56 protein-coding genes and 1 pseudogene (1 of these 57 only partly in view) are annotated in these 55,227 nt (G+C 70.9%); 39 read left to right on the top strand and 18 right to left on the bottom strand.

All coding sequences use genetic code 11. The annotated features are described in order from the left end of the window. The 3 genes in view from JCO01S_RS00280 to JCO01S_RS00270 are tightly spaced (at most 50 nt apart) and all read left to right on the top strand, a layout consistent with a single transcriptional unit that may run on beyond the window. Positions 1–686: the end of a hypothetical protein gene (locus JCO01S_RS00280; protein WP_157074414.1), read on the top strand. Its footprint begins 724 nt before the window's first position; the window shows 686 of its 1,410 coding nt (coding positions 725–1,410); the start codon falls outside the window, past its left edge; the stop codon is at positions 684–686. A gap of 50 nt (positions 687–736) precedes the next feature. Next, positions 737–1,219 carry a hypothetical protein gene (locus JCO01S_RS00275; RefSeq protein WP_068249281.1) on the top strand — a complete coding sequence of 161 codons (483 nt, stop codon included), beginning with the start codon at positions 737–739 and terminating at the stop codon, positions 1,217–1,219. Between the two features lie 5 nt (positions 1,220–1,224). After that, the gene (locus JCO01S_RS00270) at positions 1,225–1,614 is read left to right on the top strand and encodes a hypothetical protein (RefSeq protein WP_157074413.1); all 390 of its coding nucleotides are present in this window, start codon (positions 1,225–1,227) and stop codon (positions 1,612–1,614) included. Positions 1,615–1,628: 14 nt separating this feature from the next. On the opposite strand, the gene JCO01S_RS00265 is transcribed toward JCO01S_RS00270, so the two are convergent. Further along, positions 1,629–2,240 carry a hypothetical protein gene (locus tag JCO01S_RS00265; RefSeq protein ID WP_068249278.1) on the bottom strand — a complete coding sequence of 204 codons (612 nt, stop codon included), beginning with the start codon at positions 2,238–2,240 and terminating at the stop codon, positions 1,629–1,631. Then, positions 2,237–3,319 carry an OmpA family protein gene (locus JCO01S_RS00260; RefSeq protein ID WP_169796875.1) on the bottom strand — a complete coding sequence of 361 codons (1,083 nt, stop codon included), beginning with the start codon at positions 3,317–3,319 and terminating at the stop codon, positions 2,237–2,239. The genes JCO01S_RS00265 and JCO01S_RS00260 overlap by 4 nt, the downstream gene beginning before the upstream one ends. A gap of 76 nt (positions 3,320–3,395) precedes the next feature. On the opposite strand from JCO01S_RS00260, the gene JCO01S_RS00255 reads away from it, so the two are divergent. The 5 genes from JCO01S_RS00255 to JCO01S_RS00235 all read left to right on the top strand — a co-directional run bounded on the left by JCO01S_RS00255 (position 3,396) and on the right by JCO01S_RS00235 (position 8,549). Then, positions 3,396–4,853, top strand: a complete 1,458-nt coding sequence (locus JCO01S_RS00255) for a CCA tRNA nucleotidyltransferase (protein ID WP_068249274.1) — start codon at positions 3,396–3,398, stop codon at positions 4,851–4,853. Positions 4,854–4,905: 52 nt separating this feature from the next. Further along, entirely contained in the window at positions 4,906–5,616 is a 711-nt protein-coding gene (locus tag JCO01S_RS00250) for a hypothetical protein (RefSeq protein ID WP_157074412.1), read from the top strand. 208 nt (positions 5,617–5,824) lie between these two features. Then, the gene (locus tag JCO01S_RS00245) at positions 5,825–6,232 is read left to right on the top strand and encodes a hypothetical protein (RefSeq protein ID WP_068249270.1); all 408 of its coding nucleotides are present in this window, start codon (positions 5,825–5,827) and stop codon (positions 6,230–6,232) included. Between the two features lie 251 nt (positions 6,233–6,483). Beyond that, on the top strand, positions 6,484–7,971 hold the full coding sequence (locus JCO01S_RS15590) for a hypothetical protein (protein ID WP_068249268.1): 1,488 nt from the start codon (positions 6,484–6,486) through the stop codon (positions 7,969–7,971). Positions 7,972–7,988: 17 nt separating this feature from the next. After that, a complete protein-coding gene (locus JCO01S_RS00235; RefSeq protein ID WP_068249266.1) occupies positions 7,989–8,549 on the top strand; it encodes a hypothetical protein in 561 nt (186 codons plus the stop codon). 33 nt (positions 8,550–8,582) lie between these two features. Here the strand turns inward: JCO01S_RS00235 and JCO01S_RS00230 are convergent, their stop codons facing one another. Next, positions 8,583–9,185 carry a hypothetical protein gene (locus JCO01S_RS00230; protein WP_068249264.1) on the bottom strand — a complete coding sequence of 201 codons (603 nt, stop codon included), beginning with the start codon at positions 9,183–9,185 and terminating at the stop codon, positions 8,583–8,585. Continuing rightward, a complete protein-coding gene (locus JCO01S_RS00225) occupies positions 9,182–10,267 on the bottom strand; it encodes an OmpA family protein (RefSeq protein ID WP_084342508.1) in 1,086 nt (361 codons plus the stop codon). The genes JCO01S_RS00230 and JCO01S_RS00225 overlap by 4 nt, the downstream gene beginning before the upstream one ends. Positions 10,268–10,435: 168 nt before the next feature. On the opposite strand from JCO01S_RS00225, the gene JCO01S_RS00220 reads away from it, so the two are divergent. From JCO01S_RS00220 to JCO01S_RS00210, 3 genes are all read left to right on the top strand, one after another. Next, entirely contained in the window at positions 10,436–11,008 is a 573-nt protein-coding gene (locus JCO01S_RS00220) for a hypothetical protein (RefSeq protein WP_157074411.1), read from the top strand. Between the two features lie 94 nt (positions 11,009–11,102). Further along, entirely contained in the window at positions 11,103–11,894 is a 792-nt protein-coding gene (locus tag JCO01S_RS00215; protein ID WP_245634286.1) for a PP2C family protein-serine/threonine phosphatase, read from the top strand. Between the two features lie 2 nt (positions 11,895–11,896). Further along, complete coding sequence (locus tag JCO01S_RS00210) at positions 11,897–12,919, top strand: FHA domain-containing protein (RefSeq protein WP_068249258.1); 1,023 nt, start codon at positions 11,897–11,899, stop codon at positions 12,917–12,919. Positions 12,920–12,921: 2 nt separating this feature from the next. On the opposite strand, the gene JCO01S_RS00205 is transcribed toward JCO01S_RS00210, so the two are convergent. From JCO01S_RS00205 to JCO01S_RS00195, 3 genes are read right to left on the bottom strand one after another with little or no spacing between them, the layout of a single operon-like run. After that, entirely contained in the window at positions 12,922–13,140 is a 219-nt protein-coding gene (locus JCO01S_RS00205; protein ID WP_068249256.1) for a biotin/lipoyl-binding carrier protein, read from the bottom strand. Between the two features lie 43 nt (positions 13,141–13,183). Further along, positions 13,184–14,275: an inositol-3-phosphate synthase gene (locus tag JCO01S_RS00200; RefSeq protein ID WP_068249254.1), complete on the bottom strand. Its 1,092-nt coding sequence runs from the start codon at positions 14,273–14,275 to the stop codon at positions 13,184–13,186. Further along, positions 14,272–14,892, bottom strand: coding sequence for a PadR family transcriptional regulator (locus tag JCO01S_RS00195; protein ID WP_245634285.1), 621 nt, complete (start codon positions 14,890–14,892; stop codon positions 14,272–14,274). Before JCO01S_RS00195 ends, JCO01S_RS00200 begins: the two co-directional genes overlap by 4 nt. 138 nt (positions 14,893–15,030) lie before the next feature. Here JCO01S_RS00195 and JCO01S_RS00190 point away from each other — a divergent pair, with 138 nt between their 5' ends. From JCO01S_RS00190 to JCO01S_RS00145, 10 genes are all read left to right on the top strand, one after another. Continuing rightward, the gene (locus JCO01S_RS00190; protein ID WP_084342507.1) at positions 15,031–17,364 is read left to right on the top strand and encodes a transglycosylase domain-containing protein; all 2,334 of its coding nucleotides are present in this window, start codon (positions 15,031–15,033) and stop codon (positions 17,362–17,364) included. After that, the gene (locus tag JCO01S_RS00185; RefSeq protein ID WP_068249248.1) at positions 17,364–18,689 is read left to right on the top strand and encodes a glycosyltransferase family protein; all 1,326 of its coding nucleotides are present in this window, start codon (positions 17,364–17,366) and stop codon (positions 18,687–18,689) included. The genes JCO01S_RS00190 and JCO01S_RS00185 overlap by 1 nt, the downstream gene beginning before the upstream one ends. Before the next feature lie 169 nt (positions 18,690–18,858). Continuing rightward, positions 18,859–19,146 (top strand): 30S ribosomal protein S6, encoded by a 288-nt coding sequence (rpsF, locus tag JCO01S_RS00180; RefSeq protein ID WP_068249246.1) that lies wholly within the window; start codon positions 18,859–18,861, stop codon positions 19,144–19,146. A 74-nt stretch (positions 19,147–19,220) separates the two neighbouring features. Further along, entirely contained in the window at positions 19,221–19,793 is a 573-nt protein-coding gene (locus JCO01S_RS00175) for a single-stranded DNA-binding protein (protein ID WP_068249244.1), read from the top strand. Positions 19,794–19,888: 95 nt separating this feature from the next. Further along, complete coding sequence (gene rpsR, locus JCO01S_RS00170) at positions 19,889–20,125, top strand: 30S ribosomal protein S18 (protein WP_068249242.1); 237 nt, start codon at positions 19,889–19,891, stop codon at positions 20,123–20,125. Between the two features lie 32 nt (positions 20,126–20,157). Next, a complete protein-coding gene (rplI, locus tag JCO01S_RS00165) occupies positions 20,158–20,604 on the top strand; it encodes a 50S ribosomal protein L9 (RefSeq protein WP_068249241.1) in 447 nt (148 codons plus the stop codon). 169 nt (positions 20,605–20,773) lie between these two features. Further along, entirely contained in the window at positions 20,774–21,355 is a 582-nt protein-coding gene (locus tag JCO01S_RS00160) for a hypothetical protein (protein ID WP_068249239.1), read from the top strand. A 5-nt stretch (positions 21,356–21,360) separates the two neighbouring features. Further along, positions 21,361–21,957 (top strand): OmpA family protein, encoded by a 597-nt coding sequence (locus JCO01S_RS00155; RefSeq protein WP_169796874.1) that lies wholly within the window; start codon positions 21,361–21,363, stop codon positions 21,955–21,957. Positions 21,958–22,072: 115 nt separating this feature from the next. Continuing rightward, on the top strand, positions 22,073–23,698 hold the full coding sequence (locus JCO01S_RS00150) for a DUF3352 domain-containing protein (RefSeq protein WP_068249235.1): 1,626 nt from the start codon (positions 22,073–22,075) through the stop codon (positions 23,696–23,698). A gap of 25 nt (positions 23,699–23,723) precedes the next feature. Then, entirely contained in the window at positions 23,724–24,368 is a 645-nt protein-coding gene (locus JCO01S_RS00145) for a hypothetical protein (protein ID WP_068249234.1), read from the top strand. Positions 24,369–24,379: 11 nt separating this feature from the next. On the opposite strand, the gene JCO01S_RS00140 is transcribed toward JCO01S_RS00145, so the two are convergent. Together JCO01S_RS00140 and JCO01S_RS00135 are read right to left on the bottom strand one after the other, a co-directional pair. Next, complete coding sequence (locus JCO01S_RS00140; protein WP_157074410.1) at positions 24,380–25,741, bottom strand: MATE family efflux transporter; 1,362 nt, start codon at positions 25,739–25,741, stop codon at positions 24,380–24,382. A gap of 15 nt (positions 25,742–25,756) precedes the next feature. Continuing rightward, entirely contained in the window at positions 25,757–26,497 is a 741-nt protein-coding gene (locus JCO01S_RS00135; protein WP_068249596.1) for a GntR family transcriptional regulator, read from the bottom strand. A gap of 137 nt (positions 26,498–26,634) precedes the next feature. On the opposite strand from JCO01S_RS00135, the gene JCO01S_RS00130 reads away from it, so the two are divergent. The 12 genes from JCO01S_RS00130 to JCO01S_RS00075 all read left to right on the top strand — a co-directional run bounded on the left by JCO01S_RS00130 (position 26,635) and on the right by JCO01S_RS00075 (position 39,944). Then, positions 26,635–27,681 (top strand): Gfo/Idh/MocA family protein, encoded by a 1,047-nt coding sequence (locus tag JCO01S_RS00130; protein ID WP_068249231.1) that lies wholly within the window; start codon positions 26,635–26,637, stop codon positions 27,679–27,681. After that, entirely contained in the window at positions 27,678–28,583 is a 906-nt protein-coding gene (locus tag JCO01S_RS00125) for a TIM barrel protein (RefSeq protein ID WP_068249229.1), read from the top strand. Before JCO01S_RS00130 ends, JCO01S_RS00125 begins: the two co-directional genes overlap by 4 nt. After that, positions 28,583–29,545, top strand: coding sequence for a 5-dehydro-2-deoxygluconokinase (iolC, locus tag JCO01S_RS00120; protein WP_068249594.1), 963 nt, complete (start codon positions 28,583–28,585; stop codon positions 29,543–29,545). Before JCO01S_RS00125 ends, iolC begins: the two co-directional genes overlap by 1 nt. After that, positions 29,542–30,447 carry a Cgl0159 family (beta/alpha)8-fold protein gene (locus tag JCO01S_RS00115; RefSeq protein WP_068249591.1) on the top strand — a complete coding sequence of 302 codons (906 nt, stop codon included), beginning with the start codon at positions 29,542–29,544 and terminating at the stop codon, positions 30,445–30,447. Before iolC ends, JCO01S_RS00115 begins: the two co-directional genes overlap by 4 nt. Further along, positions 30,444–31,481: a 5-deoxy-glucuronate isomerase gene (gene iolB / locus JCO01S_RS00110; RefSeq protein WP_084342505.1), complete on the top strand. Its 1,038-nt coding sequence runs from the start codon at positions 30,444–30,446 to the stop codon at positions 31,479–31,481. Before JCO01S_RS00115 ends, iolB begins: the two co-directional genes overlap by 4 nt. Continuing rightward, entirely contained in the window at positions 31,478–33,457 is a 1,980-nt protein-coding gene (iolD, locus tag JCO01S_RS00105) for a 3D-(3,5/4)-trihydroxycyclohexane-1,2-dione acylhydrolase (decyclizing) (RefSeq protein ID WP_068249227.1), read from the top strand. Before iolB ends, iolD begins: the two co-directional genes overlap by 4 nt. A 79-nt stretch (positions 33,458–33,536) precedes the next feature. Then, positions 33,537–34,508 (top strand): sugar ABC transporter substrate-binding protein, encoded by a 972-nt coding sequence (locus JCO01S_RS00100; RefSeq protein WP_068249225.1) that lies wholly within the window; start codon positions 33,537–33,539, stop codon positions 34,506–34,508. Positions 34,509–34,515: 7 nt separating this feature from the next. Beyond that, complete coding sequence (locus tag JCO01S_RS00095) at positions 34,516–35,553, top strand: ABC transporter permease (RefSeq protein ID WP_068249223.1); 1,038 nt, start codon at positions 34,516–34,518, stop codon at positions 35,551–35,553. Then, a complete protein-coding gene (locus tag JCO01S_RS00090) occupies positions 35,550–36,428 on the top strand; it encodes an ATP-binding cassette domain-containing protein (protein WP_068249221.1) in 879 nt (292 codons plus the stop codon). The genes JCO01S_RS00095 and JCO01S_RS00090 overlap by 4 nt, the downstream gene beginning before the upstream one ends. Before the next feature lie 46 nt (positions 36,429–36,474). Then, positions 36,475–37,500, top strand: a complete 1,026-nt coding sequence (locus tag JCO01S_RS00085; RefSeq protein ID WP_084342504.1) for a Gfo/Idh/MocA family protein — start codon at positions 36,475–36,477, stop codon at positions 37,498–37,500. Positions 37,501–37,533: 33 nt separating this feature from the next. After that, the gene (locus JCO01S_RS00080; protein WP_068249220.1) at positions 37,534–39,042 is read left to right on the top strand and encodes a CoA-acylating methylmalonate-semialdehyde dehydrogenase; all 1,509 of its coding nucleotides are present in this window, start codon (positions 37,534–37,536) and stop codon (positions 39,040–39,042) included. 89 nt (positions 39,043–39,131) lie between these two features. Next, the gene (locus tag JCO01S_RS00075) at positions 39,132–39,944 is read left to right on the top strand and encodes an alpha/beta hydrolase (RefSeq protein ID WP_084342503.1); all 813 of its coding nucleotides are present in this window, start codon (positions 39,132–39,134) and stop codon (positions 39,942–39,944) included. 258 nt (positions 39,945–40,202) lie between these two features. Here JCO01S_RS00075 and JCO01S_RS00070 read toward each other — a convergent pair whose 3' ends face one another. Genes JCO01S_RS00070 through JCO01S_RS00045 form a run of 6 tightly spaced genes read right to left on the bottom strand, consistent with a single transcriptional unit; the run spans position 40,203 to position 46,371 of the window. After that, positions 40,203–41,414 (bottom strand): NAD(P)/FAD-dependent oxidoreductase, encoded by a 1,212-nt coding sequence (locus JCO01S_RS00070; protein WP_068249218.1) that lies wholly within the window; start codon positions 41,412–41,414, stop codon positions 40,203–40,205. A 36-nt stretch (positions 41,415–41,450) separates the two neighbouring features. After that, on the bottom strand, positions 41,451–42,479 hold the full coding sequence (locus JCO01S_RS00065; RefSeq protein WP_068249216.1) for a Gfo/Idh/MocA family protein: 1,029 nt from the start codon (positions 42,477–42,479) through the stop codon (positions 41,451–41,453). Between the two features lie 2 nt (positions 42,480–42,481). Next, the gene (locus tag JCO01S_RS00060) at positions 42,482–43,252 is read right to left on the bottom strand and encodes an SDR family oxidoreductase (protein ID WP_068249215.1); all 771 of its coding nucleotides are present in this window, start codon (positions 43,250–43,252) and stop codon (positions 42,482–42,484) included. An 8-nt stretch (positions 43,253–43,260) separates the two neighbouring features. After that, entirely contained in the window at positions 43,261–44,427 is a 1,167-nt protein-coding gene (locus tag JCO01S_RS00055) for a phytanoyl-CoA dioxygenase family protein (RefSeq protein WP_068249214.1), read from the bottom strand. A gap of 49 nt (positions 44,428–44,476) precedes the next feature. Further along, positions 44,477–46,000 carry a multicopper oxidase family protein gene (locus tag JCO01S_RS00050; protein WP_218002192.1) on the bottom strand — a complete coding sequence of 508 codons (1,524 nt, stop codon included), beginning with the start codon at positions 45,998–46,000 and terminating at the stop codon, positions 44,477–44,479. After that, the gene (locus JCO01S_RS00045; RefSeq protein ID WP_068249212.1) at positions 45,958–46,371 is read right to left on the bottom strand and encodes a hypothetical protein; all 414 of its coding nucleotides are present in this window, start codon (positions 46,369–46,371) and stop codon (positions 45,958–45,960) included. Before JCO01S_RS00045 ends, JCO01S_RS00050 begins: the two co-directional genes overlap by 43 nt. Before the next feature lie 127 nt (positions 46,372–46,498). Between JCO01S_RS00045 and JCO01S_RS00040 the strand changes: the two genes are divergently transcribed. Next, positions 46,499–47,290, top strand: a complete 792-nt coding sequence (locus tag JCO01S_RS00040; protein WP_245634284.1) for a MerR family transcriptional regulator — start codon at positions 46,499–46,501, stop codon at positions 47,288–47,290. Between the two features lie 134 nt (positions 47,291–47,424). Here the strand turns inward: JCO01S_RS00040 and JCO01S_RS00035 are convergent, their stop codons facing one another. After that, positions 47,425–48,051 (bottom strand): DUF5701 family protein, encoded by a 627-nt coding sequence (locus JCO01S_RS00035; protein WP_068249209.1) that lies wholly within the window; start codon positions 48,049–48,051, stop codon positions 47,425–47,427. Between the two features lie 374 nt (positions 48,052–48,425). Between JCO01S_RS00035 and JCO01S_RS00030 the strand changes: the two genes are divergently transcribed. Further along, the gene (locus tag JCO01S_RS00030; RefSeq protein WP_068249208.1) at positions 48,426–49,865 is read left to right on the top strand and encodes an alkaline phosphatase PhoX; all 1,440 of its coding nucleotides are present in this window, start codon (positions 48,426–48,428) and stop codon (positions 49,863–49,865) included. On the opposite strand, the gene JCO01S_RS00025 is transcribed toward JCO01S_RS00030, so the two are convergent. Further along, entirely contained in the window at positions 49,866–50,354 is a 489-nt protein-coding gene (locus JCO01S_RS00025; RefSeq protein ID WP_068249207.1) for a glutathione peroxidase, read from the bottom strand. 65 nt (positions 50,355–50,419) lie between these two features. Here JCO01S_RS00025 and JCO01S_RS00020 point away from each other — a divergent pair, with 65 nt between their 5' ends. Further along, entirely contained in the window at positions 50,420–51,112 is a 693-nt protein-coding gene (locus JCO01S_RS00020) for a lysoplasmalogenase family protein (RefSeq protein WP_068249204.1), read from the top strand. A gap of 68 nt (positions 51,113–51,180) precedes the next feature. Here the strand turns inward: JCO01S_RS00020 and JCO01S_RS00015 are convergent, their stop codons facing one another. Then, positions 51,181–52,653: a DHA2 family efflux MFS transporter permease subunit gene (locus JCO01S_RS00015; RefSeq protein WP_084342502.1), complete on the bottom strand. Its 1,473-nt coding sequence runs from the start codon at positions 52,651–52,653 to the stop codon at positions 51,181–51,183. 114 nt (positions 52,654–52,767) lie between these two features. Between JCO01S_RS00015 and JCO01S_RS00010 the strand changes: the two genes are divergently transcribed. From JCO01S_RS00010 to JCO01S_RS15585, 3 genes and pseudogenes are all read left to right on the top strand, one after another. Continuing rightward, on the top strand, positions 52,768–53,043 hold the full coding sequence (locus JCO01S_RS00010; protein ID WP_068249201.1) for a DUF2277 domain-containing protein: 276 nt from the start codon (positions 52,768–52,770) through the stop codon (positions 53,041–53,043). A 295-nt stretch (positions 53,044–53,338) separates the two neighbouring features. After that, positions 53,339–54,721 (top strand): replicative DNA helicase, encoded by a 1,383-nt coding sequence (gene dnaB / locus JCO01S_RS00005; RefSeq protein ID WP_068249200.1) that lies wholly within the window; start codon positions 53,339–53,341, stop codon positions 54,719–54,721. A 133-nt stretch (positions 54,722–54,854) separates the two neighbouring features. After that, positions 54,855–55,227, top strand: a pseudogene (locus JCO01S_RS15585) (hypothetical protein); the annotation flags it as partial.

Raw genomic sequence — 55,227 nt, 5'->3', positions numbered from 1 at the left:
CAAGCGACAACAAGGGAACTGCCGATGACGAGTCGGATGACACGAGAACTTATGTCACGGACCTGCAGCTGAACTCCGAGCTGACCGGCCAGATTGGTCTCAAGACCGGCGGTACGGGATCGGTCCAGGGCATGTCGATGTCGATCACCAAGGACGCCAAGGGCCGTGTCACCGAGGTCAAGATCACCACGACTTCAGAGGTGACTGACAGCGACGGGGCCGGTGCCGATGGTGGAGCGAGCAAGGGCAAGGGCAAAGGGAAGAAGGCCGGTGGCGGGAGTGCCGGTTCGGGCACGACCGAGGGCGACATGGTGGTGGAGGAGACGACGCTGCCCGTCGACCCCGAGAACGCGCAGGAGCAGAAGACGGTCACCGACTGGCTCGGTGGGAATGGCAACCACGAATGGCCCGGCGTCCTGCCGATGAATGCGCTGGACCCGTCGACCGTCGCCCCGGACGACCCTTTCGGCCAGATGCTGTACGAGCAGGCGACGAGCACGAGCATTGCCTACGACCATGTGAGTGACACCCAGCAGTTCGGTCTCAACGTCAAGTTCGGCCTGGCGCTCGGGGCGGACTTCAGCATGGCCTCCGAGGAGACCACGGCCACCGAGGCCACCTATCTGGGAGCCCCGCGGCCCGACGGCACGCGGCCCGTGCTGGACTACACCGACTGCGTAGAGTGATGCAGATGTCGAGAGGATCGAGTAAGGCGCTGGGACGAAGGGGGTTGCTCATGGCGAGCGCTGCCCTTGCGCTGACTGCTTGCTCGGATGGCGGCAGCGGGCAGAAGGTCACGGTGGGGCATCTGACCGTGACCGTCCCGAAGGGGTGGACGGAGAAGAAGGCCAGCGGCAAGTGGGACAAGAAGTTTGTCGGTGATGGACTCGAGCTGCAGATCTCGGGGACGTTCAGCGACGACCCGACCGCCTCGGCCGCCTACGGACGGCTGGACCTGCCGGCGACGCTCGGTCTACAGGACTACCAGAGCCAGGGTGTGCACCAGCCTGACATTGAGGTGGAGGGGGCCGACACATCCATGCGGGGCGACTTCACCTACACCGATGATGGAGTGGCGAAGGAGGGGTGCTGGGTCATCGCTGGGCAATGGCCGGATCCGTCCACCGCTGTGATCGCGTTGACCGGGAAGTCCTTGGACGCCGCCGCGGTCACCTCGATCATCGAGAGCCTGCAGTTCGAGAAGAGCACGAACGAGTAGCCTTGATGACCCAACTGCGCAGCCGTACGGGCACCATTGTCGTCACCGTCGTGCTGGGAGTGATCGTGATGCTCCTGGTGCAACGGACCTTCTTGGTCATCCCACTCGTCTCGTCGGTGCCGGCCGCCGTGGTCGCTGGGCTGTTCGCCGCCGGTGCCCGACCGCACGACACGCCGTTGACGCGGTTCGGCACTGCTGGGTCTTCGGCCGCGCTGACTGCGGTCGTGGTGGGCTTGTGGATGAGTCCCGCGACTCCTTCAGGCCGTGTGCTGCAGGTCGTGCTTGGCTGGGTGGTGGTGGCCATCCTGCTGACCGTGGTGCACGGAGTCCTCGCCCTGGGATCATCACGAGTGCTCGCGCGGACACGACGGGACCCTGCCGGACGGCTCCGCTGAGCCCTAGAGCCGCCTCAGCGGCTCACGTTGACCGTGACCGGCTCGAACCCGCGACCCACGATGGAGTTGGTTGCCTCGTAGCGGACCTGGACCTTGTCCAGGTCGTCGGGGAGTGACTCGTAGAGGACGTACTGGGGCATGGCGTCCTCCCTGGCGAGCACCCGGGCCGTACAGAGGCAGATGCGTTGCTCATCCTCGCCCGCGAAGGCGGTCTGTTGGAGGGTGATGGGCTGGTAGGCCGTCCCGGAGTCCTTGTCGGCGAGTACGGGGTAGCTGGCCCACTCCGTCCCCGCCAGATCGAGCTGGGTGATGTCGTCGTCCGTCATCCGGAAGCTCAGCAGCGTCCCGTCGGGAGTGTCCTTCACCTCGAGCACGTCGAAGGTCATGCCTTCCTTGTTCGTGGTGGACGCGAGCGGCTTCGGCGTGCTGTAGGCGTCGAAAACAGCCTTGGACTGGTCGGTTCCGGGTGCGTCGTCTTGACTGTCGTTCGTGGAGCTGTCGCCGGAGTCCTGGTTACTCGACGGTGGGTCTTGCGAGTCGTCGGTGCAGGCGGCCAGGCCACCGATGGCCAGTAGTGCCGCGGCGGCCGTGGCGGCGAGGCGGGTGGCGCGGGGGGTGGGGGTCACTTGTTGCCTCCGGGGACGGTGATGGTCACGCGGCGGTTCTTGGCCTTGCCCTCATCGGAGTCGTTGGAGGCGATGGGCTCGCTTTCGCCCTTGCCCTCGGTGGTGACGTCGACTCCCTTCGGCAGGAGGGGCTTGATCTCCTTGGCGACGGACTCGGCACGGCGCTCGGACAGCTTCTGGTTGTAGCCATCGGCGCCGTCGGAGTCGGTGTGACCGGTGATCGTGATGGTGCCCTCGGCCTCTGCCTTGCGGATCTGTACGGCGGCGGTCTTAATCTCGCTCTTGGCCTTGCTGGACAGGCTGGCCTTGTCGAACTTGAAGAGGACGTCGGCGGCGATGTCGATCTGGGTCTGGTCCCCTTCGTCGCGGGTCGCGACAGCGGAGTCGAGGATCTTGGAGTTCTCCGAAACGGGGTAGATGAACTTCTCGACGTTCTTGACCTTGTCGACGCGCTCGGGGTCGGCCTTGGGCCAGCCCTTCCCAACGAGGGTCGGCCCGTTCCGGGGCTTCTCCGGCGTCATCTCGCCGTCCTCGATCGGGACGTGGGGGAAGACCTTCCCCGCGACCTTGACTGTCGCCGTATTCAGGTTGTCGGGCAGCTTGGGCAACACGGCGTACATCACGTACGCCTTGCCCGCCTCGGGCTGGTAGGGGAGGACAGCGGAGGAGTCGCTGCAGAGGCAGGTGTCCTTCGGCCCGAAGACCGTGGTGTAGGCTTTCTGCCCCTTCATGTCGACGACGGCCACGTCGGAGGTGTCGGCCGTCGGGTCGAGGTTGTCGCGGGAGGCGGCGACCGTTGCGCCCCCGAAAGACGTCGTGATGTCGACGTTGTCCCCGGTCCTGGCGTCGGGGGCGTAGCCGGTGGACCAGTAGACGACGGTGGCGTCGCCGGCCCGGCGGACTCCGTGCAGGGATACGAGGACGGGCCCGGGACCGAGCTTCGAGCGCCCCACACCCTGACCGAGGATCGGTACCTCGGGCTCCGGCGCTGCCTGAGCCGGACCTCCTCCGAGGACGAGGCCGCCGGTCACGGCGGTGAGCACGGCAAGTCGTGCGATCGTCGTTCCCTGATGTCGCATGGCACGACACGATATACATCCAGACCTCGCAGCGCAGGAACTGACCGCGTGGGTCGGCCGCGTACTCTGTGTCCCCATGTCCACCCCTGCACTGCCCCCCGAGATCCTCCGTGGCGCGGTGGCCCATCTGGCCCCGGTGATCCCGCTGCTCGGCGACCTCGGCACGGCCTTCGCGAAGGGGGGCCACGAGCTGGCCCTCGTGGGTGGGCCGGTCCGTGACGCCTTCCTCGAGCGGACGAGTGGGGACCTGGACCTGACGACCTCCGCCCGCCCCGAGGAGACCGAGGCGATCCTCGCCGAGTGGGGCGATGCGACCTGGGACATGGGCCGGGAGTTCGGCACCATCGGCGCCCGCAAGGGCGACGACATCGTCGAGGTCACCACCTACCGGGCCGATGCCTACGACCGGACCACCCGCAAGCCGGTCGTCGCCTTCGGGGACAACCTCGACGATGACCTGGTGCGGCGGGACTTCACGGTCAACGCGATGGCGCTGCGTCTGCCCGACCTCGAGCTCGTCGACCCCCACGGTGGCCTGCTGGATCTGGCCGCGAAGCGGCTGCGCACCCCCTCGGCCCCCGAGGTCTCCTTCAGCGACGACCCGCTGCGGATGATGCGGGCCGCCCGCTTCGTCGCCCAGCTGGGGCTCACGCCCTCGCCCGAGGTGGTCGAGGCGATGACCGCTGCCGCCGACAGCCTCGAGATCGTCTCGGCCGAGCGGATCCGGGACGAGCTGACCAAGCTCGTGCTCGGCGAGGACCCCGTCGCCGGGCTGCGGCTGCTCGTGGACACCGGTCTGGCCGAGCGGATGCTTCCGGAGCTGCCCGCCCTTCGGCTGGAGATCGACGAGCACCATCGGCACAAGGACGTCTACGAGCACTCGCTGACCGTGCTGCAGCAGGCGATCGACCTGGAGGGCCCGGCCGGGGCCGAGGACCACCCCGTCCCGCGCCCGGACCTGGTTCTCCGGCTCGCGGCCCTCATGCACGACGTCGGCAAGCCGCGCACCCGGCGCTTCGAGGCCGGCGGCGGTGTCTCCTTCCACCACCACGACGTCGTGGGCGCGAAGCTGACCGCCAAGCGCCTCAAGGCCCTGCGCTTCGACAAGGAGACGACCAAGTCCGTCGCCCGCCTCGTCGAGCTGCACCTGCGCTTCCACGGGTACGGCGACGGTCAGTGGACCGACTCCGCGGTGCGCCGTTACGTCACCGACGCCGGCCCGCTGCTGCAGCGGCTGCACCGGCTCACCCGGGCGGACTGCACCACCCGCAACCAGCGCAAGGCCGCCCGGCTGCGGCGCGCCTATGACGACCTCGAGGAGCGGATCGAGGTGCTGGCCGAGCAGGAGGAGATGGACAGGGTCCGTCCGGAGCTCGACGGGCACGAGATCGGCGAGGTCCTGGGGATCGAGCCGGGTCCGCAGCTCGGCCGGGCCTACAAGTACCTGCTGCAGGTGCGTCTCGACGAGGGGCCGATCGGCAAGGAGGCAGCCGCGGAGCGGCTGTGGAGCTGGTGGGGTGGCGAGGCCGAGTAGGGAGGACAACGTGAACGGCCACTCCCACTGCAGAAATGGCAGGGTTGACCGTATGGACTTCAGCGACGTGACCGATCGTCCCCGGCGGGCGGTGCTCGCCGCGGCTGGCGTGGCGCTCACCGGTGTCGTGACGGGCTGCTCCGACGGTTCCGGCTCCGACGCCTCGGGCGGTTCGAGTGAATCAGATGGGTCAAGCGACTCGGGTGACGGCGACGCTGCAAGCCCGAGTGGGGGCTCGGCCGATGGAGAGCTCACCCCCACGGAGACTCCCACCGCCTCCCTCGAACCGTCCGACGTACCGACGCGGTGGCGCACGGTCGAGGGCGAGGGATTCACCATCGGCGTGCCCGGTTCCTTCCGGGAGGACACGGAGAAGGCCTCCAACGGGACGACGATGTACCTCTTCGACGCCCCGGGTGCCTCGGGGAAGGCCTCAGACCCGGCCCGAGTGGCGGTGGTGCGCGACGTCAAGCCAACGGCCGGTGTCATGCCACTTTCCCAGGTGCTGGTGGAGAGCAAGGCGGTTGAGAACGAGAAACCGCCGGTGCGCTCGCAGCTGACCTGGCCGGGTGTGGAGAAACCTGCGGTGCTCGTCCAGTGGATGAGCCCGATTCGTGGAGGCCACGGCGGGACTCAGGAGACGTGGCAACTGATGGTGCAGGTTGACCCCGACCTCATCATCAATGTCCTCGCCGTCGCGCCCGAGGGGACCCTCGAGAAGAAAAAGCTCGCCCAGGTGATGTCGACCTTCAAAGTAGTCTGACCGAGGACGCGTCAGGGGACTCGGCGGAGCGCTCGGCGCCGAGATGGCGGCGCCTCTCAAGGTCGAGTTCGACTACTCCGGGTCCGCCAGCGATGCAGCGGTCGTCTCCCCCAGTATCTTGGAACACCGGCAGGCGGTACCTGAGCGATGGGCCCTACACAAGTGCACCCCGTGAGGTGGGGGAAGCCGTGAGTACGAGCACTCGGAGGTGCAGGTGGACGAGGACGAAAAGCCGGCGGATGAGGAAGGGGGCGTCGTGAGAGTGGCGGTGGCACTCGTGGCGGCCATCGTCGCGGGCTTGATCACGTTGTTCGCCGTCGTGTCCGTGATCCTGGCCATCGAAGACACGTCCACCCTGACGACCCAGTTCATCGTCGGCTACTCCCTCATCGGGGCCGCGATCGGCGCGGCCAGTGGCTGGTTCGCCCCGTCGACTGTGTCGGCCTCGGTCGTGGCTTTCGTGGTGTCGCTGCTCTTGTACTCGGACATCCCCGAGGATTGGTCGCGCGCGATCCCCCAGATGCTCGGCACCCTCGTCGCCGCAGGCGTGATGGTCTTCGTCATCCGGTGGCTGCGCGCTAGACCGGCACGCGACGAGACTCAGCGGCTGCGTTAATTCTGCAGGTCGACCGGTGACGTTGCCGTCCTGGAGGGCGTCACCGGTGGTCACCGATTGCGCGGCGCTCACGTGCCTCGTGGGACGAAGGCAACCAGGTCCGGCTCATGTCGCGCCTCCCCGGTGGGTCCGTGGGCCCACCGGCTTGGGTCCGGGGAGGGCCCGTGGTCCCTTCGGTTTTCGGGGCCTCCTTTCGTAGTCTGTGCGGACGAGACATCGCCGACCGTCGGCGGGCGATTCGGAGGGGACACATGCAGGGGCGAGGGCACACCACCGAGCGCGGTGCGTCGGGCCTCGAGTACGTCGCCATCATCGTCATCGCCGCCCTCGTGGCGGGTGCCGTCTTCGTGGCGCTCTCTCCCAGGGGGGCCGACGTTCGGGCCGCCACGTGCCGGGCCGTCGGCACGATCCTGGACACCGATCTCGGTTGTGCAGGGGGCGGCGAGGGGGACCGCACCGCCCCGCCGAAGGACTCGGACTTCCAACCAGGAGCCTGCACCGTGAGTCAGTCGGGCGAAGGCTACAACTCGACCGTCTCGATCGGATTCATCGACATCGGGGAGGACGCGGGCTTGGTGCGCAAGGAGATGAGCGACGGCAGCGTGACCCTCACGGCCACCGACGGGGCGGGGCTGGGTGCTTCCGGAGGTGCCGGGGCCGAGCTCCGGACGGGTGGAGGCGTCGAGCTCGGGGGGTCCGTCGACTTCGGCGGTGGTGTCACCCTTGGCTCCGGCGACACCTGGACGTTCGATGACGGTGACCCGGCCGAGAATCGCAAGGCCGCCGAGAACTTCGAGGACCTGCTGCGCGATCACCGGATGCGCGACCGCGCCTACCGCATGCCTGGCCACGGCGGACTGGTGGCAGACGTCATCGATCCCCTTGACCCGCTGCCGCCTCCGGACTCGACCTCCGTCGACGTCGGAGTCGCCGGCGAAGGGCAGGGCCAGCTCGGGGTCGACCTGACAGGTAATGACGACGGGACCGGGTCCAACCTGCAGGCGAACGCCGTCGCGGGCTCGGTGGCTGCGGACGCCCACTGGGTCAGGACGACGAACACGAACGGGACCGAGACCGGTGAGGACGACACGAAGACCTACACGGTGGACATGTCGATCACTCCGAGTGTCTCCTCGGACATCTGGTCCGGGGACATGGGCCTGGGTGACACGGAGGGGATGAGTATGGCCATCACCGAGGACGCCCAGGGCCGCATCATCGAGGTCGCCATCGTCACGACGAGCAAGGGGGCGATCAACGGCGGGACCAGCCTCGATGCGGGGGCCAAGGACGGCACCGATGACGACGCGAACTCCGGGTCCGGCTCGGTCTTCGCATCGTCACAGGACACCACGGCCACGGTGACGGAGACCAAGCTCACCCTCGACCCGGACGCTCCCGGTTACGACGAGGATGTGGACGTCGTCCAGAACTGGATGGGCGGTGACGGCAGCGGCTACGAGTGGCCAGGGACTGTCCCGATGGGGGCGGTCAACCCTGCCCACAGGGGCTCGGACCCGTTCAGTCAGCTGATGTACGAGCGCGCCACCGTCTCGGCGATCACCCGGGAAGGGGTGACTGACACCGCGGGGCTGGCTGCCGAGGTAAAGGTGGGCCTCAAGCTGGGGTTCGACTTCTCGGGGTCCTCCAGCAGCTCGGATGCCGTCTACGCCGCGTATCTTGGGGCACCCTCCGGGGGGAGCCGCGAGATGGTCCCCGACACCGACTGCCTACCGTGAGTGAGGAAGATGTGACTATGCGAGCCCCCCGAGTCCGGGCCGCCGCCGCGCTCGCCGCTTTCCTCGTCAGTGCCGGCGCGGTGTCGGCGTGCTCGGATGCCCCGAGCGACGGGTGGAAGCGGCTTGAGGGAGACCGGCTGACGCTGGAGGTGCCCCAAGGCTTCACGGAGGGTGAGGGCGCCAGCGAGAAGTGGAACCTGGCAGTCAGAGATGACGGGGTCAGCGTGCAGGTCGCCGACCCGTACGACAACTCCCGCATCCTCTCATCCGCGCTGGGCAACATGCAGTTCGCGGCGAACAGGCAGATGGAGGGCTTCACCCCGGGCAAGGTCCAGGACATCGAGGTCGAGGGCGCCGATACGGCTCTGTTCCAGGAGTTCAGCTACAAGGACGAAGGGAAGCCGGCCACGGGGGCGTGGATCGCCGTGGGCCAAAGTCAGCCCCCGACCACCGTCATCGTGACCGTCTCCGGGACGGAGGCGGATGATGACCTGATCACCCACGTGAAGGACTCGCTGGAGTACGAGCACTCGGACGTGGTGCTCGACACGGACGGCAAGCCGGTGGACGAGTCGTGAGGTGCCGCTGGTCCTGGATGACTCGCGCAGGAGTCAGTCGGTGACCTTGACCGTGATGGGGGCGAAGCCCGAGTACCGGACCTTCACCTCGTCCACGTCATCGGGCAGCTGTTCGTAGAGGACGTGCTGGACCTTCGGCGCCTGTGAGATGTGCAGCTGTCCGCTGCAGATGCAGGTTTTTTCGATGTCGCTGCGGAACAGGCGGTTGACGGTCAGGGGTTGCAGCGCGGTCTGGCTGCCCTTGGTTGCGAGTGTCGGGTACTGGGACCAGTCCCAGCCCGCCAGTTCCACGGAGGCGCTCTCCGGGCTCGTGACCTGGAAGGTCAGGTCGGTGAGGCCGTCGGTGTCCTTCACGGCGAAGACGTCGAATGTGACGCCGTCCTTGTTCGTGGCGGAGCCGACGGGCTTGGGCGGGGTGTAGGCGTCGAAGACGGCTTTTGACTGGTCGGTGCCGGGGGCGTCTTTGCCGGAGGCCTCGTCCTTGTCGCTGCTCTTGTCGTTGTCGTCCTGGGAGCTCTGGCTGCTCGCCGGTGGGTCCTGGGAGTCGTCGCTGCAGGCGGTCAGGGCGCTGATGGTCAGCAGGGCGGCGGCAGCGGTGGCGGTCAGGCGGGTGGCGCGGGTGATGGTGTGGGTCACTGCTCGCCTCCGGGGACGGTGATGGTCACGCGGCGGTTCTTGGCCTTGCCTGAATCGGTCTCGTTGGAGGCGATGGGCTCGCTCTCGCCCTTGCCCTCGGTGGTGACCGTGACTCCCTTCGGCAGGAGGGGCTTGATCTCCTTGGCGACGGACTCGGCGCGGCGCTCGGACAGGTCCTGGTTGTAGTCCTTGGCCCCGTCGGAGTCGGTGTGGCCGGTGACGGTGACCTTTCCCTGGGGTTTGGCCTTGCGGATCTGGTCGGCTGCGGTCTTGATCTCCTTCTTCGCCTTGCCGGTGAGGGTGGCCTTGTCGACGTTGAAGAGGACGTCGGCGGCGATGTCGATCTGGGTCTGGGCACCCTCCTCGCGGGTGGCGACGGCGGAGTCGAGGATCTGCGAGTTCTTGGAGACCGGGTAGATGAACTTCTCGAGGTTCTTGACCTTGTCGATGCCTGCCGGGTTGACCTTGGGCCAGCCCTTCCCGACGAGGATCGGTTCGTCCTTGGGCTTGGCGGGGGTCATGAGCCCGTCCTCGACGGGCACGTCGGTGAAGACCTTGCCGGCGACCTTGACCGTCGCCTCGTCAATGCCCTCGGGCAGCTCTGGGAGCACCGCGTGCATCACGTAGGCCTTGCCCGGCTTGGGGTCAGCGGGGAGCGCGTACGACGAGTCACTGCACTTGCACGTGTCGTCCGGGCCGATGATCGGGGTGTAGGCCTTCATCGCCCGAGAGTCGATGACCGCCACGTCGCCCAGCTGGTGGACTTCGCTGTGCCACGCCAAGCCCGCGTTGTACCCCCAGGTCCCCACCAAGGAGGCATTTTCGCTGTCGGTGGTGTCGGGAGTCCACCCCAACGACCAGTAGACGACGGTCGCCCCTTCGGCACGCCGGACGCCGTGCAGCGTGACCAGCCCCTTGCTGACGTCGGTCTTCGTCGCGGTGTCCGAGCTGCTGAGTCCCTGCCCGAGGATCGGCACCTTCGGCTCCTGCGCCGCCCGAGCCGGCCCACCACCCAGCACCAAGCCGGATGTCACCATCCCCAGCACGGCCAATCGGGCACACATCGATCCCTGATGTCGCATGGGAAGACAGGGTATGCGGCCGCCCCGTCACGTGCAGCGTCGGTGGATCCGGGCCCGCGAGCTCATGCGCGCCCCCGCCCGTTCACCTACCATCCCAATGCGAGGGCCTTCAGCTGATGCACCGGGCACACGCTGGTAGGAGGGACCGGCGGACGGAGGGAGAGGATCGTGAGGGCCGGGCGGTATGTCGGAACGGTGTTGCTCCTGGGCAGCTGCTGCGCGCTGATCGCCGGTGTCCTGGCCCTCGCGGCGGGGGCGTGGATGCTGGTCGAGGCCCGCTCCGCTCCTGAGCTGACCGTGGCCGGTGGTCAGGTCGTGACCATCCCGCAGGGAGGCCTTCTGCGTGACTCCGTCCCGGTGTACGCCGACGTCGACGTCGCCGGCCTCGACACCGACCCGGGGTGCCGGCTCACCGGACAGGCCGCTGGCGACACCCTGCGGATCGACGACCTGTTCTTCGCCACCGGCGAGGAGGTCACCGTCGAGGGGATGACCTGGTACCCGCTCGTCGAGGTCTCCCTTGCCGACGACGGGCCCGGCATGGAGTGCCCGGGCCTGCCCGACTCGGCGACGGTGGCCGTGGGCGAGCCGCGGACCTTCGGCAGTTCGATCGGCTTCGTGACGCCGTCCGTCCTGGTCGCAGGTCCGCTCTTCATCCTCTTGGGCCTCGGCGGCGCCGTCGTCGGTGTGCTGTTGCTCCGGGACGCCCCACGCACTGCGTCGGCGAGGTGGCAGGCTTGATCGCCACGGACGCGTCCGGAGACCCAGGTGCCCGCCGGGGCCCATCGAGGTGCCGACATGGTGGTACACCGTGTCGGCACGGAGGAATGATGAGATGAGTGCGATGCCGCAGACGAACCACGAGCCCGGCCCCACCGTGCGGTCCGGGCTCGCCACCGACGTGGGTCGGGTGCGCCCGCACAACGAGGACGCCGCGCTCGCCGAGGGCGAGGTCTTCCTCGTCGCCGACGGCATGGGCGGCCACGCCGCCGGTGAGGTCGCGAGCGGGATCGTCATCGAGGCCATGCGCGAGCTCGTCGGGTCCGCCCCCAGCCGCGAAAAGGTGATCTCCCAGCTGCTCGAGGCCAACTGCCGCGTCCTGGAGTCCGCGGCCCAGCACGAAGAGCGCTGGGGCATGGGGACGACTGCGACCGGACTGGTGCGCGTCCGCGACGGCGAGCGCGAGGACTGGGTGGTGGTCAACGTGGGGGACTCCCGGACCTACCACCTCCAGGGCGGTGAGCTGACCCAGGTGACCGTCGACCACTCCGAGGTCCAGGAGCTCACCGAGGCGGGGGTGATCACCGCCGAGGAGGCGAGGGTGCACCCGGCCCGCAACATCGTCACCCGGTCCCTGGGGACCCAGCACGCCCACCTCGCCGACTCCTGGGTCCTCCCGTTGCTCCCGGGTGAACGTTTCCTGCTGTGCAGCGACGGGCTCACCGGTGAGGTCGAGGACGGCGACATCCGTGACATCCTGCAGGAGCACCCCGACCCGCAGGCGGCGGCGGACGCCCTTGTCCGCGCGGCCGTCGAGGCCGGGGGGCGTGACAACGTGACGGTCGTGGTCGTGGACCTCGACGAGGGGGCCGGTCCGGCGCCCGAGGGCCGGACCCGGGAGGAGTGAGCATGGAGACGAGGATCGAGGCCGGAGTCGGCTGGATCGAGGTCACCCGGGGTGGGCTGTCCGTCCTGGCGAAGGGGGATGACGCCCTTCGTGACCGGCTCATCTCCGCCCTGGAGGCCGCGCCCGAGGACGACCCGGTGGACGTGGTCACCGACGAGCTGACGACCGGTGGTGTCCGCCGCGCGCCGGACTTCGCGATCGCCGACGAAGGGAGCCGCCGGCTCCTCGTCCGCGGCAGCGCCCTCGCCCGCGTGGCGGGGCAGGCCGAGCGTGAGGTCGCTGCCCCCGCTCGCGGCCCGTGGAGCGAGGAGGACATCGACGACGGGGTCGCGTCGGTCACCCTGGTGGGCGGTGAACCCGAGGTCCCGGCCGGCCACCCGGAGCACGCCGCGGAGGACGACCAGGCCCCGGAGGAGCAGTCCGAGGCCGCCTACCCGGAGCACCCCCAGTTCCACGACGGCCACCTGATCAGCCCGCTGTTGGTCCCAGGGGCCGAGGAGGAGCCCCAGCCCGAGCAGGGCGCGGAGGAACCGCACCACGACACCGGCGATCTGCCGGCCGGGCCGATGGTGCTGGCCGTCTCCTGCTCCCAGGGTCACCCCAACCCGCCGGACGCCAGCAACTGCCGGGTCTGCCGCGAGGCGGTCCCCGAGCAGCAGGCCCAGATGACGGCCCGGCCGTCCCTCGGGGTCCTCCACCTCTCCACGGGGGAGTCGGTCACGCTCGACCGCGACGTCCGGCTCGGGCGCGCGCCGAAGGCCGGCGAGGACGCCACCTCGGAGCCGCACCTGATCCGGATCTCCAGCCCGGAGAACGAGATCTCCCGCACCCACGCCGAGGTCGTGCTCGACGGGTGGCGGGTGCTCGTGCGCGATCTCGGGTCGACGAACGGCACCTTCGTCACGGCCCCCGGCGGGACGCCGGAGGCGCTGCAGGCCGGTCAGGAGGTCGCGATCGGGCCGGGCGCGACGATCACGCTCGCCGACCGGGTCTCCCTCGTGCTCGAGGTCGCCGGCCAGGAGTGACGCTAGTCGTCCAGGACGAGGAGGACCTCGCCCTCCTGGACGACGTCACCGTCGGTCACCTTGACCTCGGTGACCGTCCCCGCGAACTCCGCGAGGACGGGGATCTCCATCTTCATCGACTCCAGCAGGACCAGCTCGTCGCCGGCGGTCACCGACTGCCCGGTGCTCACGTGCACCGTGAGGACGTTGGCGACCAGCTCCGACTCCACGCTGTGACTCATGCCACGCATCCTATCCGTGGCACGAGTCACGACGTGGCGGGTCTCAGCGCTCCTCGGTGCCGGCGATGAAGGCCTCGAGGCGGCGCCGGCCCTCGGAGTCCTCGCGCTGCTCCGGCGGGGACTTCATCAGGTAGGAGCTGGCCGAGACGAGCGGGCCGCCGATGCCGCGGTCCTTGCCGATCTTGGCCGCGCGCACGGCGTCGATGATGATGCCGGCGCTGTTCGGGGAGTCCCAGACCTCGAGCTTGTACTCCAGGTTCAGCGGGACGTCGCCGAAGGCCCGGCCCTCGAGCCGCACGTAGGCCCACTTGCGGTCATCGAGCCACTGGACGTAGTCCGAGGGGCCGATGTGGACGTTGCGGTCCTCCTTCTTGCCGGCGAGGCTGCCGGAGAGGTTGGAGGTCACCGACTGGGTCTTGGAGACCTTCTTGGACTCGAGGCGCTCGCGCTCGAGCATGTTCTTGAAGTCCATGTTGCCGCCGACGTTGAGCTGGTAGGTGCGGTCCAGCACGACGCCGCGGTCCTCGAAGAGCCGGGCCATGACGCGGTGGGTGATCGTCGCGCCGACCTGGCTCTTGATGTCGTCACCGACGATCGGGACGCCGGCGTCCTGGAACTTCTGGGCCCACTCCGGGTCGGAGGCGATGAAGACCGGCAGCGCGTTGACGAAGGCCACGCCGGCGTCGATGGCGCACTGGGCGTAGAACTTGTCCGCCTCCTCGGAGCCGACCGGCAGGTAGGAGACGAGGACGTCGACCTCGGCGTCCTTGAGGGCCTGCACCACGTCGACGGGCGGCTGCGAGGACTCGTCGATGGTGTCGGCGTAGTACCTGCCGATGCCGTCGAGGGTGTGCCCTCGCTGGACCTCGACCCCCTTCGTGGGGACGTCGCAGATCTTGATCGTGTTGTTCTCGCTGGCGTTGATCGCCTCCGAGAGGTCCTTGCCCACCTTCTTGTCGTCGACGTCGAAGGCGGCGACGAACTGCACGTCGGAGACGTGGTAGTCGCCGAAGGTCACGTGCATCAGACCCGGGACGGTGCCGGCGGGGTCGGCGTCCTTGTAGTACTCGACGCCCTGCACGAGCGAGCTCGCGCAGTTGCCGACGCCGACGATCGCGACGCGGATGCTACTCATGGGTTCTCCTTGCTGCCGGACTGGTCCGGTGGGTTGAAGGCGGGGTGGTTGGGGTCGGTGAGAGTGCCGGGCCGCGCGGACGGACCGCTGCGTTCGGCCGCGATCAGCTCATCGAGCCACCGCACCGCGGCCATGGTCTCGTCCTCACCGTGGGCGTGGAGGGCGGCGGTCCAGGAGTCGATGACCCCCAGGCCGGCCCGGTCCTCACGCATGACGGCCATCCGCTCCACGAGACGCGCGCGGCGCCCCTCGAGGATGCGCAGGCGGACCTCACGCTCGGTGCGGGCGAAGAAGGCCACCCGCACGTCGAAGGCGTCGTCCTCCCAGCTGCCCGGATCGACCCGGTCGACCCGGTCGGCGAAGGCCGCGCGGCCCTCGTCGGTGAGCCGGTAGGTGATCCGCTGCCGCCGGCCGGTGGCCCGGCCCGCGGAGTCCTGGGTGGGGCTGACCAGACCCTGGGACTGCAACCGGGCCAGGCACGGGTAGAGGGTGCCGAAGGAGAGGGCCCGGAAGGCCCCCAACCGGCTGTTGAGCTGGCGACGCAGCTCATACCCGTGCATGGGGCTCTCGTGCAGCAACCCGAGGACGGCGAACTCGAGCATCTCGCGACGACGCACGTGAACTCCCTTCGTGATCCTCGGTTACGCCGAGGACTCTACCGATGTATCGAACCGATATATGGTGCGACCCCCACGAGGTGCATCCACAGAGGTCATACTGGGGGCTGCTTCCCGCCCGATCCACCCGAGGTGCCCATGTCCCCGAGAAAGCGCACGCGGCCGCGCCGCGGTGGCGTGCGTGCGGTGGTGCGCAAGGGCCTGTGGGGGCTGCTGTGGCTGGTGCTCATCGGGGTCGTGGCGGTCGTCATCGCCTACGTCCTCATCGACATCCCGAAGCCCAACGACCGGGCGGTGGCCCAGGCCTCGATCCTCTACTACGCCGACGGCGAGACCGAGATGGACCGCATCGCCACGGTGAACCGGGAGTCGGTCGACCTGGATCAGGTGCCGGTGCCCGTGCAGCGGGCCTTCCTCTCCGCCGAGGACCGCTCCTTCTACGAGAACGAGGGGGTCTCGCCGACGGGCATCCTGCGGGCGGTCAAGGTCGCCGTGAGCGGCGGACCGCAGCAGGGCGGCTCGACGATCACCCAGCAGTACGTGAAGAACTACTTCCTCAGCCAGGACCAGACGCTGGTCCGCAAGGCCAAGGAGGTGCTCATCTCGGTCAAGATCGACCAGCAGCTGAGCAAGGACGAGATCCTGGCCAACTACCTGAACACGATCTACTTCGGGCGTGGTGCCGACGGCGTCCAGACCGCCTCGCAGGCCTACTTCGGCAAGGACGTCGACCAGCTGACCGTCTCCGAGGGTGCCTTCCTCGCCAGCGTCGTCAACGGCCCCTCCCTCTACGACCCGTCCCTCGGCGACGCGCAGCGCAAGCGGGCGGAGGACCGGTGGAACTACGTGCTCGACGGCATGGTCGAGCAGGGGTGGATGACCGCCGCGGAGCGGGACCGGCAGACCTTCCCGAAGGTCGACGAGCCGCGCCGGCAGCACTCCAGCTCCGATGACATCGGCTTCGTCACCGAGGAGGTCCGGGAGGAGCTGCGCACCAAGGTCGGCCTGTCCGAGGCCGACATCGCCCGTGGCGGCTTCAAGATCGTCACGACCATCGACCAGGACGCCCAGCAGGCCGCGGCCAAGGCCGTCGACGATGCCCGCCCCGAGGGCTCCGCCGCCAAGGACGTGCACATCGGCCTGGCCGCGGTCGAGCCCGGTGACGGGGCGGTGCGGGCGATGTACGGCGGCGCGGCGTACGGGCAGGGCCGCTCGGGCTACTTCAACGCCGCCGTCGACGGCAAGATGCAGGCCGGCTCGACGATGAAGCCCTTCACGATCATCGCCGCGCTGCGGGACGGGATGCCGCTCTCGACGACCTTCAGCGGTGACAGCCCCTACTACGACAGCGCCTTCGTCTATGACGGCCCCGGCGCCACGCAGATCCAGCGCGAGGGTGGCATCGTCAACTACGGCAACCAGGATTACGGGCCCGTGGACATGCGGGAGGCGACGAAGCGCTCGATCAACACCTACTTCGCCCGACTCAACCTCGCCGTGGGCCCGAAGCAGAGCGCCGAGGTCGCCAAGGTCTCCGGGGTCAAGGCGTGGAACGGCGACAAGCGGATCCCGCTCTCGAGCGACCCGACGAACGTCTTCGGCACCGACGCGGTCCGGGTCATCGACATGGCCGGGGCCTACGCGACGATCGCGGCCCAGGGACGTCACGCCGAGCCGTACTACATCAGCTCGGTGGAGGGGGACTTCGACTACGAGGTCGAGCCGGACGTCGAGCGGGTCTACCCCCAGGACGTGGCCCGGGACACCATCCAGGCGATGAGCCGGGTGGACTCCCCGGGCGGGACCGGCTACCCGACCGTGGCGGAGCTGGACCGTCCCGTCGGCGGCAAGACCGGCACCACCTCGGGCAACTACGCCGCCTGGTTCGACGGCTTCACCCCCGGCCAGCTCTCCGCGGCCGTCGGGATGTACAAGGGCGACGGGCGCCTCGTGGAGGCCAACCAGCTGGAGGACCTCGGCGGTTATGCCGAGGTGACCGGAGGGACCATCCCGGCCGACATCTGGACCGACTTCATGATCGGCGCGCTCGAGGGCGAGCCCGTCAAGGAGCTGCCGCCGGCCGGGCACGTCACCTCCAGCTCGCGCAGCTCCACGCCACCGGACGCCCCGACGCCGCTGCCGACGAGCACGACCCCCGAGCCGACGACGACTGGTGAGCCGACCACGCGCACGAGCACCCGGACGAGCACGACGAAGTCCTCGACCTCCAGCTCCTCGAGGACCACGAGGACCACGACCAGCACGAGCAGCAGCTCCTCCTCGAGCAGCACGAAGCAGCCGACGAGCACCTCGAGCACCTCGACGAGCCCGACCACGACGCCGCCCCCCACGTCGAGCAGCACCAGCCCGCCCGCGCCCACGCAGACGCGTCCCACGACACCGACGACGACACTGACGACGCCGCCACCGGCGTCGGACGAGGCCAGGACGAACCGGTCGGAGGAGCGGTAGTGCCCAAGGAGTCGGTGCCCCCGGACCTGCTGCCGCCGGACGCCGATGCCCTCATCGGCGGTCCGCTCGGTCGTCACGCCTCGCCCCGGGAGCGGTCGGTGGGCCGGCTGCTCCCCTTCGTCGTGGCGATGACGGTGGTGCCCATGGGGATCGCCGTGCTGCGGCAGGGCCACTGCATCGCCCACGGTTGGAACGGCGACGAGCAGTTCTGGCGGATGTGCTTCTCCGACCTGCCCGCCCAGTACCAGCTGGCCGGCCTCACCGGTGGCCTCACGGGATGGCTCGACGGGGCGGCCCTCACCGAGCAGATGCCGCTGCTCTCCGGACTCATGGCCCTCCTCGGTGGGATGGTCCCCGACGGGGGCTGGCTGGCGCAGACCCGGGTGTACTTCCTGCTGTGGGCGATCGTGCTCGCGGTCTGCGCGGCGCTGATCGTCCGGTGCGTCGGGCTGCTGCGGCCCCGCCGGCTGGACCTGGCCACGCAGCTGGCGCTCAGCCCGGTCCATGTCGTCGCGACGCTGCTCTCCCCGGACCTGCTCGTGGTCACCCTCGTCATCGCGGCGATGCTCGCCCGCGGACGGCACCGGAGCGCCACCGCCGGGGTGGTGCTCGGGCTGGCGCTGCTGGGCCATGCCTGGGTGCTCGTCGTCGGCCTGGCGCTGCTCGTCTCCGCCAGGCGCGGGGGCGACCTCGGCGGGGCCGTGCGCACCGCCGTCGTGGCCGCCGCCACCGCCGCGGCCGGGCTCCTGCTCGTGGCCGTCGTGCAGCCGCACGCGATCAGCGGTCCGCTCCTGACCTGGTGGGACTCGAAGCCGGGGTACGGCTCGCTGCTCTTCATCCCCGAGCTCGTCGGGCACCCGCTGCCGGACCGCATCGCGCCGATCTTCTCCCTCATCGGGTGGAGCTGGGCCATCTGGGCGGTCATCATCATGGCGGCGCGGGCCTGGCGTCCGGCGACGTGGGCGCAGGTGGCGGCCTTCGCGGTGCCGCTCGTCGCGCTGACGAGCCCCTCGGTGCCCGTCCAGGCGGCGCTGTGGGTGTTGCCGCTCGCGATCCTCGCGGGGGTCTCGTGGCGCACCCACCTGGGTTTCGTGGTGATCGAGGCCGGCCACGCAGCCGCGCTGTGGCTCTACATCGGTTTCGACTCCGACCCGGACAAGGGTCTGCCCCCTTCCTGGTACGCCGTCGCCATCATCGGGAGGACCATCGCCTGGGGGCTGCTCATGTGGAGCATCTGGTACACCCCGGTCGACAACCCCCCGCCCAACCGTCCACAACCCGCGCTCCCGATCAAGGACCGTCCACAGGCCAGGGCCACGACCTGACGGGGGGCCTGCCGCCGCGGCACGCTTTGGCGGGAAGGGAGCGCAGCGGATATCCTGCCCGCGGCCCGGTGTCCACGCATCACCCGATGCGGACCCGCCGGGTTCATGCACAACCCTCCTGTCACGGAGAGACCGTGACCGCACAGACCGAAGGAGGCGGGTTATCAGCATGCGTAATTACGAGCTCATGGTCATCTTCGACGCCGACAACGACGAGCGTGGCGTCCAGCAGCTCTTCGAGAAGTTCCTCGCCGTCGTCACCAAGGACGGCGGAACCGTGGACAAGGTCGACCACTGGGGCCGGCGTCGCCTGGCCTACCCGATCAACAAGAAGGACGAGGGCCTCTACGCGGTCGCCGACCTGACCTGCGAGCCGGCCACGAGCAAGGAGCTGGACCGTCAGCTCGGCCTGTCCGAGCAGATCGTGCGGACCAAGCTCATGCGCGTGGACGCCTGAGACGTCCCTTCCCCGGGTCGCCGGTGACCGCCGGCGACCTCACCTGAGACGATCCACGATCGAGAAGGATTCCCATGGCAGGCGATACCCCCATCACCGTCGTCGGCAACCTCACTGCCGACCCCGAGCTGCGGTTCACCCCGTCCGGCGCGGCCGTCGCGAACTTCACGGTGGCCTCGACCCCGCGGTACTTCGACCGGCAGAACAACGAGTGGAAGGACGCGGAGACGCTCTTCATGCGCTGCTCCGTGTGGCGTGAGGCCGCGGAGAACGCGGCCGAGTCGCTCGTGCGTGGGACGCGCGTCGTCGTGACCGGCCGCCTCGTCTCCCGGTCCTGGGAGGACAAGGAGACCGGTCAGAAGCGCACCGTCATGGAGATGCAGGCCGACGAGGTCGCACCGTCCCTGCGCTACGCCACCGCGAAGGTCACCAAGACCCAGCGCGGCGGTGGTGGAGGCCAGGGCGGCGGCTGGGGCGGCCAGCCCCAGGGCGGCGGCTTCGGCGGCCAGCAGAGCGACCCGTGGGCGACCGGCGGTCCCCAGGGCGGCCAGGGCGGCGGCTTCGGCGGCCAGCAGGCACCCCAGGGCGGTGGCCAGCCCGGCGGTGGCTGGGGCAACGCCCCCAGCTACGACGAGCCCCCCTTCTGATCGATCGCTCCGCCCGGTCAGCCGGGCACCAGTCAAGACACCCATCCCGAGGCACTGACCTCGGGCTCTCGCAAGACACGAAGGAGAGCACCACGATGGCCAAGCCCGTTGTGCGCAAGCCCAAGAAGAAGGCCAACCCGCTGAAGGCGGCGAAGGTCGAGACGATCGACTACAAGGACGCGGCCCTGCTGCGGAAGTTCATCTCGGACCGCGGCAAGATCCGCGCCCGTCGCGTCACCGGCGTCTCCGTGCAGGAGCAGCGCCGGATCGCCAATGCCGTCAAGAACGCCCGGGAGATGGCCCTGCTGCCCTACTCCTCCTCCAACCGCTGATCCGCGGACGAGCAGAGACAGGAGCACGTGAAATGAAGGTCATCCTCACCCACGAGGTCAGCGGTCTCGGCACCGCCGGCGACGTCGTCGACGTCAAGCGGGGCTACGCCCGCAACTTCCTCTACCGCCGTGGCCTGGCCACGCAGTGGACGAAGGGGGCGCAGAAGCAGGTCGACGCGATCGCCGCCGGCCGCGCCGCGCGCGCCGTGAAGTCCCTCGAGGAGGCGCAGTCCCTCAAGGGCAACCTCGAGGCCGAGACGGTCACCGTCAGCGCCCACGCCGGCGAGAGCGGCCGCCTCTTCGGCGCCGTCACCAGCCGTGAGGTCGCCGAGGCGATCAAGACCGGTGGTGGTCCCGAGGTGGACCGCCGTACCATCGAGATCCCGACGCCGATCAAGAACGTCGGCCCGGCCCAGGCGCTCGTGCGCCTGCACCCTGAGGTGCAGGCCACCGTGGCCCTCGAGGTCGTCGCCGGCTGATCCGGCCGGCCCCGTCCACCGGGGCCGATCGAAGGGGGCAGGCCCACCGGCTCGTCGGCGGGCCTGCCCCCTTCGTCATGTTTTTTCGGGCCAGGGGTTGCGTGAGGCACCAGGTTTGCTATCGTAAATCCTGCATTTGCAGTAGCACAGACATTCCAGGAGGGACACCGTGTCGATTCGCATCAGCGCCATCGCGCTCTCGGCAGCCGCGGCCGTGGCACTCACCGGCTGCTCGCTCGGTGGCACGGACCAGGCCTCGGGCAGTGACTCGGCCCAGTCCGCCCAGAACGCCGCGACGGGAGGCGACGGGGAGGCCGCTGAGGCCAGCGGTGCCAAGGACGCCGGCATCGACCCGGAGGACCCGCCGAAGGCCATCGCCAGCACGACCCTGCACGTCGAGAACGACGACGTGGACTCCACGAAGGTCGAGCTCGTCGAGCTGAGCCGGGACGAGAACGTCATGGTCGCCACCTTCCGGCTGACGGGGCAGGGGCGCGGCACCGAGGAGACCTCGGCCTTCGAGCTGCTGGGGGAGCACACCTTCGCGCCGACCTTCGTGGACTTCACGAACATGGAGAAGTACACCAACGTCACGGACCTCACCAGCAATGACATCTCCGTCGAGGCCCCGCTCGGGAAGCCGGTCTACGTCTTCACGGCCTTCCCGCTGCCCCGCCAGGGTGTGGACACGATGGACCTCCAGCTGATCTCGGAACGGCCGGAGATCGTGGACGTCCCGATGCCGGAGTGATGACCATGAGCCACCACACCCTTCGGCCGCGGCTGCGCACCGCCATCGCCTCCGCCCTCACGCTCCCGCTCGTGGCCGTGCTGGCCACCGGAGCCCGGGCCGCGGACGGTGACCTCACCGTCGAGGACCTGCCCCACGTCAGTGACAGCGAGGTGGCGAGCCATCGGAAGGCGATCGACGTGCCGGAGATCAAGGCCATCGACGTCCCGAAGATCTCCACCTTCACGCCCGAGGTCGAGACCGAGGGCGGGGAGACCGTCGTCAGCCTCGACACCGACGTCCTCTTCCGCTTCGCGGACGCCAAGCTGACGCCCACGGCGGCCCGCGCGGTCGTCAAGGCCGTGCAGGCGGTCCCCGACGGCGCCGAGGTGACCGTCGTCGGCCACACCGATTCGGTCGGATCCGAGCAGTCGAACCAGAAGCTCTCGCGGGAGCGTGCCGATGCCGTGGCCGCGGCCATCACGAAGGAGCGCGCCGGCCTGGACCTCACCGTCGAGGGCAGGGGCGAGAGCGACCCGGTCGCGGCCAACACGAAGGGAGGGGAGGACAACCCGGAGGGTCGGATGAAGAACCGCCGGGTGGAGATCAGGTACGCCGGGTGATCGGCACAGACGGGGGGCGCCGCCCCCTTGGGTAGTAGTCACCATGTCGGCCGCCATCGGCCGGGCATAGGGTTCACGTCACAACAGCTGAGATTGACAGGGGAGACATTCCGCCATGAGCACGCCACCGCAGGGTCCGCAGTCCAACCAGCCGGGCGGCCAGTCGCCGCCCCCTCCGGGGTACGGTCCGCCCAGCCAGGGCGGCGCGCAGCCGCCGCCTCCCCCCGGGTACGGCCCGCCGCAGGGTCAGCCGGCCGCGCCGCAGAACGCCGGCCCGGCGCAGGAGTGGGGCTACCCCTCCACCCCGCCGAAGAAGTCGCGCACCAAGACCTGGGTCGCCCTCGGTGTCGCGGGTGCGTTCGCCCTCGCGCTGTGCGGCGGGGGCGGGCTCTTCGCCTACTCCAAGCTCGGCGGGGGCGGCCCGCAGCCCGAGACCGCGCTGCCGGCCGAGACCATCGGCTACGTCAAGGTCGACCTCGACCCCTCGGCGGACCAGAAGGTGGACATGGTCCGGTTCGCCAACAAGTTCCCCGCCTTCAAGGACGAGATCGGGACGCTCGACGAGGACGACGACCTGCGCAAGCAGATCTTCGAGAGCATCCAGGAAGAGGGAGGCCTCGAGGACGTCGACTACGAGAAGGACGTCGAGCCGTGGCTCGGCAAGCGTTTCGCCGTCGCTGCGCTGCCCTCCGACGACGGCAGCGGTCCGCAGCCGGTGATTGTCCTCGCCAGCGAGGACAAGGAGGCGGCTGAGGAGGGGCTGTCGAAGATGACCGACGGGGACGGGTACTGCAGCGTCCAGGACGACTTCGCCCTGTGCGGTGAGGAGCAGTCGGTCGTGGACGACGCCGTCACGGGAGCCGAGGAGGGCAGCCTGGCCGACGACGAGGAGTTCTCCCAGGACATGGACGACCTCGGTGAGGACGGCATCGCGAGCGCCTGGTTCGACATGAGCAAGGCCAAGGAGCTGGACCCCGCGATGAGCTCGGCGAGCACCGAGGGCCGCATCGCCATGGCGCTGCGCTTCGACGGGCCCACGGTGGAGCTGGCCGGCCGGATGAACGGCCTGCCCGAGGAGTCCGTCCCCAGCGGTGACGGCACCTCCGTCGAGGCACTGCCCGAGGACACCGCCGCCGCCCTGGGGATCGCGGGCCTGGACGACTCGATCACGAGCGCCTGGCCCGAGGTGGAGAAGAACCTCGACGACGTCATGGGCCCGTCCTGGCAGCAGGACATCGAGACCCAGACGGGGCTCCAGGTGCCGGAGGACATCGCCAAGGCGCTCGGCAGCGACACCGTGCTGTCCGTCGGTGCGGACCCCACCACCCCCAAGGTCGCTCTGCGCACCAACGGTGACCGCTCCACCATCGACGACATGGTCGAGCTGATCCAGGGTCCGGACACGAGCAGCTACCCCAGCAGCTACTCCAGCGGCGGCCCGCAGGTGTTCGTCAAGGACGGCGACGAGGACCGGGTCGTGGTCTCCAACGACGAGGGTTACGCCGAGGAGGTCGCCAGCGGCTCCGGCCTCGGTGACTCGGAGGCCTTCAAGGACGCCGTCCCGGACGCGGACAAGGCCAGCGTGGTCGGCTTCGTCGACATCGCCTCGCTCGTGGAGAACTACGGAGGGGAGATGGACGCGGACGAGCGTGCCAACGCGGAGGTCCTCTCCGCCGTCGGGTTCTCGGCCTCCGGCGAGGACGACCACGCGGACTTCTCCGTGCGCCTGACCACGAAGTGACCTCCGGGGGAGGCAGGATGTGGGCGTGAGCATCTCTGAGCAGAGCGACCGCGTCCGCGAGCGTCGAGGGGCCTTCTGGCAGGGCCTCGGCGAGCTGAACGACCCGATGGGAGCGCAGGGAACGGCCGACCAGCCGTCCCTGTGGCCCTCGGGTCGTTCGGCCTATCGCCACGTCGTGACGCGGCATGCGGGCATCGTGACCACCGAGGGGCTGAGCGACCCTGACCCCGCCGGCGGAGGGCTCGGTCTGGGCGTCGAGCTCTACGTCGAGGGGCGTGAGCTCGTCGACGGGATGGACAGCGACGGCGCCTGGCTCGTCGGCGCCCTCGAGGAGGCCGCGGGGGCCTTCGCCGGTGCGGCGGAGACGCTGCCCGCGGCGCTGGCCGAGCACGGCCTGCTCTCCCTGGAGCTCTCCGGGCAGGGCGCCCCGGAGGGGTGGAGCGCCGACGGGCGGATGGGGGCCCTGCTCGGGGTGCCGCTGCCCGGCCGCCCGCGGGAGCTCGAGGTCGACGGGGGCGTGGTGCGCATGCTGTGCCTGTCCCCCCTTCGTCCCTCCGAGCTGGCGGTGATCGACGCGGAGGGACCCGCCGGCCGACAGCGGGTGGCCGACGCGCTGACCGCCTCGGGTTGGTACTCCTACGCGGAGACGGTGCGCGAACCGGTGCTCTGACCCGGTCCCGGTCACGCCCGGCGTGGCCGTACCGCGCCGGTGACCGCCCACCGGTCGCCGCGGATGCGCCAGGCCATGAAGCCGCCGCGCACGAGCATGAAGCCGGTGAAGGCCAGCCACAGCGCGAAGACCGCGGCGGAGTCGCCGTGGTCCCCGCCGAGCACCCTGGTCAGCCAGATGATCGGCAGGTAGGCGAGGAGCACGAGGATCATCGAGCCGGCGAGCCAGCGTCCGTCACCGGCCCCGATGAGCACGCCGTCGACGACGAAGACGTACCCGGAGAGCGGCTGGGCGAGCGCGATGACGATCAGGCCCGCCGCGATACCGGCCCGCACCTGGGGGTCCTGGGTGAAGAGCACCGGCAGGACCCGGTGGAGGGCGAGGACGACGAGCCCGAGGAGGACCCCGCCCCAGACACCCCACCGCACCATGAGGCCGGTGGCGGCGCGCGCCCGGCCGGCGTCACCGCTGCCGAGCGCCGCTCCGGTGAGGGCCTGCCCGGCGATGGCGAGGGCGTCGAGGGCGAAGGTGAGCAGCGACCAGACCGTCGTCGTCACCTGGTAGGCCGCGAGCGGCACGTCGCCGAAGTCTGCGGCGACCGCGACGGTCAGCAGGATGATCGCGCGCAGCGCGAGGGTGCGCACGAGCAGCGGGGCGCCGTCCAGCGCCGCGTCCAGGACCCGGCCCACGTGCGGGCGCAGCGAGGCCGAGACCGCGTGGCCCTCCCGCAGCACGACGGCGAGCAGCCCGAGGGCCATGCCCCACTGGGCGATGACGGTGCCCCACGCCGCGCCGGCGATGCCCATCCCGACGCCGAGGACGAGCAGCACGCTGAGCAGGGCGTTGCCGCCGAAGCCCAGGACGGAGGCGATGAGCGGGGTCCGGGTGTCCTGCAGCCCGCGCAGGATGCCGGTCGCGGCGAGGACGAGGAGCATCGCCGGCAGCCCGAGGGCGCTGATGCGCAGGTAGGTGATCGCCTGCTCCAGCGCAGCGGGCGAGGAGCCGAAGGCCGCGGCCAGCCAGGGCGCGAGGCCTCCGACGACGAAACCGCCGAGCACGCCGAGGGCGGCGGCGAGCCACACCCCGCCCGTGCCGACCTCGATGGCGCCGCGGACCGAGCCGGCGCCGTACTGCCGGGCGACGACACTCGTCGTGCCGTAGGCGAGGAAGACGAAGACCCCCGCCGCGGTGAGCATGACCGAGCTGGCCGTCCCGAGCCCCGCGAGGGGGACCACCCCGAGCCGGCCGACGACGGCGGCGTCCACCATGAGGAAGAGCGGCTCGGCGACGAGCGCGAGGAAGGCCGGGACCGCCAGCGAGAGGACCTCTCGGGGGCTGGCGGAGGGCGCCGTTCCGGGTGGGGTCTCGGGCATGGACCCCATTGTGCGTCAACGCTCGTCGAGCATCAGATCGATCGTGTAGTCCTCGGCCCGGTAGGCGTGGTCGCCGAACTCGATGGCCGCCCCCCGGGCGTCGAAGGCCATCCGGGTCATCGTGAGCACCGGCTGACCGCCGCCGAGGTCCAGGGTGCGGCGTTCCGCGGGGTTCGGCATCCGCGCGCCGATCGACTGCCGGGCCACCGCCGGCTTGACACCGCGCCGGCGCAGCAGGGCGTAGAGCCCGTCCTCGGCCAGCTCCTCGGGCGTGATGTCGGCGTGCGCCGGTGGGAGCCAGTTGTGCATCAGGGCGAGCGGCACCCCACCGGCGGAGCGCACCCGCCGGATCGAGAGCAGTCCCGTCCCCGGGGGAAGGTCGAGGGCCGCGGCGGCGCGCTCGTCGGCGCGCACCTCCATCTCGAGTACCCGGGTGCGGGGGGCCCTCCCTTCGGCCTCGAGGTCGTCGAAGAGCGAGGTGAGGCCGGCGCGCCGGTGGATCTTGCGGTTGGCGACGGTCGTGCCGAGGCCCCGGCGGCGCACGAGCAGGCCCTGGTCGACCATCTGGGCGATCGCCCGGCGCACCGTCGGTCGGGAGACCCCGAGCCGCTGGGCGAGGGCCACCTCGTTCTCGAAGGGGTCCCCGGACTGCAGCCGGCCGTCCTCGATGGCGTCGGTCATCTGCCGGGCGAGCTGGTGGTAGAGCGGGACCGGGGACTCCCGGTCCAGGGCCACCTGGAGCTGCAGCGCCGACATGTCGCGCAGCATAGCCCGGGCCCACCCTCGGGGCCCGGACATCCGGAGTAACGAATGTCCTGACAAAGCATTGACATGGGCCGAACATGCGGCGAGAGTGATCCGGACACTCACCGGACGCGAAGGAGCGCCCCACGATGCGGATCGGACTGGCCGGCCTCGGCCGGATCGGAGCCTTCCACGCCGAGACCCTGCTGGCCCTGCCCGAGGTCGAGGAGCTGGTCGTCACGGACGCCCGGCCGGAGGTGGCCGCCGCCGTGGTCCAGCGGTTGCAGGAGGCGTACCCGACGAAGGGGGTCCACCTCGCCCCGTCCGCCGAGGAGCTGCTGGCGCAGCAGCCGGAGGGCGTCGTCGTCGCGACGAGCACGGGTGAGCACGGCGGGTGGGTCCGGCGCTGTCTGGCCGCGGGGGTCCCCGTCTTCTGCGAGAAGCCGGTGGCCGCCGACCTGGCCGAGACCATCGAGCTGGCGGCGCTCGCCGCGGGCAGCGAGGTGCCGGTGCACGTCGGCTTCCAGCGTCGTCTCGATGCCGGTTACCGACGCGCCCGGGAGTCCGTGGCCTCCGGTGAGCTGGGCTTCGTGCACACGATCCGGGCCAACACCCACGACCAGGACGCCCCGCCGGCGGCCTTCATCGCGACCTCCGGCGGCATCTTCCGGGACTGCAGCGTCCACGACGTCGACGCGGTCCGCTTCGTCACCGGGAGCGAGGTCGCCCGCGTCTACGCCACGGGCGCCAACAAGGGGGAGCCCTACATCCGCGAGGCGGGCGACGTCGACACCGGCGCGGCGCTGCTCACCCTCGAGGACGACACGCTCGTGCTCATGTCCACGACACGGCACAACGGCGCCGGTCACGACGTGCGCATGGAGGTCATGGGTGAGCGGGGCACGATCGCCGTCGGGCTGGATCACTCGCTGGCCGCGCGCAGCGCCGAGCCGGACGTGGCCTTCCCCCACGGGCCGCAGAAGTGGTCCTTCATGGAGCGTTTCCAGCCCGCCTACGAGGCGGAGCTGGCCGCCTTCCTCGAGGTCGCCGCCGGCACACGGCCCAGTCCGTGCACCGTCGCCGACGCCCTCGAGGCCTTCCGGGTCGCCGAGGCCTGCGAGATCTCCCGGCACGAGGGCCGCCCGGTGGGCCTCGCCGAGATCCCCACCACGACGAGCGTGAGGACGAGCGCATGAGCAGCACGAGGACACCGCTGCGGGAGCGGATCGCCGCCGCCCCCATCTCCTGGGGGGTCTGCGAGGTCCCCGGGTGGGGCTGGCAGCACGCGCCGGCGACCGTGCTGGAGCAGATGCGCAGCCTGGGCCTGGTCGCGACCGAGTTCGGGCCGGAGGGTTTCCTGCCCGATGCGCCGGAGGCCAAGGCCGCCACCCTGGCCGCGCACGGCCTGGCCGCCGTCGGCCAGTTCGTCCCCGTCGTGCTGCACGACCCGGGGGTGGACCCCCTTCGCCTCGTGGAGGCCGCGATGACCGGGTTGCTCGCCGCCGGCGCCTCCACCCTCGTCCTCGCCGCGGCGACCGGCGCCGAGGGCTACGACGACCGGCCGGAGCTCGACGATGCGGGCTGGGCCACGCTGCTGGGCAACCTGGACCGCATCGACGAGGCCGCGAGCGCCCGCGGACTGCTGGCCACCCTCCACCCGCACGTCGGCACGATGGTCGAGTCCGGGGAGGAGACCGAGCGGGTGCTCGAGGGCAGTCGGATCGGGCTCTGCCTGGACACCGGCCACCTGCTCATCGGTGGCGGCGACCCGGTCGCGCTGGCCCGGCGGCACCCCGAGCGGATCGGTCACGTCCACCTCAAGGACGTCGATCTGGCCCTGGCCCGGCGGGTGCAGCGCGGCGAGCTGCCCTACACCGAGGCGGTCGCCGCGGGGATGTACGTCGCCCTCGGCGCGGGCGACGTCGACGTCGCCGCGATCATCGACTCGCTCGAGGAGGCCGGTTACGCCGGCTGGTACGTGCTGGAGCAGGACACGATCCTCGCGGGGGACCCGGCCGACCCGGCGACCGCCGCAGGACCGGACCCCGTCGCGGACGTGCGCACGTCGGTGGGGTACCTCGAGGCGGTGGCTGCGTGATGCGGGACCTGATCGCCATGGGGCGGACCGGCGTGGACATCTACCCCCTCGACCACGGGGTGCCACTGGAGGAGGTGCGCACCTTCGAGAAGTTCCTCGGCGGCTCGGCCACCAACGTCGCCGTCGCGGCCGCGCGGCACGGGCTGGACGCGGCCCTGGTGACCAAGACCGGGGCCGACGCGTTCGGCCGGTACGTGCGGGCCGAGGCCGAGCGGCTCGGCGTCGCCGTCGAGCACATCACGCCGCTGACGGGGGAGGGGCCGCCGACGCCGGTGACCTTCTGCGAGGTGCACCCGCCGGATGACTTCCCGCTGTACTTCTACCGCTACCCGACGGCGCCGGACCTGATGCTCGCCGAGGCCGACCTGCCGCTGGCGCAGATCCGCGAGGCGGAGGTCTTCTGGGTCACCGGGACCGGGCTGTGCCGCGAACCCTCCCGCGCCACCCACCACCGCGCCCTGGCCGAGCGGGGTCGGGCCCGGCACACCGTGCTCGACCTGGACTACCGACCGATGTTCTGGGAGCACCCCGAGGAAGCCACCCGCGAGGCCTCCCGGGCGCTGGAGCAGGTCACCATCGCCATCGGCAACCAGCAGGAGTGCGAGGTCGCCGTCGGCGAGAGGGACCCGCACCGCGCCGCCGACGCCCTGCTCGAGCGGGGTCTGGAGCTGGCCGTCGTCAAGCAGGGGCCGAAGGGGGTCCTCGCCGCCACCCGCGAGGAGCGGGTCGAGGTCCCGCCCCACGAGGTGGAGGTCGTCAACGGCCTCGGCGCCGGCGACGCCTTCGGGGGCGCGCTCGTCCACGGCCTGCTGCGGGGGGCCGGCCTGCGCGAGATGCTGGAGTTCGCCAACGTCGCGGGGGCGATCGTCGCCTCCCGGCTGGAGTGCAGCACCGCAATGCCGACCACCGCGGAGGTCGAGGCCGACCTGGCCCGGTGGCGGGCGAAGGGGGTCACGGCGTGAGCGCGCAGCAGCAGGTCGAGGTGGACATCGCCTCCCTCACCGGGATCCGGGCGGGCGACCCGGGCGCGATCGCCCGCGGCTGGGCCGCGCGGGAGCGCCGTGAGCTGCTGGGCCCGGACGGTCGGCTGCTGCTCGTCGCCGCCGACCACCCCGCCCGGGGGGCCCTCGGCGTGCGCGGCGAACCCCGTGCCATGGCCTCCCGCTCGGACCTGCTCCGTCGGCTGGCCACCGCCCTCGCCCGTCCGGGGGTCGACGGCGTGCTCGGCACCCCGGACGTGCTCGACGACCTGCTGCTCATGGGGGCTCTCGAGGGCAAGGTCGTCATCGGGTCGATGAACCGCTCCGGCCTGCAGGGGGCGGTCTTCGAGATGGACGACCGCTTCACCGCCTACACCCCCGAGGAGATCGCCGCGCGGGGGCTGGAGGGCGGCAAGATGCTCACCCGGATCGACCTGGCCGACCCGGGCACCGCCGCGACCCTCGAGGCCTGCGGGCGGGCGGTCACCGCCCTGGCGACACAGGGCTCGCTGGCGATGGTCGAACCCTTCTGGAGCACCCGGCGCGAGGGCCGGGTGGTCAACCTGCTCGACCCGGACAGCACCATCGCCTCGATGGCGGTCGCTTCCGGTCTCGGCGCGAGCAGCGCCCACACCTGGCTGAAGGTCCCGGTCACCTCGGAGCTGGAGCGGGTCATGGACGCGACGACCCTGCCGACGGTGCTCCTCGGGGGCGACCCGACCGGCGACCCGGAGCAGACCTATGACTCCTGGGGGCGCGCTCTCGCCGTGCCGCAGGTGCGCGGCCTCGTCGTGGGCCGGGCGTTGCTCCACCCCAGGGACGGCGACGTCGCAGCCGCCGTCGACACCGCCGCCGATCTCGTCCACGGAGGAGGCTCGCGATGACCGACCGGCACGCCCCGCGCACCGGAGCCGACAACGACCGGTGGTACCACCCCTTCGCGCCCCGCGGTGGGGACTGGGCGGTCGAGCTGACCCCGGACCTGCGGGACTGGGCGCACACCTCCCTTCGCGTGGCCACGCTCGCCGACGGCGCGAGCCTCACCCACCGGTCGGCGGGTGAGGAGCTCGTCGTGGTCCCGCTCGTCGGGGGCGCCGTGGTGACCGTCGACGGGACGGACCACGAGCTCGCCGGACGCGGCAGCGTCTTCGCCGGGCCGACCGACAGCCTGTACGTCCCGGCCGGCCGGGGGCTGACGCTCCGGGCGAAGGGGGCCGCCCGCATCGCCGTCTGCGGCGCCCGGGTGCAGGACCCCACCGGGGGCGACCGGTCGGTGGTGCTGCTGCCCGCCGGCGAGGTGCCGGTCGAGCTGCGCGGGGCCGGGACCTGCTCCCGGGAGGTGCGCGGCATCGGCATGCCGGACACGCTGCCGGACGCCGAGCAGATCCTCGTCTGCGAGGTGCTCACCCCCGCCGGGGGCTGGAGCTCCTACCCGCCGCACAAGCACGACACCCACCGGCCCGGTGAGGAGTCGGTGCTCGAGGAGATCTACTACTTCGAGACCCAGGCCGTCGGCGACGCCGCCGCCGGTCGGGCGCCGCTGACCCGCGGCACGGACCGCGCGGACGGCCGGCGGCCGGTCGGCTACCAGCAGGTCTACGCCGCCGACGAGCGGGAGGTCGACGTGCTCGTCGAGGTGCGCACCGGTGACGTCGTCCTCGTCCCGCACGGCTGGCACGGTCCGGCGATGGCGGCGCCGGACGCCGACCTGTACTACCTCAACGTCATGGCCGGGCCCGGGCAGGAGCGGGTCTGGCTCATCTGCGACGACCCGGCCCACGTCGCGGTCCGGGAGGACTGGCGGGGTCAGGCCGTGGACCCGAGGTTGCCGTTCGGCCCTTCGCCCTTCGAGGCTCGCAAGCTCGCACCTCAGGACCCGGCTCGGCGCTCGCACCTCAGGGACCGAGGTGGACGATGAGTAGGACCGTGCGGCTCACCGTTGCCCAGGCGGTGGTGCGCTTCCTCGGGCAGCAGCGCAGCGAGCGGGACGGGCAGGTCCGGCCACTCTTCGCCGGCTGCCTGGGGATCTTCGGGCACGGCAACGTCGCGGGTGTCGGGCAGGCGCTGCTGCAGGAGGAGCTGGCCGCCGGGGAGCGCCCGGGCGGGATCACCGAGCGTCTCGGTCACGGCCTGCCCTACGTGCTGGCCCGCAACGAGCAGGCCATGGTGCACACGGCCGTCGCCTATGCCCGCCAGCAGGACCGGCTCCAGACCTGGGCCTGCACCGCGTCGGTGGGGCCGGGGAGCACGAACATGCTCACCGGGGCCGCGCTGGCGACGATCAACCGGCTGCCGGTGCTGCTGCTGCCCTCCTCGACCTTCGCCACCCGGGCGGCCGGACCGCTGCTGCAGGAGCTGGAGTCGCCCCACGCCGGGGACGCGGTCGTCAACGACGCCTTCCGGCCGCTCTCCCGCTTCTACGACGAGGTGCGCCGCCCCGAGCAGCTGCCGAGCATCCTGCTCGCCGCGGTGCGGGTGCTCACCGACCCGGCGGAGACCGGCGCGGTGACGATCTCGCTGCCCCAGGACGTCCAGGCCGAGGCCCACGACTGGCCGGTCGAGCTCTTCGAGGAGCGGGTCCACCACGTCGCCCGGCCGCCCGCCGAACCGAGCCGGATCACCGAGGCCGCGCGCATCATCCGCTCCGCCGAGCGACCGATGATCGTCGCCGGCGGCGGGGTGCACCACTCCGGCGCGGAGGAGGCGCTCTCCCGGTTGGCCTCCGTGAGCGGCATCCCCGTCGCGGAGACCCAGGCGGGCAAGGGCTCCCTCCTGCACGGGCACCCGCGCCTCGTCGGAGCGGTCGGCTCCACCGGAACCACCGCCGCCAACGCGCTCGCCCGCCGGGCCGACGTCGTCATCGGTGTCGGCACCCGCTACCAGGACTTCACGACCGCGAGCCGGACCGCCTTCGCCGCGGACGGGGTGCGCTTCGTCAACCTCAACATCGCCCCCTTCGACGCGGCGAAGCACGCCGGTCTGATGGTCGTCGGCGACGCCCGCGAGGCGCTCGCGGCCCTCGCCGAGGAGCTCGGGGACTGGTCGGTCGCCGAGGACTACCGCGGGGAGCAGACCCGGCTCTGGGCCGAGTGGGACGCACGGGTGGAGGCCGGCCACCACCCTCCGCCCGAGATCACCGACCGGCTGGCCGAGGGTGTGCTCACCCAGGGCAGCGTCCTCGGGGCGGTCAACGAGCACAGCGACCCGCGCGACGTGGTCCTCTGCGCGGCCGGCTCGATGCCCGGCGACCTGCACAAGACCTGGCGGGTCCGCGAGCGGCGGGCCTACCACGTGGAGTACGGCTACTCCTGCATGGGCTACGAGATACCCGCCGCCATCGGGATCCGGCTGGCCGACCCGAGCCGGGACGTCTTCGCGATGGTCGGTGACGGCGGCTACCTGATGATGCCGACCGAGCTCGTCACCGCGGTGCAGGAGGGGGTCAAGGTCATCGTCGTGCTCGTGCAGAACCACGGCTTCCACTCCATCGGCTCGCTCTCCCAGGAGCTGGGATCGCAGCGCTTCGGGACCTCCTACCGCGCACGCGACCCGCGCACCGGGCGGCTCGAGGGGGAGCACCTCCCGGTCGACCTCGCCGCCAATGCCCGCTCCCTCGGAGCCCACGTCATCGAGGTGACCGACGAGGAGGGCCTCGCCGCGGCCGTCCGGGAGGCGAAGGGGGCACCGACCGACGGCGGCCCGGTGCTCATCCACGTGCGCACCGACCCGGGCGTGCCCGCCCCGGACTCGCAGTCCTGGTGGGACGTGCCGGTCAGCGAGGTCAGCGAGCTGGCGAGCACCCGCTGCGCCCGCGAGGAGTACGTCCGACACAAGGAGGGCCAACAGGCCCACCTCACCCCGACCGACCGGTCGAGGGGCCACACTCACAACTGAATCAGCGGTGCCCGGACCGGGCACCGTCCCCGACCGTTCCGTCGCAGCGTCGCGACGGACGCAGAGAAAGGCACCGACCATGTCTCGTTTCACTCGACCGGCCGTCATCACGACGGCTGCCGTGGCCGCACTGGCGCTCGCGGCGTGCTCGTCGACCGGGGGGAAGCAGGAGACCGAGGGCGGGGGCGGCGGTGGGGGTGGCGCCGGAACCGAGGAGATCACCGTCGCGATGGTCACCCACGCCGCTCCCGGCGACACCTTCTGGGACCAGGTCCGCAAGGGCGCCGAGGACGCGGCCAAGAAGGACAACGTCAAGCTCCAGTACACCGCGGACCCGAACGGCGCGAACCAGGCCCGGCTCGTCCAGCAGGCGGCCGACAAGGGCGTCGACGGCATCGCCGTGACCCTGGCCAAGCCGCAGGCCATGAAGAGCAATGTCGAGCAGGCCGTCGACGCCGACATCCCGGTCGTCGCGCTCAACGCGGGCATGGGGGAGTGGAAGGACATGGGCGTCCTCTCCTTCTTCGGTCAGGACGACGAGCTGGCGGGCGAGGCCGCCGGCGAGCGTCTCGACGAGGAGAAGGCCGGCAAGACCCTCTGCGTCATCCACGAGCAGGGTCACGTCGGGTTGGAGGCCCGCTGCGCCGGCGCCGCGAAGAAGTTCGACAAGATCGAGAAGATCTACGTCAAGGGCACCGACTCGGCCAACGTGCAGTCCACGATCACCGCGAAGCTGCAGGAGGACAACAAGATCACCCACGTGCTCACGCTGGGCGCCCCCTTCGCGATGATCGCGCTGAAGTCGGTGGACGAGGCCAGCAGCGACGCGAAGGTGGCCACCTTCGACCTCAACGACGAGGCGCTGCAGGCGATCAAGGACGGCGACATCATCTGGGCGGTCGACCAGCAGCCCTACGTCCAGGGCTACGAGGCCGTGGACTCGCTGTGGCTGCGGGCGACCAAGGGCGCCTCGATCGGCGGTGGCCAGCCGGTCCTGACCGGGCCCGCCTTCGTGGACGAGAAGAACGTCGATCTGCTGCTGAAGAAGTGATCTGGTCATGAGTGCACCTGCGACACCGGAGACGGATGACCGGGTCGAGGCGAAGGGGGCGGTGAACCTCGTCCTCGCCCGGCCCGAGGTCGGCGCCCTCATCGGTGCCGTCGTCGTGGCGGTGCTCTTCCTCGCGGTCGCGCCGTCCTTCCGCAGCGCCGGCAACACGGGGACGATCCTCTACGCCGCCGCCGCGATCGGGGTCATGGCGGTCGGGGTCTCGCTGCTCATGGTCGGCGGCGAGTTCGACCTGTCCACCGGCGTCGCGGCCACGGCCTCGGGCATCACCGCGGCGCTGGTGGCGTGGAACTTCGGGTTGAACGTGTGGGTGGGCGTCCTCGCGGCCCTCGTCTTCTCGCTGCTCGTCGGGGCCTTCAACGGGTGGCTGCTCATGCGCACCGGGTTGCCCAGCTTCCTCGTCACCCTGGGCACCTTCTTCATCCTCCAGGGCGCGAACCTGGCCGTCACCCGGCTCGTCGGCGGGACCGTCTCGACGCCGACGATCTCCGACATGGCCGGGTACGAGTCGGCCCGGTCGGTCTTCGCCTGGGAGGTGAACCTCGGCCCGGTGAGCATCAAGGCGCTCGTCGTCTACTGGGTCGTGCTCGTGGTCCTGGCCACGCTCGTGCTGCAGCGCAGCCGGATCGGGAACTGGATCTTCGCCGTCGGTGGCGACGCCGAGGCCGCCCGCGCGGTCGGAGTCCCCGTCAAGGCGGTCAAGATCGGCCTCTTCGTCTTCGTCGGCTTCTGCGCCTGGGTGCTCGGCATGCACCTGCTCTTCGCCTACCAGGTGATGCAGTCCGCCGAGGGCGTCGGCAACGAGTTCATCTACATCATCGCCGCCGTCGTCGGGGGCTGCCTGCTCACCGGCGGCTACGGCTCGGTCGTCGGCGCCGCACTCGGGGCGCTGATCTTCGGGATGACCCAGATGGGCATCAACTACGCGGGCTGGAACGTCGACTGGTTCTACACCTTCCTCGGCGTGATGCTGCTGCTCGCCACCCTCGTCAACACGTTCGTGCAGAAGAAGGCTGGTGGACGATGAGTACCGCAGTCAGCAGCGACCGCCGACCGGCGGACGTCCAGCCCCTCGTCGTGATGAAGGACGTCGGCAAGACCTACGGCAACGTCCACGCGCTGCAGGGGGTCCATCTCGAGGTCTACCCCGGGGAGGTCACCTGCGTCCTCGGGGACAACGGCGCCGGCAAGTCCACGCTCATCAAGATCATGGCCGGGCTGCACGAGCACACCGGAGGGGTCTTCGAGGTCGGCGGCGTCCAGCGTCACCTCGCCTCGCCCCGGGCAGCCCAGGCCCTCGGGATCGCGACGGTCTACCAGGACCTCGCCCTCGCCCCGCTGATGTCGGTGTGGCGCAACTTCTTCATGGGCAACGAGCTGCGCAGGGGGCTCTTCCTGGACTCCCGTCGGATGAAACGGATCGCCGACGAGGAGCTGCAGAAGATGGGCATCCACATCGGGGACCTGGACCGCCCGGTGGGTGGCCTCTCCGGCGGGCAGAAGCAGTGCATCGCCATCGCCCGGGCGATCTACTTCGGCGCCAAGGTCATCATCCTCGACGAGCCGACGGCCGCCCTGGGCGTCAAGCAGTCGGGGGTCGTGCTGCGCTACATCGCCAAGGCGAGGGACGCCGGGCTCGGGGTCGTCTTCATCACCCACAACCCGCACCACGCCCACCTCGTGGGGAACCACTTCCTCGTGCTCAAGCTCGGCCGGCTCGTCCTCGACGCCCACCGCGACGAGCTGACGCTGGACCAGCTGACGGCCGAGATGGCCGGGGGACAGGAGCTGGACGAGCTGCAGCACGAGCTGCGGGGCGTCGAGGCGGGCAAGACCGTCGACCCGGACGACCCGGAGGTCGAGCTCAGCGGTCCGGGCAAGCCGCAGGTGAGTGACGGATGAGCCCGCTCCCTGAGGTGCGACGAAGGAGCCTCGAAGGGAGCGCACGGTGAGCCCCCTTCGCGTCGGGGTCGTCGGGGTCGGGGTCATGGGCGCCGACCACGTCCACCGACTCGCGACCCGCACCGCGGGCGCCGAGCTGGTCGCGGTGGCTGACCCGGACCGGGGGCGGGCGCAGGCGCTCGCCGCGGACGTCGGTGACGCGATCAGCGTCCATGCCGACCCGCTGGAGCTCGTCGCTGACGAGCGGGTCGATGCGGTGCTGCTCGCCTCGCCGGGCGCGGTGCACACCGAGCAGCTGCTCGCCTGTCTGGAGCGAGGGCTCCCGGTGCTCTGCGAGAAGCCGTTGACGATGGACGCCGAGAGCTCCGAGCAGGTCGTGCGGGCCGAGCAGGAGCTCGCCCGGCCGCTCATCCAGGTCGGCTTCATGCGCCGCTTCGACCCGGAGTACGCCGAGCTGCGCTCGATGATCGGCTCGCAGCGGTGGGGACGGACCCTCGTGCTGCACCAGATCCACCGCAACCTCTCCGTGCCGAACCCGCGCTTCCGCTCCGAGATGATCGTGCGCGACAGCCTCGTGCACGAGGTCGACTGCGCCCGCTGGCTGCTCGGTGAGGAGATCACCGCGGTGCAGGTCATCGCGCCAGCGCCGACCTCGCACGCGCTGGAGGGCGTCGCCGACCCGCAGATCACGATCTTCGAGATGGCCTCCGGCGCCGTGGTGACCAACGAGGTCTTCGTCAACAGTCGCACCGGCTACGAGGTGCGCTGCGAGGCCGTCGGCGAGAGTGGCAGCGCGATCATCGGGCGACCCGGCAGCGGCATCTACACGACCGCCGTCGACGAGACCGGTGGCGGCTGGGGCGGGCGGATCGTCCCCGACTACCGGGAACGCTTCGCCCGGGCCTACGACCTGGAGGTCCAGGCCTGGGTCGACGCGGCCCGCCGAGGGGACGTCGTCGGTCCGGGCAGCCGGGACGGGCTGGCCGCGACCCTGGCCTGCTCCGCCGGGATGGAGTCGCTGCGGACCGGTGCCCGGGTCGAGGTGCCGCAGGCTCCCCTCGCTCGTTGTTAATATGTCCTGACAAAGACGTCACAAGGAGACCCCATGTCCACGACCACCGGGGCGACTGCCCGGATCACCCACCTGCTCGGCCACTCCTCGTGGGAGGGGGAGGCCGCGCGCACGAGCGAGGTCTTCAACCCGGCCACCGGTGAGGTCACCGGGCGTCTCGACCTGGCGGACGCGGGGGTCGTGGACCAGGTGGTCGGTCACGCGGCGGCGGCCGCGCGGGAGTGGGCCGCGGTCTCCCTCGCGCGACGGACCCGGGTCCTCTTCGCCTTCCGGCAGCTGTTGGAGGAGCGCACCGATGAGATCGCGAAGGTCATCACCGCCGAGCACGGCAAGACCTACGACGACGCGAAGGCCGAGATCTCCCGCGGCCGGGAGGTCGTGGACTTCGCCTGCGGCATCCCGCACCTGCTCAAGGGCGGCTTCTCCGAGAACGTCTCGACGAGCATCGACGCCTACTCGATCCAGCAGCCGCTCGGTGTCGTCGGCGTCATCTCCCCCTTCAACTTCCCGGCGATGGTGCCGCTGTGGTTCGTCCCGATCGCGGTCGCCGCCGGCAATGCCGTTGTCATCAAGCCGAGCGAGAAGGACCCCACCGCGGTCAACCTCATCGCCGACCTGTGGCGCGAGGCCGGCCTGCCCGACGGGGTGATGAACGTCGTGCACGGAGACAAGGAGGCCGTCGACGCGCTGCTGGACCACCCGCAGGTCAAGGCGATCTCCTTCGTCGGCTCCACGCCGATCGCCCGCTACGTCCACGAGCGGGGCGTGGCCGCCGGCAAGCGGGTGCAGGCCCTCGGCGGCGCGAAGAACCACATGCTCGTCCTCCCCGACGCCGACCTCGACCTCGCCGCCGACGCCGCGGTCTCCGCCGGGTACGGCGCCGCGGGGGAGCGGTGCATGGCGATCTCGGTCGTGCTCGCCACCGACACCATCGCGGACGAGCTCGTCGTCAAGATCGCCGAGCGCACGAGGACGCTGCGCACCGGCGACGGGATGACCGGCACGGACATGGGCCCGCTCGTCACCCGGGCCCACCTGGACAAGGTCACCGGCTACGTCGAGGAGGGGGTCCAGGCGGGCGCCGAACTCGTCATCGACGGACGCGAGGGGGCCGACGACCTCGGCCCGGGGTTCTTCCTCAAGCCGACGCTCTTCGACCGGGTCCGGCCGGAGATGTCGATCTACACCGACGAGATCTTCGGGCCGGTGCTCTCGGTCGTGCGGGTCGGCTCCTACGACGAGGGGCTCGGCCTGATCAACGACAACCCCTACGGCAACGGCACGACGATCTTCACCAACGACGGCGGCGCGGCGCGGCGCTTCCAGCACGAGGTGGAGGTCGGGATGGTGGGCATCAACGTGCCGATCCCCACGCCGATGTCCTATTACTCCTTCGGCGGGTGGAAGAACAGCCTCTTCGGCGACACCCACGCCCACGGCGTCGAGGGGGTGCACTTCTTCACCCGGACCAAGGCGGTCACCCAGCGCTGGCTGGACCCGAGCCACGGCGGGCTGGACCTGGGCTTCCCGCAGAACGACTGACGACGGTCGTGGGGCGAAGGGAGCGGCGGCGCCCCCTTCGTCCCACCGCCTGACAGACTGGAGCCGAGACCGACGCGCAGGAGGACCCCGTGGCACCCATCCCACCCGAGGACATCGAGACCCATGGGCACGCCGGGCTGCTCATCGGGTCCCAGTGGAGCCCCCCGGGCGCCCCGACGTGGGTGGCGGTGCTCGTCCACGGCTACGGTGAGCACATCGGCCGTTACGCCTGGGTCGCCGACCGGCTCACCGGTGACGGTGCCGTCGTCTACGGGCACGACCACCTCGGGCACGGGCGCAGCGAGGGCGAGCGGGTGCTCATCGAGGACTTCGAGGACGTCGTGGCGGACCTGCACCTCCTCGTGCAGCGTGCCCACGAGGAGAATCCCGGTCTGCCGCTCGTGCTCATCGGGCACTCGATGGGCGGGATGATCGCGGCGCGCTACACCCAGCTCCACCCCGAGGAGCTGTCTGCCACGGTGCTCTCCGGGCCGGTGCTGCACTCCTGGGAGCCGACGGCGCTCGCGGACCTCGAGGAGATCCCCGAGACCCCCGTCGACCCCAGCACGCTCAGCCGCGACGAAGGGGTGGGGGAGGCCTACACCCAGGACGAGCTGGTGTGGCACGGCAGTTTCAAGCGCCCCACGCTCAGGGCGATGAGTGCCGCGATGGCCGCCATCGACGAGGGTGGTCGCCTCGCCGTCCCCACGCTGTACCTTCACGGGGAGGACGACGGACTCGTGCCGATGGGCCCGAGCCGCGAGGGCTGGGAACGGATCGCCGCGGCGGACTCGCACGCCTTGACCTACCCCGGCGCGAGGCACGAGATCTTCAACGAGACCAACCGTGACGAGGTGCTCGGGGACGTGCTCGACTTCGTGCGGGAGCACCTGAGCGACTGACACCGCTTCCCGAGGTTGCCACCGGTCGTGACTCGCGGGTATGACGTGCACTCATTGTCGGGCGCGCCGCGAGTCGCCCGAGAAACCGGGTCTGGACAGTGGTCTGCAGCACGAGTGCCCGTCATACCCGCGCGTAGGTAAGCGGAACCGGTCCCCGAGGGGCGACGCAGCGGTCCCTGAGGTGCGAGGCCGCCCGCGGCTCGGGTCCCACGTCCCGCGTGAGCGCCTCGAAGGGCGCCAGCGAGGAGCCTCGTGGGGTCACCGCCGCGCAAGAGCCTTCAGCCGGACCGTCGGGTCCACCAGTTCCGCGGGGTCGAGCACCGCTCCGGAGGAGATGATCCGCTCGGCGGCGCGCACGTCCTTCGCGATCGCGGCCCTCCCCACTCCGGCCGCGCAGACCACCCGACCGGCGTCGTCGAGCCCGAGGTGGAGGGTGCTGCCGTCCGGCTCCGGACGCTCCAGCCAGGTCCTGGCAGCGACCGCCATCCCGGAGACCTGCAGTGAGAGGTCGTACTGGTCGGACCAGAACCACGGCACCGCCGCGTGCTCGGGCTCCTCGCCGCGGATCGAGGCCGCCGCGGTCACCGCCTGGTCGTGGGCCATCCGCCAGGACTCCAGTCGCTGCCGGCGGCCCAGCACCGCGACCGGCCCGCTCACGCAGTCACCGACCGCCCACACCCCTGGGGCACTCGTGCGCATCTGCTGGTCGACGACGACCCCGTCGTCGACCTCGATCCCGGCCGTCCGCGCGAGGTCGGTGTCCGGGGCGGTGCCCACGCAGGCGAGCACGTGGTCCACGAGCAGCTCCTCGCCGTCCTCGAGCCGCGCACGCCACTGCCCGGACTCCCTCGTCAGGGACGCCACCGTCGTCGACAGCCGGAGGGACACCCCCTCGGCCTCGTGCCGGGCGACCATCTCCGCGGCCACCGGGGCGGGCACGGCCCGGCCCATCGCCCGGTCGGCGACCTCGACCACGCTCACCTGCAGGCCGCGGGTGCGTGCGCTCGCGGCGACCTCCATGCCGATCATGCCGGCCCCGATGACGAGCAGGTGGCCGCCTCCGGTGAGCGCGGAGCGCAGCGCCAGCGCCTCGTCCCAGGTGCGCAGCACCGGCACGTTCCCCGGCAGACCCGGGACGGTTCGAGCCCGGGCGCCGGTCGCCAGGACGAGCCGGTCGAAGCGCAGATCCTCCCCGCCGGCCAGGCGCACCGACCGGGCACCGACGTCGATCGCCTCGGCGCGCTCGCCGGGCCGCAGGGTCAGCCCGGGGACGTCCAGGCGCCCGCCGCGGTAGGGTTCGACGGCCTCGGGGATCTCGTCGAGCAGCACGTTCTTGGACAGCGGCGGCCGCTCGTAGACCGGCCGGTACTCCTCACCGACCAGGGTGACCGTGCCCTCCCATCCCGCGGTGTGCAGCTCGTGGGCGACCCGCGCTCCGGCCTCGCCCCCGCCGATGATGACGACATCCATGCCCCCAAGGTGGCACACCGTCTCGGGACCTCGACCTCAGGTGTCGCCGGCCCGGGAGCGCACCTCCTCGATCGTCACCGGACGGTGCTCGGCCGCCGAGAGGGTCGCCGCCTCGGCGGTCCACGCGGTGCCCATCGCGTCGTCGACGGTGCAGGGGTTCTCGATCTCGCCGGCGGCGAGGCGGGTGAAGGCGGCCAGCTCATCACGGAAGGCCGCCGCCAGGCGGTCCATGAAGAATGCGTGCGCCGGGCCCGTGGGCCAGGTCGCGCCAGGGTGCGTCGAGCGAAGGGGGAGCCCCTCGTCCAGGCCGGCGGCGACCGCGTCCTCCACCCCGTGCACCTCCAGCCGCACGTCGTAGCCGCGGCCGTTGGTCCGGGTGTTCGAGACGACCCCGATGGCGCCGCCGTCGAGCGTGAGCAGGACCGAGGCACTCGTGTGGTCGCCGTGCTCGGCGTACATCTCCGCGGGAGCATCCGGGTCGACCGAGCCGACCGCGTAGACCTCGAGGACCTCCAGACCCGTCACCCAGCGCACTGCGTCGAAGTCGTGCACCGAGCAGTCCCGGAAGATCCCGCCGCTGCCCGCGAGGTAGGACGAAGGGGGCGGGGCCGGGTCCAGGGTGGTCGAGCGGATCGTCGTGACCCGTCCGAGGTCACCGGCGTCCACCGCCTCGCGGGCGGCGACGAAGGCCGGGTCGAACCGGCGGGGGTAGCCGATCTGCACGGGCACGTCCGAGCCCGCCACGGCGTCGCGTACCGCGAGGGAGTCCGCGACCGTCCCGGCGATCGGCTTCTCGCAGAAGGCCGGGACCCCCTTCGCCACGGCCGCGCGCACGAGGTCGGCGTGCACCGGTGTGGCCGCGGCGATGACGACCCCGTCGAGCCCGGCCGCGAGCAGCTCCTCGGGGCTCGCCACGGCCCGCACCGACGGCAGCCGCCGCGTCACGGCGTCGACGGCCGCCGCGACCGGGTCGGTGACGACGAGCTCGGTCACGCTCTCCATTCCGGCGAGGGTGGTCGCGTGGAAGGAGCCGATGCGTCCCAGTCCGATGAGTCCGATGCGCATGCTCAGTCCTGCCCTCCGATGACCTGCTGGTCCCAGTCGATGACGGATCCGGTGACGACGCCCGAGCGCGCGGAGATGAGCAGCACGACGGCGTCGGCGATCTGCTCGACCTGCCCGAGCGTGCCCATCGGCAGGCGCTCGCGGGCCCGCTCGACCCAGTCCCCGCCGGCATCGTGGAAGCGGCGCTGGGTGGCGTCCTCGCCCTCGGTCTCGGTCCAGCCGATGTTGAGCGCGTTGATCCGCACCCGGTCGAAGCGGTGGGCGTGGGCGGCGTTCTTCGTCAGCCCGTTCAGCCCGGCCTTCGCGGCCACGTACGGCGCCAGGTACGGCTGGCCGCCGCGGGAGCTGATCGAGGAGATGTTCAGCACCGTCCCCGGCTCACCGCGGCCCACCATGTCCGCGACCGCGGCCTGCATCGTGAAGAAGGGCCCGCGCAGGTTGGCCGCGATGTGCCGGTCGAAGAGCTCGGGGTCGGTCGCCAGCAGGGTGCCCCGGTCGGTGAGGCCGGCGCAGTTGACGAGGCAGTCGATGCGCCCGTGCCGCTCGATGGTCGCGGCGACGAGATCCTTGGCCTGCTGGGGGTCGGCGATGTCACCGACGACGGCGCTCGCGCGTTCGCCGAGGTCGGCGGCGACGGCCTCGGCGCGCTCCCGGTGGCGGCCGGCGACGACGACGGTGCCGCCTTCGCGCACCGCGGCGCGGGCGACGCCGGCCCCGACACCGGAGGTGCCGCCGACGACGAGGACGATCCGGTCGGCGAGCAGCGTGTCCATGGCTCTCCTCAGCTGGTGCGGCGGGCGTGGGTGTGGGCGGCGATGCGCTCGGCGAGCGCCTCGGGCGGTGCGCCTTCGGCCAGCGAGCGGCGCACCACGTCGGCCTGCGAAGGGGGCGACATCCCGTCGACCGGCTGGTCCCGGTCGAGGTTGGTCGGGAAGGCATAGCCCTCGGCGGCGGCCGCGACGGCGTGCTCGACGTCGACGCCGGCGGCCTTGCGGGAGAGGAGCGTCGGGTAGATCGCGGTGACGATGCGCTCCCGGTCGACCGACTCCATGGCCCGGCCGAAGGGGGAGGAGATCTGCAGCAGGTTGGCCATCCGCCGGGTGTCGCTCGTCGTGTTCGAGCCGGCCGCGTGGAAGAGGGCCGGGTTGAAGAAGACGGCGTCCCCCTTCGTCAGGGGCAGTTGGACGTGGTGCTCGGTGAAGTACTCCTGGAAGTCCGCCAGCCAGTAGGCGAGGTAGCCCTGCGGGTACTTCTGCGAGTGCGGGAGGTAGAGGGTCGGACCGGACTCGACCGGCATGTCGCAGTGGGCGATCGCGCCCTGCAGGGTGAGCGCTGGAGACAGCGCGTGCACGTGCCGCGGGTAGCGTTCGGTGGCCTCCGGCGAGGTGAAGCCGAGGTGGTAGTCGCGGTGCACGGTCTGCGCGAGGCCGCCGGGGCCGACGACGTTGACCTGGCTGGTCACCTGGTACCCGGGGCCGAGCCAGGCGCGGGCGGCGAGGGCGAGCAGGTCGCCGGCGTAGTAGTCGACGAAGTCCTCGGGGTGGGCGACGGCGAGCTTCTCCAGGGCGTTCCACACCCGGTCGTTGGCGCCGGGCGGCGCGAAGTGGTCACCGGTGGCGCCCCCTTCGCGACGCTGGGCGGCGATGATCTCCTCGAAGTCGGCGGTGACACGGTCGATCACCTCGGCCGTGAGCGCGCCGCTGATGACGAAGATGCCGGCGCCCTCGGCGAGCACCTCGGCCAGCTCGACCTCGACCCGCTCGGCGCCCTCCTCGGTGGCGCTCGCCGCGCGCAGGACCTCGGCCGAGTAGACCGGTACCTGATGCTCGAGCCGTTCGGCGTGCTCGGGGAGGGTCTGCTCCTGCCGGGCGAGCAGGTCGGCCAGGTCCTGCACGCGGCACTCGGAGCGGCGCATCCGGGAGGCGTCGGGGGCGGGCGTCGTCGTCATGCCTCCCAGCCTCCCCCCTCGGGGGGCCAAACCGGAAGAGGCCGGCCGCTCAGACCACCGACCAGTCGGCCATCATCATCCGGTCCTCGTGCTCGAGGTTGTGGCAGTGCATGACGTAGCGGCCGCGATAGCCCTCGATCGGGACGAGCACCTCTGCGCGGGAGGCGGGGCCGACATCGACCGTGTCCTTCCACGCGGGGGCGCCGTCCTGCTCGACCTGGAAGTGCACCAGATGGGCGTGGACGGGATGGTGCACGTCGGTCGTGATGCGCCACCGCTCGACCGTGCCCAGCTCCGCGGTGAAGAGGTCGTGCCCCGGGCGGTAGGGCTGGCCGTTGATCGACCACATCGGCAGCGACCGGTCGCCGCCGGAGTGCGACCCGTGCCCGCTGGGCATCGGCTTTCCGAGGGCGAGGTGGAAGTCGCGCGTGCGCACCACGCGCGAGGGGTCGATCGGGTCGATCACCGACAGCCGTTCGGGGACACGGGAGTCGTCCTTCCCCCTTCGCGCGACGTCGAAGCGCATGACCAGCCCCATGTCCCCGTCGCCGAGGCGGTTGACGAGCGTGACCTGCTGGCCGACGCGGTAGGCCGAGAAGTCGATGACGACATCGGCCCGCTCGGCGGGGGCAAGGGTCAGCGAGCGGCGGCGGTGGGGCCGGGTGAGCAGCCCCTGGTCGGTGCCGACCTGGACGATCTCGCCGCCGGGGTCGAGGGCGAGCTCGAGCCGGCGGGCGTTGCAGGCGTTGAGGACCCGCACCCGGTAGCGCGCCGCGTCGACGTCGGTGCGCGGCCACGGGGCACCGTTCACGAGCATGCAGTCACCGAGCAGCCCGCCGTGGTAGCGCCGCTCGATGCCGTGCTCGGTCATCGGGTAGAGCAGCTGCGCGTCCTCGCCGAAGGACCGGTCGGTCAGCACGAGTGTCAGCTCGCGTTCCTGGCGCGGCAGCCCGAGATCCTCCTCGGCCGGGTCGCGCAGCACGAAGCCACCGGCCAGACCCGCGTACACGTTGGGACCGGTCAGGTCCATCGTGTGGTCGTGGTACCAGAGCGTGGCCGCCCGCTGCCGCAACGGGTACCGGTAGACGCGGGAGGTGCCCGGCCCCACGAGGTCGGTGGGGTAGCCGTCGTCGCGAGGTGGGGTCACGCCGCCGTGCAGGTGGTTCACGACCGGGTGGTCCAGCTCGTTGCGCAGCGTGAGGTGGAGGGGCTCCCCCTTCGTCGCCTCGAGGAGGGGGCCGGGGAAGGTGCCGTCGTAGCCGGCGATCTCCGTGGTGCGCCCGGGCAGGATCTCCGTGCCCCGTCGGCGGGTGGTCAGGGTCCCCTTTCGCCCACCCCCGCGAAGGGGGCGTGTCCTCGCGGTGGCCAGCGGCGGGAGGTCGGTGGTGAAGGGCTTCGGGAGCGGGACCTCGCTCGGCAGCACGGCCCCGGTGGATCCGCCCGGTGCCGTCAGCGCGACGCCGCAGGCGCCCAGCGCCACCCCGGCGACCACGCCCCCGGACAGCCCGAAGAGCTGGCGGCGGGACAGGCTCATCGGGTGGCGCTCCTCGTCCACGGCCAGATCGCGAGCCACAGCGCGAGGGCGACGAGCAGCACGCCGAGCGGCACGTGCACCGCGAGCACGCGGGTGTGACCGATCGCGATCTGGGCGATCGTGAGCACCGGGAGCAGCAGGCAGACCAGGCCCAGCCCGATCCGCCGGCTGAGCGCGGCGAGCACGAGCCCCACGAGGGCGGTTGCCGTGACCGGGAGCAGGAGCACGCCGCCGACGACCGAGTGCATCTCGAAGGCAGTCCACGTCCCGTCGAGGAAGGAGCCGATCGAGATCGGTTGCAGCGCAAAGAGAGTCGCCTGCGCGAGGGTCAGCAGTCGGAAGACCCAGAGCGTCGCGAGGTGGGTCGCCGAGGGGCCCGCCGGTGGGGCGGTGAGAGCGGGTGCGGCCATGGTCTCGACGCTATGGAGCGAAGGGGGCCGCCCACCATCCGACGGGCACCCGCGTGGGGGTGGGGCTGGCCCCCTTCGTGCCGCGGGGGATTGACCCTCACGCGACGTGAGGCCCCACGCTCGTGCCATGACCGGGATCGCGCAGCACACTGGAGCAATGGAGGCGCTCACGGTGGGTCAGGTGGCCGAGACCTTCGGCGTGACGGTGCGGACGCTGCACCACTACGACGAGGTCGGGCTGCTGCACCCGAGCGAGCGCAGCCATGCCGGCTACCGGCTCTACACCGGGGACGACCTGGAGCGGCTGGGCACGGTGGTGCTCTACCGCCGGCTGGGCTTCCCGCTGGAGGAGATCCGTGAGCTGCTGGGGGCCGACGGCACGCAGGTCGTGGAGCACCTGCGGCGCCAGCGCGATGCGGTCGAGGCCAGGTTGGGCCAGCTGAGCGACCTGGCCGAATCCATCGATCACGCACTGGAGGTAGCGATGAATGACCGACCGGCCACCACGGAGGACCTGAAGGAGATCTTCGGTGAGGGCTACCAGGAGGAGTACCAGGACGAGGCGGAGCGGCGCTGGGGCGACACCGACGCCTGGCGCCAGTCCCGGGAGCGGACCGCACACTGGACCAAGGAGGACTGGGCGCGGGTGAAGGCCGGGACGGAGGCCTTCGAGTCCGACCTCGGTGCGGCGGTGCGCGAGCGCGTGCCGGCAGAGGGTGAGCGCGGGGCCGAGCTGGCCGAGCGGCACCGGGCGAGCATCGAGGTCTTCTACGACTGCGACCACGCCTTCCAGGTGTGCCTGGCGCAGATGTACCTCTCGGACCCGCGCTTCACCGAGCACTACGAGGACATCGAGCCCGGCGCGGCGCAGTGGCTGCACGACGCGATCGTGGCCAACGCCGCTCGCCACGCCGACTGACCGGGCTGGACCAGGGACCTACTCGCGGGTACGACGGGCACTCCATGCGTAGTCCTTGAGCTGATCCCGGATTCTTCGGGGCTGCGACAGGGCTGCAACTGGCAAGTGCACGTCGTACCCGTGAGTTACGCTGGTTACGGGCTGGGGCAGCGCCGGGCGCCCGCCGAGGCGAAGCCCAGCCAGGTGTGCCGGTTGCCCGCCCAGCACCAGCCGACCTTCGGGGCGCCCTTGCGGGCGCGGCTGTCGCGGCCGGTGCCGTTGCTGATCCAGAGGGCGGGAGTGCGAGCGTCCAGGCCACCTTTCGCCCTGGGCTTGCGGGAGCCGATCGTCATGAAGCATCGCCCCCGCTCGAGCCGCTCCGGCTCCTGCAGCAGCCAGCTGATCCCCTCGCTCACGGTGAGCGGCACGCGGCCGCGCTCGCGGATCGCCGGAAGCGCCTCTGCCGGTGACCAGTTCGCCATCCCATCGCCCCGCTCGACGTCGGTGATCCAGTAGAGGGGCGCCTCGGGCACCGTCTCACCGGGCGCCGGGACGAAGTCGGCGAGGTCGGTGAGGTCCTCGACGACGAAGCCGGGCTTGTCCCCCTTCGTCAGCAGCGGGGCCAGCTCCGCGGTCGGCACGAGCGAAGGGGACACCACGAGTACGCCACCGCCCTCCGGGGCGGCGGGGACGAGGTCGGTGAAGGCGGCTCCGGTGAGGCCGGCGAGGTCGGGGACCCCGAGGTCGATGAGGCGAGAGGTCTGGGCGGCGGCAGCAGTCATCGGGGGCGGAACGTCGGCGGGGGCGGGTTCCTTCCCGTGACGGGCTTCGCCCTTCGGCTCACGCCCTGGCGGGTATTCGCGCCCCAGGGACCGCCCTTCGAGGCTCGCTTGCTGCGCAAGCTCACACCTCAGGGACCGCCCTTCGAGGGTCGCCACCTCGACCTGGGAGTCGGCCGAGGCCATGCAGCAGGTCCTCGACATGGGTGTCGTCGAGGGCTCCTCCTCCGCGGTCGGCCAGATCGACGCCTTGGTCGCCGCCTGAGGACGCCGCGAATTCACCCGGGCTTCGCCGGGACGACCTGTCAGGGTCGTCCCGGCGAAGTCGTCCGCGCGTCGACTGGGGTCGACCACGTGAGTTCGACAGCAGGAGAAACATGTCCACCACCCCGAACCAGCTGGACCGTCGCACGTTGCTCGGGGGTGGCGCCGCCGCCCTCGGCCTCGTCGTCGCCGGGAGCTCGGCCCCCTTCGCCGCGCACGCCAGCGCCGCCCGGACCACCGGGATGGCCGCCGGCTACGGGAGGCTGCGCCACGCGGGTCCGCTGCTGGACCTGCCGGAGGGCTTCTCCTACACCGTGCTCGCCGAGTCCGGCACCACGACGGTCGGCGGGTACGAGGTGGCGGGCAACCAGGACGCGATGGGCTGCTTCGCCGGCCCCGACGGCGGCTCGACCGTCGTGTGTAACCACGAGATCGGTGGCAGTGACGAGGGCGTCGTCCCGCACGTCGACGGCCTGGTCTACGACGAAGGGGGCCGAGGCGGCACCTCCACCCTCGTGGTCACCGAGGACAACCAGGTCAGCGAGCACTACACGTCGCTCGCCGGCACCGTCGACAACTGCGCCGGCGGCATCACGCCCTGGGGCACGTGGCTGACCTGCGAGGAGACCGAGGAGCGCGCCGGGAGCAACGGCCACAAGCAGGACCACGGGTACGTCTTCGAGATCGACCCGAAGAGCCAGCGGGCCAACGTCGACACGGCGCCGATCCCGCTGAAGTTCCTCGGCCGGTTCGCCCACGAGGCCACCGCGGTCGACCCGAGGACCGGGCAGATCTACCTCACCGAGGACGCATCGGGCCCGAGCGGTCTCTTCTACCGCTGGACCCCGCCGGCCGGCTACTCGCAGGGCAAGGGCGCGCTCCACGAGCTCGCCGCCGACGGGGACGTGCAGATCGGCACCCTCGAGGCCCTCGTCGCCCGCGAGCGAAACGGCACGCACGTCACCGACCTGAGCAAGGCCACGAAGACGAACACGACGTACACGGTCGAGTGGATCGAGGTGCCCGACCGCGACGCTCGCGTGATGTCGGTGCGCAAGCAGTTCGAGGACCGCCAGGTCACCCGCTCCCGTAAGCTCGAGGGGCAGTGGTTCGCCGACGGCGGCGTCTACATCGTGTGCAGCTTCGCCCGGACCGAGGACGGTTCGCTGAACGAGCACGACGGCCAGGTGTGGTTCCTCGACCCGAAGAAGCAGACCATCACGCTGACGACGATCTTCGGGGTCAACCGTGACCCGGAGGACAGCGAGGCGGTCGACGGTCCGGACAACATCACCGTCTCCCCGCACGGCGGGCTCATCCTCGCCGAGGACGGGGAGGGCAAGTCCCACCTCATCGGGGTCACCGAGCAGGGCAAGTCCTACCCGCTGGCGCTGAACCGGCTCGATGACAGCGAGTGGGCCGGGCCGTGCTTCAACGAGGCCGGCACGACCCTCTTCGCCAACATCCAGGGCGACCCCGGCCGCACCTTCGCCATCACCGGGCCGTGGGGCCGGCCCTCGAACGCCTCCCCGAAGGCGAAGGGCCGGAGCTGATCAGCGCAGCGTGCCGCGGACGGCGTCGAGGACCCGCTCGTCATCCGGGGTGACCTGCGGGCTGAAGCGGGCGACGGGGGTGCCGTCGGCGTCGATGACGAACTTCTCGAAGTTCCACCGGATGTCGCCGGTCTCGCCCCCTTCGTCCGCGGTCTCCACCAGCGCCTGGTAGACCGCGTGCCGGCCGGGGCCGTTGACCTCGATCTTCTCCGACATCGGGAAGGTGACCCCGTAGGTCGTCGAGCAGAACTCCTGGATCTCCTCGGAGGTCCCCGGCTCCTGCCCGCCGAACTGGTTGCAGGGCAGGCCGACGACGGTGAAGCCGTTGTCGGCCTGTTCCTCGTGCAGCGCCTCCAGCGCGGTGTACTGCGGGGTCAGGCCGCACCTGGAGGCGACGTTGACCAGCAGCGCCGGCTTGCCGCCGGTGAGGTCGCGCAGGGTGCCGGAGGCGCCGTCCAGGCGGGCGATGGGTGTGTCGAGGATGCTCATGCCACGACCGTAGTGCCCCTCCGGACGTGCTGCCCAGACCGCGTGACTCCCATAGGGTCGGAGACATGATGCCCGGCCTCATCGCCTTCGTCGTCGTCACGGTGGTCCACCTCTTCGGGCAGGCCAGCGCCCCGGGCGGCGCACTGACCGACATCACCCAGGTGCTCATCGTCCCGGCGCTGGCGTGGGTGCTGCTCGCCGGCACACCCACCCCGAAGTCGCGGCTGGTCCGACTCGTCCTGGCGGCCCTCGTGCTCTCGTGGCTGGGGGACTCCCTGCCCCGGCTCACCCCGGACGGCAGCGAGATCGGCTTCTACCTCATGGTCGTGCCCTTCCTGCTGGCGCAGTTCGCCTACATCGCGGCCTTCCTGCCCTTCGCGTCGCGCTCGGTCGTCAGGGACATCCCGATCCTCACGGTCTACGTCCTCATCTGGCTGGTCGTCCTCGCGATCTTCACCATCGGCGGCGGGGGCATCGTCGCCTCGGTCGTGTACGGCAGCGCCGTCGTGGCGATGGCCGTCCTCGCGACGGGGATCGACCTGGTCGCCGGCATCGGTGGGGCGCTCTTCGTCGTCTCGGACGCGCTGGTCGGGATGCACGCCTTCCTGCAGGTCGACCTGCCGCTGCACGGCCTCTGGGTGATGCTCACCTACGCCCTCGCCCAGGTGTTCATCGTCCTCGCCGTCGCCCGCAGGGACCGGCTCGACGCCGACGAGCCGGCCGCGGAGCACCGACCGGACCTGCACCCGCAGGTCTGAGCGGGTGGAGGTGTACCGGCGTGCTGCGGCGCGCCGGATCACCTCGACCCGTGGCCGCGTCGCCCGCCTCAGCGCGTGGCGGCGACCGCCGCGTCCTCGAGGTCCTCGACCTCCGGCGGCGGGGTGCGCACGGTGAGGCAGGTGAGGATGGTGACCGCACCGAGGGCGGCGAGGAGCGCGAAGGCGGCGCTCGCCCCCTTCGCCAGCTGCTCGGTGGAGGCGTCGGACCCGGCGACGAGAGCCATGACGGCGATGGACGTCGCGGTGCCGGCGGCGCCGAAGACCTGCTGCGAGGAGCCGAGCAGCGCTGACCCGTGCGCGTAGAGGTCCTGGGGCAGGGCGCCGAGCCCGGCGGTGAAGAGCGGGGTGAAGAGCAGTGCCAGGGAGAGCGAGAGGAGCACGTGCAGCACGAGGATCGTCCACTGCCCGGCGGTCGGCACGAGCAGGGCGAGCAGCGCGAGGGAGAGCGTGAAGCCGATGCTGCCGGGCACCACGAGCGGGCGGGCGCCGTAGCGGTCGTAGAGCCGCCCGATGGTGGGACCGAGCAGCCCCATCGCGAGGCCGCCGGGGATGAGCAGCAGACCGGCTTCGAGGGTGGTCATGCCGAGGACGTCCTGCAGGTGGATCGGCAGCAGGATCAGCGAGCTGATGAGCCCGGCGAAGCCCACGCACATCGTCACGAAGGCCCCCGCGAAGCTGCGCACCCGTAGCGTGCGCAGGTCCATCAACGGGTCGCCGGAGCGCACGAGCGTCCGCTGGCGCAGCACGAAGCCGACGAGGGCCACGGTGGCGACTCCGGCCGCGAGGAGCGGGTCGATCACCGGGTCCGGGGCGGGCGCGCCGTCGGTGGCGCCGCCCCCGCCGATGGCGGAGAGGCCGTAGACCAGGCCACCGAAGCCGACGGTGGCGAGGGCGACGCTGGGCAGGTCCAGGTGGCTGTCCTCGCGCTCGCCGACGTCGGGCAGCCGGCGCAGCCCGAGCCACAGCGCGACGGCCGCGATCGGCAGCACGGTGAGGAAGATCAGCCGCCAGGAGCCCATGCGCAGCAGGATCCCTGAGACCGCCGGGCCCATCGCGGGTGCGACCGCGATGACCAGCGAGAGGTTGCCCATGGTCCGGCCGCGGTCGGCGACGGGGACGAGCGTCATCAGCGTGGTCATGAGCAGCGGGACCATCACGGCGGTGCCGGTGGCCTGCACGACGCGGGCGGCGACGAGGATCCCGAAGGTGGGCGCGGCGGCGGCGATGGTCGTGCCGAGCGTGAAGAGGCCCATCGCGAGGGCGAAGGTGCCGCGGACGGCGAGGCGCTGCATGATCCAGCCGGTCATCGGGATGACGACCGCCATGGTGAGCATGAAGGACGTGGTCAGCCACTGCGCGGACGTCGCCGGGACGGAGAAGTGGTCCATCAGCCGCGGGATCGCATTGTTCATGATCGTCTCGTTGAGGATCACGACGAACGTGGCGACGGTGAGCACCCGCAGCACGAGCGTGGTCTCTGCCGGAGTGGTGGGTTGCTCCGGGGCGGCTGCGGATGACATGCCCCCATGCTCCGGTACCCCACCGACAGCGGCCAAATGGTTTGTCGAAGGGGGAGGCCGGTACCCGGTACGAAGGGGGTGCGCCGACCCCCTTCGGCGGTGGAGACTCGGGGCATGTGCCGAAACATCCGTCAGCTGCACAACTTCGAGCCGCCCGCGACGAGCGAGGAGGTGCGCGCCGCCGCGCTGCAGTACGTGCGCAAGGTGAGCGGGTCCACCAAGCCGAGCCGGGCCAACCAGGAGGCCTTCGACGAGGCCGTCGAGGAGGTGGCCGCGGTGACCCAGCGGCTGCTGGACCAGCTCGTGACGAGCGCGCCCCCGAAGGACCGTGAGGTCGAGGCGGCCAAGGCGAAGGAGCGGGCGCGCCAGCGCTACCAGCAGGCGGGGTGATCTCCCGGTGTCCGGGGAGTGAGCCGGGAGTGACCGCCGACTTGCGAGATGGCCTCGCTTGTGGATCGGGCGTGTCGCGGCTTGTGGACGGCCGGATGCGAAAAAACTTTGGTTCCACACGCCGTGGGCGACGTTTTCGCAGGTCAGGTGGGGTGGAGGCGCCGAGGTCCACGATCCGTCCACAGAGATGTCCACGGGCTGTGCACAGCCACATGGCGCGTCCTCCACAGGTTGTCCACACCCGCTCCACAGCGTCATTTGGGCGTTGTCGGTGGGCGGTGCCACAGTCTCTCGAGTGACCACGAGTGAGCTGGAGACCCCGCCCTATTCCGAGGCGCCCTCCTACTCCTCCGGCCCCGATCGGCTGCCCCCGCAGGACGTCGGTGCCGAGCAGTCCGTGCTCGGCGGGATGCTGCTGAGCAAGGACGCCATCGCCGACGTCGGCGAGACGGTGCGGGCCAAGGACTTCTACCGGCCGGCGCACGAGCTGATCTACGAGGCGGTCGTCGACCTCTACAGCCGGGGCGAGCCGGCCGATGCGATCACCGTCGCGGACGAGCTGGGCAAGCGGGGCGACCTGCAGCGCGCCGGCGGGCAGGCGTACCTGCACGACCTGATCCAGTCGGTGCCGACCGCCGCCAACGCGGGCTACTACGCCCAGATCGTCGCCGAGCGCGCGGTGCTGCGCCGGCTCGTCGAGGCCGGCACGAAGATCGTCCAGATGGGCTACGGCGGCGGTGGCGACGTCGAGGAGATCGTCAATCAGGCCCAGGCCGAGGTCTACACCGTCGCGGAGAAGCGGGGCGGCGAGGACTACGCCCCGCTGTGGGACACGCTCAACGACACCATGACCGAGATCGAGGTCGCCTCGGGGCGTGGCGACGAGATGACGGGTGTGCCCACCGGCTTCCACGACCTCGACGAGCTGACCCACGGCTTGCACCCGGGGCAGATGGTCGTCGTGGCGGCGAGGCCCGCGACGGGCAAGAGCACCCTAGGCGTGGACATCGCCCGGGCGGCGGCGATCCACCACCAGATGGCGACCGCGATCTTCTCCCTGGAGATGAGCCGCAGCGAGATCACGATGCGCGTTCTCTCGGCGGAGGCGAGCATCCAGCTGCAGCACCTGCGTCGGGGCAAAATGAGCGACCCGGACTGGCGGAAGCTCTCCCGCGTGGTCGGCCGGATCAGTGACAGCCCGCTCTACATCGACGACTCGCCGAACCTGGCCCTGATGGAGATCCGGGCCAAGGCGCGTCGGCTGAAGCAGCAGCACAACCTGAAGCTCGTCGTCATCGACTACCTGCAGCTGATGACTTCGGGCAAGAAGGTCGAGTCACGTCAGCAGGAGGTCTCGGAGTTCTCCCGTGCCCTGAAGCTGCTGGCCAAGGAGCTCGAGGTCCCGGTCATCGCGATCAGTCAGCTGAACCGTGGCCCCGAGCAACGCACGGACAAGCGCCCGGCGATGAGTGACCTTCGTGAAAGTGGAAGTATAGAACAGGACGCAGACGTCGTTATACTTCTCCATCGCGACCGCGAGCCGGACTCTGAGCGCGAAGGGGAGGCCGACCTGATCGTCGCGAAGCACCGCAACGGCCCGACGGCCGACATCGTGCTGGGCTTCCAGGGGCACTACTCCAGGTTCTCGAACATGGCGAAGGACTCGGGCGGATTCTAACGAAACCGAGGTCGAGTGCGGGTTCGGAGCGCGTGTAGTCCTTAATGGTCGGGTGCTGGCTCGTCTCCCGCTACGATCCGTTCATACGCTACGGCAATGAAGTTGAAATAAAGCGGGCGCTGGGGATCGACTCGTGGCGGGAAGTGTCGAAGGACAAGGTGCTCCGTTTCGCCGCGATGATGCCGGGCATGGACACCGAGGTGGCGCTCAAGTCATCGAGCAGTTTCCGAACTTCAAGGAGTTCGCAGGCAGCGTCGTTGACGCGATTGAAACGGCGCAAGAGTCCACGCTGGGCGCAAACGAGCGCAGTGGCGAGCACGTTTACGACGCCTACCGAGAAATCCGGTCCATTCTCAAAGGTGAGTTGGACAGGGACGACGTGACATGGGAGCAGCGGAGATGGGGGATCGAACAGATCCAAGAGACGGGGCGCCAGCAGTTCAGCAAGGACAGTGAGAACAAGCAATTCTTGGACACCGTCTTCGGCAAGGTCATGCCCAGTTACA

The organism is Janibacter corallicola NBRC 107790, assembly GCF_001570965.1.
GTDB lineage: Bacteria > Actinomycetota > Actinomycetes > Actinomycetales > Dermatophilaceae > Janibacter > Janibacter corallicola.
The sequence above is the reverse complement of the archived record's forward strand: the minus strand, read 5'-3'. Positions and strand labels throughout refer to the sequence as shown.

Bases quoted from the DNA above. Each gene is read 5' to 3' on its own strand.
- rpsR (WP_068249242.1), top strand. From the start codon at position 19,889: ATGGCCAAGCCCGTTGTGCGCAAGCCCAAGAAGAAGGCCAACCCGCTG.
- JCO01S_RS00135 (WP_068249596.1), bottom strand. From the start codon at position 26,497: ATGTCGGCGCTGCAGCTCCAGGTGGCCCTGGACCGGGAGTCCCCGGTC.
- JCO01S_RS00150 (WP_068249235.1), top strand. From the start codon at position 22,073: ATGAGCACGCCACCGCAGGGTCCGCAGTCCAACCAGCCGGGCGGCCAG.
- JCO01S_RS00260 (WP_169796875.1), bottom strand. From the start codon at position 3,319: ATGCGACATCAGGGAACGACGATCGCACGACTTGCCGTGCTCACCGCC.
- rpsF (WP_068249246.1), top strand. From the start codon at position 18,859: ATGCGTAATTACGAGCTCATGGTCATCTTCGACGCCGACAACGACGAG.
- JCO01S_RS00205 (WP_068249256.1), bottom strand. From the start codon at position 13,140: ATGAGTCACAGCGTGGAGTCGGAGCTGGTCGCCAACGTCCTCACGGTG.
- rplI (WP_068249241.1), top strand. From the start codon at position 20,158: ATGAAGGTCATCCTCACCCACGAGGTCAGCGGTCTCGGCACCGCCGGC.
- JCO01S_RS00060 (WP_068249215.1), bottom strand. From the start codon at position 43,252: ATGGACACGCTGCTCGCCGACCGGATCGTCCTCGTCGTCGGCGGCACC.
- JCO01S_RS00040 (WP_245634284.1), top strand. From the start codon at position 46,499: ATGACCGGGATCGCGCAGCACACTGGAGCAATGGAGGCGCTCACGGTG.
- JCO01S_RS00035 (WP_068249209.1), bottom strand. From the start codon at position 48,051: ATGACTGCTGCCGCCGCCCAGACCTCTCGCCTCATCGACCTCGGGGTC.
- JCO01S_RS00030 (WP_068249208.1), top strand. From the start codon at position 48,426: ATGTCCACCACCCCGAACCAGCTGGACCGTCGCACGTTGCTCGGGGGT.
- JCO01S_RS00210 (WP_068249258.1), top strand. From the start codon at position 11,897: ATGGAGACGAGGATCGAGGCCGGAGTCGGCTGGATCGAGGTCACCCGG.
- JCO01S_RS00190 (WP_084342507.1), top strand. From the start codon at position 15,031: ATGTCCCCGAGAAAGCGCACGCGGCCGCGCCGCGGTGGCGTGCGTGCG.
- JCO01S_RS00020 (WP_068249204.1), top strand. From the start codon at position 50,420: ATGATGCCCGGCCTCATCGCCTTCGTCGTCGTCACGGTGGTCCACCTC.
- JCO01S_RS00130 (WP_068249231.1), top strand. From the start codon at position 26,635: ATGCGGATCGGACTGGCCGGCCTCGGCCGGATCGGAGCCTTCCACGCC.
- JCO01S_RS00140 (WP_157074410.1), bottom strand. From the start codon at position 25,741: ATGCCCGAGACCCCACCCGGAACGGCGCCCTCCGCCAGCCCCCGAGAG.
- JCO01S_RS00200 (WP_068249254.1), bottom strand. From the start codon at position 14,275: ATGAGTAGCATCCGCGTCGCGATCGTCGGCGTCGGCAACTGCGCGAGC.
- JCO01S_RS00065 (WP_068249216.1), bottom strand. From the start codon at position 42,479: ATGCGCATCGGACTCATCGGACTGGGACGCATCGGCTCCTTCCACGCG.
- JCO01S_RS15590 (WP_068249268.1), top strand. From the start codon at position 6,484: ATGCAGGGGCGAGGGCACACCACCGAGCGCGGTGCGTCGGGCCTCGAG.
- JCO01S_RS00155 (WP_169796874.1), top strand. From the start codon at position 21,361: ATGAGCCACCACACCCTTCGGCCGCGGCTGCGCACCGCCATCGCCTCC.
- JCO01S_RS00015 (WP_084342502.1), bottom strand. From the start codon at position 52,653: ATGTCATCCGCAGCCGCCCCGGAGCAACCCACCACTCCGGCAGAGACC.
- JCO01S_RS00215 (WP_245634286.1), top strand. From the start codon at position 11,103: ATGAGTGCGATGCCGCAGACGAACCACGAGCCCGGCCCCACCGTGCGG.
- iolB (WP_084342505.1), top strand. From the start codon at position 30,444: ATGACCGACCGGCACGCCCCGCGCACCGGAGCCGACAACGACCGGTGG.
- JCO01S_RS00175 (WP_068249244.1), top strand. From the start codon at position 19,221: ATGGCAGGCGATACCCCCATCACCGTCGTCGGCAACCTCACTGCCGAC.
- JCO01S_RS00255 (WP_068249274.1), top strand. From the start codon at position 3,396: ATGTCCACCCCTGCACTGCCCCCCGAGATCCTCCGTGGCGCGGTGGCC.
- JCO01S_RS00225 (WP_084342508.1), bottom strand. From the start codon at position 10,267: ATGCGACATCAGGGATCGATGTGTGCCCGATTGGCCGTGCTGGGGATG.
- JCO01S_RS00250 (WP_157074412.1), top strand. From the start codon at position 4,906: ATGGACTTCAGCGACGTGACCGATCGTCCCCGGCGGGCGGTGCTCGCC.
- JCO01S_RS00125 (WP_068249229.1), top strand. From the start codon at position 27,678: ATGAGCAGCACGAGGACACCGCTGCGGGAGCGGATCGCCGCCGCCCCC.
- JCO01S_RS00235 (WP_068249266.1), top strand. From the start codon at position 7,989: ATGCGAGCCCCCCGAGTCCGGGCCGCCGCCGCGCTCGCCGCTTTCCTC.
- JCO01S_RS00070 (WP_068249218.1), bottom strand. From the start codon at position 41,414: ATGGATGTCGTCATCATCGGCGGGGGCGAGGCCGGAGCGCGGGTCGCC.
- JCO01S_RS00100 (WP_068249225.1), top strand. From the start codon at position 33,537: ATGTCTCGTTTCACTCGACCGGCCGTCATCACGACGGCTGCCGTGGCC.
- JCO01S_RS00010 (WP_068249201.1), top strand. From the start codon at position 52,768: ATGTGCCGAAACATCCGTCAGCTGCACAACTTCGAGCCGCCCGCGACG.
- JCO01S_RS00045 (WP_068249212.1), bottom strand. From the start codon at position 46,371: ATGGCCGCACCCGCTCTCACCGCCCCACCGGCGGGCCCCTCGGCGACC.
- JCO01S_RS00025 (WP_068249207.1), bottom strand. From the start codon at position 50,354: ATGAGCATCCTCGACACACCCATCGCCCGCCTGGACGGCGCCTCCGGC.
- JCO01S_RS00275 (WP_068249281.1), top strand. From the start codon at position 737: ATGGCGAGCGCTGCCCTTGCGCTGACTGCTTGCTCGGATGGCGGCAGC.
- JCO01S_RS00270 (WP_157074413.1), top strand. From the start codon at position 1,225: ATGACCCAACTGCGCAGCCGTACGGGCACCATTGTCGTCACCGTCGTG.
- iolD (WP_068249227.1), top strand. From the start codon at position 31,478: ATGAGTAGGACCGTGCGGCTCACCGTTGCCCAGGCGGTGGTGCGCTTC.
- JCO01S_RS00055 (WP_068249214.1), bottom strand. From the start codon at position 44,427: ATGACGACGACGCCCGCCCCCGACGCCTCCCGGATGCGCCGCTCCGAG.
- JCO01S_RS00090 (WP_068249221.1), top strand. From the start codon at position 35,550: ATGAGTACCGCAGTCAGCAGCGACCGCCGACCGGCGGACGTCCAGCCC.
- JCO01S_RS00080 (WP_068249220.1), top strand. From the start codon at position 37,534: ATGTCCACGACCACCGGGGCGACTGCCCGGATCACCCACCTGCTCGGC.
- JCO01S_RS00095 (WP_068249223.1), top strand. From the start codon at position 34,516: ATGAGTGCACCTGCGACACCGGAGACGGATGACCGGGTCGAGGCGAAG.
- iolC (WP_068249594.1), top strand. From the start codon at position 28,583: ATGCGGGACCTGATCGCCATGGGGCGGACCGGCGTGGACATCTACCCC.